We start from the raw sequence: 56,201 nt of genomic DNA on the forward strand, positions 1-56,201 counted from the left end.
TGCTGCCGCGGCCCGTCGCTGGTGCGCACCAGCGCGAACATGCGGTTGGCGTGATGGGCGTGCGTGGTCCAAATCTTGGTGCCGTTGATGATGTAGTCGTCGCCGTCGCGCACCGCGCGCGTCTTCAGTGACGACAGGTCGGAGCCGGACCCCGGCTCGGAATAACCCTGGCACCAATAATCCTCGCCGGAGAGAATCCGCGGCAGGTAGAAATTCTTCTGCTCGGGGCTGCCGAAGCCGATGATGACCGGCCCGACCATCTTCACGCCCATCACGTTGACGTTGGGCACGCCGGCGCGGGCGCACTCGGTCTCGAAGATCCAGCGCTGCGCCGGCGTCCAGTCGGGGCCGCCATATTCGACCGGCCAGCCCGGTGCACCCCAGCCGCGGCTGTGCAGCGCGCGCTGCCAGGCCATGCCGACATCAGGGTCGGAGAACACCGATGGCGTCAGCGCCGTCGCGCGCTTCATTTCCTCGGTGAGATTCTTGGCGATGAAGCCGCGCACCTCGCTCTGGAAGGCGCGCTCCTCGGCATTGAACGACAGGTCCATGATGCGCTCCTTGTCAGGCCGAGATGGCCCTGCGGCCCAGCTCGGCGTGCCGGGCATAGTGATGCGCGCTGCCGCCGAACAGCGTGTCGAAGGCGACGAGCCGCTTGAAATAGGCGCCGACCTCGAGCTCCTCGGTGACGCCCATGCCGCCATGGAGCTGGATCGACTGCTCGCCGACGAAGCGCGCGCATTTTCCGATCTTCGCCTTCGCGCCCGACGCCGCCCGGGCACGCTCGATCGGCGCGCTATCGGCCTTCAACGCAGCCCGCAGCGCCATTGAGCGCGCCTCGTCGACCTGCATCGCCATGTCGGCGAGGCGGTGACGGATCACCTGGTTGGCCGAGAGCGGCCGGCCGAATTGTTTCCGGATCTTGGTGTAGTCGAGCGTGGTGTCGAGCAGCGTCTGCATGATGCCGACAGCTTCGGCGCCCAGCGCCGCCATGGCGCGATCGACCGCCCATTCGATCGCGGGCAGGGCATCGCTGCCGTCGCCGAGCAAGGCGTCCTCCGGCAGATGCGCGTCGCACAGCTCGATGTTGCAGGCACGTCCGCCGCCGAGACGCGGATAATCGCTGATGACGAGGCCTGTCGTCGTCGCCTGCACGAGGAACAGGCCGATCCGCCCCTGGGGTCCCCGATGATCGTGGATATGGGCGGAGACGATGATCTCGTCGGCGGCATGCCCGTCGAGCACGGCAATCTTGCTGCCGGACAAACGCCAGCCTTGTCCCGTCTTGTTGGCGCTGGTCGTGACCTTGGCCAGATCGAACCGCGCCGCGCGCTCCGAATGCGCCAAGGCAAGCTTCAGCGATCCGTCCGCCACCTTGGGCAGGCTCGCCTGCTTCTGCTCGGTGGTGCCGCATCTCGCGATCAGCGCAGCCCCGAGCACGACGGTTGCGATATAAGGCTCCGACACGAGGCCCCGGCCGAAGGCCTCCATCAGGATGCCGATGTCGACCGCGCCGCCGCCGAGCCCGCCATACTCTTCGGGAAGCGGCAGCGCCAGCCAGCCGAGCTCGGCGAATTGCTTCCAGACGGCCGGGCTGAAGCCGAGCGGATCGTTCGCCATCTTGCGGCGGTGCTCGGCATCGTAGCTTTCGGCCACGAAGCGCTCCGCGCTCTCGCGCAGCAACTTTTGCTCGTCACTGAGATTGAGATCCATCGCGTCTACTCCGCCGCGGCCGGCGGCTTGCGCACGGACGGATGCAGGCCGGATGGATCGACGATCATGCCGAACTCCTGGAGATTGTGCGCGTGGCAGAGCTGATGCAGCGCGAAGGCCTGGTCGATCGCGGCCGGCTGACCCATGACGTCGACCGAGCGGTTGACCGCTTCCTTGGTCAGCTTCAGCGCGAAGGACGGTTTTGTCGCGATCCTTCGTGCCAGCTCCAGCACGCGCGACGACAATTCGGCACGCGGCACGACCTGGTTGACCATGCCGAGCTGGTGCGCCTCCTCGGCGCTCCAGCTGTCGGCGGTGAACAGGAATTCCTTGGCCTTGCGTGGCCCGAGCTCCCAGGGATGCACGAACCATTCGACGCCGCAGACGCCCATGGTGACGACGGGATCGCAGAACTGTGCATCATCGCTGGCGACGATGAGGTCGCAGGCCCAGGCCAGCATCAAGCCCCCGGCGATGCATTTGCCGTGGACCTCGGCAATGGTGGGTTTTGCCAGATTGCGCCAGCGCCGGGTGATCTGGAGATATATTTCCTGCTCGCGCGCGAAGCGTCCGTGCGCGTTCGGCTCGGCAAAGCCACCCCAATTTCCGATCGGCGGAAAGTCGACGCCGGCCGCGTTCTTGCCGCCGGGACGCAGGTCGTGACCGGAGGAGAAGTGCGGGCCGTTCCCGGCGAGAATGATCACCTTGACTGCATCGTCCTGCACCGCCGCGTCGAAGGCGGCGTTGAGGTCGTAGGTCATTTGCAGGTTCTGCGCGTTGCGCGCCTCGGGCCGGTTCATCACGACCCGGACGATCGCCGGCTCAGGCCGCTCCACGAGGATGGTCTCGAACGAGGACATCGCGTTCCCCCTGGTGTTTCCGCTTTTGTTTTGCCGGAGTTGACTATGTCGGCCTGCGATAGGCAAGAGGCTTGCGTCAGCCGGCTGGCGCGCCCCATTGGCCGCAGTCATTCCGGGATGGTCCGAAGGACCAGACCCGGAATCTCGAGATTCTCGGGTGCGCAATGCGCACCATAGTTCGCTTCGCGCCCCGGAATGACGCGGGAAGCTGGCATCGTGTGATCGCTATCTGATATTGAATCACAGGATTCCACCGGGAGAAATTTGATGCGCAAGATCCTGACCGTGCTGGCCGCCCTGGCCTCGCTGAGCCTGACCAATTGCGGCTACAACGCGATCCAGAGCGAGGACGAGCAGATCAAGGCCAATTGGTCCGAGGTCGTGAACCAATATCAGCGCCGCGCCGACCTCGTGCCTAATCTCGTCAACTCGGTGAGGGGCTTTGCCCAGCAGGAGAAGGACGTGCTGCTCGGCGTCACCAATGCGCGGGCCAAGGTCGGCAGCATCCAGGCAACGCCGGAGGTGCTGAACGATCCCGCCGCGTTCCAGAAATTCCAGGCCGCCCAGAGCGAGCTCTCCAGCGCGCTGTCGCGCCTCCTGGTCGTCACCGAGAACTATCCGCAGCTGAAGTCCGATGCCTTGTTCAAGGACCTGATGTCGCAGCTCGAGGGCACCGAGAACCGCATCACGGTGGCGCGCAACCGCTACATCAAGGCGGTGCAGGAGTATAACGTCACCATCCGCTCGTTCCCGACCAATCTCACCGCGATGGCGTTCGGTTACAAGGAGAAGCCGAACTTCTCGGTCGAGAACGAGAAGGCGATCTCGACTGCCCCGAAGGTGGATTTCAACCCGGCACCGGCGCCGTCCAAGTAGCTGCGTTCGGCTCCGATGCGCGTCCCACCCACCACTGTCATTCCCCGCGAAAGCGGGGAATCCAATACGCCGCGGCTTCTCCGTATCCCGCCGGCGTCTCTGGAATACTGGATCGCCCGGTCGAGCCGGGCGATGACAGCGAGTGTGTGGTGCGCGATCATCATTGCAGCACTCCTCCTCACCTTTGTCATTCCCACCCACGCCGACGTCGCCGTCCCCCAGCTCACCGGCCGCGTCGTCGATCAGACCGGCACGCTCTCAAGCAGCGACATCGCCACGCTCACGCAAAAGCTCCGCGATTTCGAGAACCGCAAGGGCAGCCAGATCGCCGTCCTGATCGTCCCGACCACACAGCCGGAGACCATCGAGCAGTTCTCGATCCGGGTCGCGGAGGCCTGGAAGGTCGGCCGCAAGAAGGTCGACGACGGCGCGATCCTGGTCGTCGCCAAGAGCGACCGGCATTTGCGCATCGAGGTCGGCTATGGTCTCGAAGGCGTGCTCACCGACGTCACCTCTCGGCGCATCATCGACGAGGATATCACGCCGAAGTTCAGGAGCGGCGATTTCGCCGCGGGCATCAGCGCAGGCATCGACCGCATGATGCGGGTGATCGACGGCGAGCCGCTGCCGTCGCCCTCGCGCAGCGTCAACTTCGCCCACAATCTGGACGATCTCGCGCCGGTGTTTGCGGTGGCGCTGTTCGCTTCGATCGGCGTCGGCGGGTTCTTCCGCGCGATCCTGGGGCGGCTGCTCGGATCATTGGTGACCGGGGGCATCATCGCGGCAATAACCTGGCTCATTCTCGGCTCCGCGGCGCTCGCGGCGGCTGTCGGCATCCTCGGCTTCATCGTCGGATTCATCGCCGATCTGTTTTCGGCGATCACGCCCGGCACCGGCCGCTCGCATGGCGGCTCGTGGTCGAGCGGCTCCTCGGGCGGCTGGAGCAGCGGATCGTCGAGCAGCAGTGATAGCGACAGCAGCTTCAGCGGCGGCGGGGGCAGTTTTGGTGGCGGCGGCGCCTCAGGGAGCTGGTAGCGGTCATGAGCATCAAGCGCATTGCCAGACATCTCGTGCAGCATCATTGGCGGGCCAAGCAGATTTTCCCGCCAGCGGTGCTCGACCGCATCGAGCAGGCGATCAAGCGCGGCGAAGCCACCCATTCCGGCCAGGTCCGTTTCGTCGTCGAAGGCGCGCTCGACGGCCGTCCGCTGTTCCGCAACCAGCCGGCCCGCGCGCGCGCGCTCGACGTGTTCTCGCATCTGCGCATCTGGGACACCGCCCATAACAATGGCGTTCTGATCTATCTCCTGCTCGCCGACCGCGACGTCGAGATCATCGCCGATCGCGGCATCGACGCGAAGGTCGGCGCGGAGGGTTGGGAGACGATCTGCCGCGCGATGGAGGCCGAGTTCAGATCGGGCCGGTTCGAACGCGGCGTGATCAATGGCATCGATGCCGTGTCGCGGGAGCTGGCAAAGCATTTTCCGAAGCAGGGGCCACATGCGAACGAGCTGCCGGATGCTCCGGTCGTGATGTGAATGTGTGGCCGATCATCCACACGCCGTCATTGCGAGCGTAGCGAAGCAATCCAGACTGCATCCGCGGAGGGATTCTGGATTGCTTCGCTACGCTCGCAATGACGACATTGATGCGGCACGCCCAACTCCCTGACCGTCACCTGAGGTGGCCGCTTTCTCAGCGGGCTTGAAGAGCGGCGGTCTTACCATTCCGCCACCGTTCATCTTCCCTCGATTACGAATTGTTTCACGCCCGCCACACCGGTTCCACTTTCCCGGCCCAATTCGGGCCCCGATGAATTCCTAAAATTTCGGTAAGCGGGTCCCGAGGTAAGGATTTCGCAAGCAATGAAAGTTACCAAAAGGTCAACTGAGACTGGAGTATTTGAGCCGTGAGCGAACCAATGTCCGAGCAGGCTGCCCAGGACCCCGCTGCTGTCGACGCCGCGGCGCTGCAGGCCATCGAGGCTGCCGCCGGTATCGAGGCCCCCTCGATCGCCCCCGACCACGAAGCGCCGCCCAAGCCCGATCCGGTCAAGCCGGATCCGGTCAAGGCGGACGCCCCGAAGGTGGAGCCGCCGCGGATCGAGGTGCCGAAGTTTGAGGCCAAGACTGAGGCCAAGTCTGAGACCAAGACTGAGGCCAAGACCGAGGCAAAGGCTGAGCCGAAGCACGGCAAGCTCCTCGTCATGCCGCCCGCCGACCGCGCCTGGGAGCGCGAGGAGTTCGCTCCGCATGGGAAGACGGACGAGTCGCGCGAGGCCGGCAGCAAGCGGCGGCTGTCGGCGATGGCCGCGGTGGTGGCGATTGCCGCCAGCGTCGGCGCGATCAGCGGCGCGCTCGCGACCGCGGGAATGATGCATTTCGCCGCACCCGCTCCGGCCCCGGTCCAGGTCGCCGATACCAGCGCGCTGGATGCCTCGGTCGCGCGGATCGATGCCGACCTCGTCGCACTGAAGGCCAATGTCGAGCAGAGCTCGAAGACCGGTCTCACCCAGTTCAACCGGGCCAACGACCGGCTGGACAAGCTCGAGAAGGCGCAGGCCGAGCCGCTGGCCAGGATCGCAAAGCTGTCCGAGACGGTCGACAAGCTCCGCACCACGCCGCCCGCCGCGCCCGCGCAGGCCGCAGCAGCGGTGCCCAAGGAGACCACCAGCTCGATCGCGCCGGCCCAGACCCAGACCCAAGTCGCGACCGCGGCGGCCGCACCGGCCCCGGCGCCCGCAGCTCCCAAGACCGAAGTCGGACGTCTGCCGACGATCGAAGGTTGGCGGCTGCGCAACGCCAGCAACGGCGGCGCGCTGATCGAGGGCCGCGACGGCCTCTACGAGGTCTATCCCGGCGACCCGATCCCCGGCGTCGGCCGTGTCGATGCGATCCGCCGTCAGGATGGCCGCTGGGTGGTCGTCACCTCAAGGGGGCTGATCGTCGGACGCTGAGCGTCCGATATCCGACTTTCGAAGAGGCGCTTCACCACGATGTGAGGCGCCTTTTCGCTTGAATAGGCACGCTTGCACGGTGTTACCTCAGGCATGGGCCGCGCCTTGCGAATTCTCGTTGCTGCCGCCGCATTGCTGGGCGGTGTCGTTTCGCTCTTCGCAGCGGAGAGCACTGCGCTGACGCGCGGCACCGCGATCACCGATCCCGCTCTCCTGCGCAAGCTCGACCAGAACGACACGCTGACGATATCGCGTCTTTTGGCGCCGGAGCGGAATTCGGGCGTCCTGCTCACGACCGAGCTGATGTTCGCCTCGCTGCCGCAGCTAAAAGACATTCTACCCGCGATCGATGCGGAATTCGACCGCTATATCGCGTGGTACAAGGCGACCTATCCGGGCGAGACCATCGGCGTCGGCGAGGGTTTCGACGCGCAATTGTTCGATCTGGCCAATCTGAAATCGCGCGAGGCGCGCTTCGTGCTGGCCGGCATCGTCAATCGCATGGACCGTGCCTATGTCGCGGAAGAGTCCTGCGGCGAGATCCGGCTGATCTTTCGTCTGGCGCGGTTCGATCGCGGGCGGGATGGTGGCAAGACCGCAACGCGCCTGCCGATGACATTCAACCTCGTGATGAAGGCGCGCGATGCGCGCCAGACGGATGCGAACGGCAAGCCAATCAGCTGCGCCGAGATCGCGCGGCGATGGCTCGACAATGGCGACTGGCAGGGCTTGATCGGCAGCCGCTTCCTGCCTGACGACGCCATGCTCGACCGCATCGAGACCAACATCCAGGTCTCGGTCGCGCCGAAATCGGCGCTGCACGATTTTCGCTCCGACTATCTTCTCAAGGTGTTCAAGTACGACGCCGCCACCAGGACGTTCGAGGAATCCACGCTGGAGAACCAGATCGACCGCGACCGCATTCTTGCCGACGGCGCGCTGCGGCGCGACTTCAAGGCATGGCTGCTCGCGCCGGAGAACTTGCGCGCGTTCGATCGCGGCACGGTGCTGATCCCGGAGAAATTCCTGGCCAAGGCCGCAATTGTGCCGACCCCCGCCGGCCTCGACGCCTCGACGTTGCAGCCGGAGTTCGGCTTGATGCAGGGGGAGGGCAAAGGCGATCCCGTCTTCACCGATAATGACGTGGTCGGCGCGCTGAAGCAGGCGGCGGCACGCGCCCTCGACATGCAGAACATCCGTTCGGTCGCGGGCTTCCAGCGCCGTCTCAACGACATCACCTGCGCCGGCTGTCACCAGACCCGCGGCATCGGCGGTTTCCATTTCCCGGGCGTCGATTGGCTCGCTGATAAGCCGTCCAATTCCACCATCGTGGCGGCCTCGCCGCACTTCTTCGGCGACCAGCTCCGCCGCCGCGACATCCTGACTGCGTTCGCGGCGGGAAAAAGCCCTGATTTCTCACGCGGATTTGCCGGCCGGCCGCAGACCCGCGGCAGAAGCGAGCTGGCCGGCAGCGAATATCAGGACGGCTGGGGAGCGCATTGTTCCCTGCAAGATCCGGGATCGGGAACGCCGGACAGGAGTTTTACGTCATGGAGCTGTGCCAACGGTTTGACCTGCCAGGCCGCCACGGCCTCGCGCCGCATCGGCATGTGCTTCATCAAGACGCGTTAGCGCGTGATCCGGACCCGGAGGGCCGCGCTAGCGCAAAGTGTGCAGCGGTTTTCCGAAAAGATCACGCGCAAAATAGAGCCAACAAGCGATTTGGATGACCCATGACGGATACCGGCAACGCCAACAAGGCGCGCAATCGCGAGATTGCGCGAAACGAGGAAGCCAAGCAGGTCATCGGCAGCGCGCGCGTGAGCATCTGGGCCGTCGCGGTGGCCGTCATCGTCGGCGGAATTCTGTTCACGCTGGGCTGGCTGTCGCTGAAGTGAGCTTACTTACCTCTCCCCGCTAGCGGGGAGAGGTCGAATTCGATCGCAGATCGAATTCGGGTGAGGGGGTACAGGTCCGTCGGCAGTCTCACCTGTGGAGAGAGGCCCCTCACCCCGACCCTCTCCCCGTAAGAACGGGGAGAGGGAGAAGAGAGGAAGCATCCTCACGTCGCGTAATTCGTCATCCGCTTGCCGGGCAGCAGCTCGTAGGCCGGCTTCCAGCCCGGCAGCGCGGCCATGCGGCCGAGCCAGGCATGGATGGCGGGATGGCTCGCCGCGAAATCAAAGCCGTGCTCGTCGCTGGGATAATGCAGATAAGCCATCATCGAGATGTCGGCGACCGTCGGCTTTGCGCCGATCGCGAATTCATTGTCCTGGAGATGGCCGTCGAGGATGCCGAGAAAGTCCTCGAGCCGCCGGCGAAAATGCTTCAGCACCTGCGGATCGTTTTTCTCCGTGAAGGCGCGCATGAAGCGGTAGGTGGCCATGTAGCTGGTGAGCTTGTGGTTGTCCCAGAACAGCCAGCGCAGCAGCTCGAACTTCTCGTCTTCCGTCTCGGCGCCGAAACGGCCGTATTGCTCGGCCAGTTTCAGCAGCAGCGGCGCAGTCTGCGTCATCTTCACGCCGTCGATCTCGAGCACGGGAATCTCGCCCATCTCGTTCACGGCCTTGCGCCACTCCGCCGTGCGCGTGACGCCGCCGGCAAAATCAGTCCAGACCGGCTCGAACGTCTCGCCGCAGAGCGTCAGCATCAGCGCCAGCTTGTAGCTGTTGCCGGATTCGGGGAAGTAGTGCAGGCGGTAGCTGGGCATGGGACCTCGCGGCATTTGTGACTTGCCGATTGTTATAGCGAGATCGCTCCACATCGTCATTGCGAGCGCAGCGAAGCAATCCAGCAATGCATCCGCGGAAAGACTCTGGATTGCTTCGCTGCGCTCGCAATGACGGAGTCTGTGGAGACGACGGGGCTACCCCACCGCCCCCGACGACCTCAGCGCCTTGATCGCCGCCTCGTCATATCCCGCCCCGCGCAAAATCTCGTCACTGTGCTCGCCGACGGCTGGCGGCTTGCGCGGCTGCACTTTCCTGGCGCCGTCAATCCAGATCGGGCTGTTGATCGTCAGCATGGTGTCGTTCTCGAACGGCACCAGCACCTCGTTGTCGAGCATCTGCTTGTCGTTGGGGATGTCGTCCAGGATGGCGACGACGCCGAACACGAGACCATTGCCGTCGAGGATTTTGCGCCATTCAGCGAGATCTTTCGTGGCGAAGGTCTCGTCCAAGATCCTGATCAACTCGACCGAGCGGGCGTGGCGGTCGGCCTTGGTGACGAAGCGGGGATCGTTGATCAGATCCTCACGGCCCAGGCACTTGGCCAGTGTCGGAAACTGCTTCTCTTCGTTGAGCAGCGACAGGATCAGCCAGCGGCCGTCCTTGCACTGATAATGGTTGGCGACCGCATTGAGGGCGCGCTCGCGCGGGCGCCGCTCGCCGAACTTGGCGCCGCAGAGTTTGGCCTGCGCCAGCACGCTCGCCGCCCATACCCCGTTCGCCATCAGGTTGGAGGCGACGTGCGAACCCTTGCCGGTCTTCTCGCGCTGATACAGCGCGGTGACGATCGCGCCGTAGAACGCCATGGCGCAGGGATGATCGCCCATGCCCGCGACCGAGCGCGCCGGCGTTGTGTCGGTGTCGGCGCGGACGAGGTCCATCAGGCCGGAGCGCGCCCAATAGGCATTGCTGTCGAAGCCGGGCTTGTTGGCTTCCTCGCCCTTCTCGCCATAGCCGGTGAAGGAGGCGTAGATCAGCCGACCGTTGAGATGGGCGAGATGGTCGTAGGTGATGCCGAGCTTGGCGCGCACCGGCGGCGGCATGTTGGTGATGAAGACGTCGGCCTCCGCCACCAGCTTGTAGAGCACCGCCTGCGCCTCTGGCTTCGACAGGTCGAGCGCGATGCTCTTCTTGTTGCGCGCCTCCAGCAGCCAGGCGAAATTGTGCTCGCCGGTGGGATAGCCCGGCAGGTTCGGCAGGTTGCGATAGGGGTCGCCGGTGCCGGGCGGCTCGATCTTGATGACGTCGGCACCGAAATCCGACAGCACGGTCGCGGCCGCGGGCGCTGCAATGAAGCTCGCGCAGTCCAGCACCTTCAGGCCCGCAAAAATGCCCTTCTCCATCGCGGCGTCGCTCCCTCGCTTCAGTCGTTTCCCGCGCCCTGGAATTGGCGCGGGCCAATGATGGGAGCATTAGACCGATGTTTTGCCGGGATGCAACGGCGCCTGGCGCAGGGCCTCACTCCTCTCCCGCAAGCAACGCCGCATTGCCGCCGGCAGCCGCGGTGTTGATTGTCACGGTCTGCTCGGTTGCAAAGCGCGCGAGGTAGTGCGGGCCGCCGGCTTTGGGGCCGGTTCCGGACAGGCCGCTGCCGCCGAACGGCTGCACGCCGACCACGGCGCCGATCATGTTGCGGTTGACGTAGATGTTCCCGACCTGGACGCGGTCGATGATCGCCTCGATGGTGTCGTCTATGCGCGAATGGATGCCGAGAGTGAGCCCGTAGCCGGTGCGCGCGATCGATTGCAACACACGTTCGAGGTTCTCCGCGCGATAGCGCACGACATGCAGGATCGGGCCGAACACCTCCTCGGTGAGCTGACCGGCCTCCTTGAGCTCGAAGATATGCGGCGCGACGAAGCAGCCATCCGGCGCGGCACCTGCAAAGTGCAGCCGCGCCTCGCGCTTCATCCGCGCGATATGCGCATCGAGGCGCTGCTTGGCCTCCATGTCGATCACAGGACCGACATGGGTCGCGACATCAGAGGGATCGCCGATCTTAAGCTCGCGCGCGGCACCCGCGATCATCTCGATCATGCGGTCGGCCACATCCTCCTGCACGAACAACAGCCGCAACGCCGAGCAGCGCTGGCCTGCGGAGCGGAACGCGGAGGTCACGACATCGTCGGCCACCTGCTCGGGCAGCGCGGTCGCATCCGCGATCATGGCGTTGATGCCGCCGGTCTCCGCGATCAGCGGCACGATCGGCCCGTCCTTGGCGGCCAGCGTCCGGTTGATCTGGCGCGCGACCTCAGTCGAGCCGGTGAAGACGATTCCGGCGACATCAGGATGCGCGGTGAGGACGGCGCCGATGCGGCCGTCGCCGGTGACGAGATGCAGCGCGCTTGTGGGGATGCCGGCCTCATGCAGCAGGGCAACGGCCTCGCGCGCGATGCGCGGCGTCTGCTCGGCGGGTTTTGCCACCACGCTGTTGCCGGCCATCAGCGCCGCGCTCACCTGGCCAAGGAAGATCGCCAGCGGAAAATTCCACGGCGAGATCGGGACGAACACGCCGCGGCCGCGAAGGCTAAGCGCGTTGCTCTCGCCGGTCGGGCCGGGCATGGCGGCATCGTTCCCGAACAGCTTGCGGCCCTGCGCGGCATAGTAGCGGCAGAAGTCGGCGGCTTCGCGCAGCTCGGACAGAGCGTCGTCAAGCGTCTTGCCGCCCTCGGCTTGCAACAGCGCGATGAAGCGGGCGCCGCGGCTTTCCAGGAGATGCGCGGCCTGCTCCAGCGCCGCTGCGCGCGTGCCTGCAGGCGTCCGGCTCCAGCTGGCAAAGCCGGCGCGCGCAGCCGTCATCGCCGCGTTGGCCTGATCCGGTGTTGTGTTAGCGACAGGCTTGAGATCGGCCGCCGCGGCCTTCACGTCCGTCAGGAGCTGGTCGAGTGCGGCACGCTCACCGAATTCGACGCCGCGCGAATTCCGCCGCTCCGGCGCGAACAGATCTGCCGGCAACGGAATCTTGGCATGAGGTGCCTGTTGCGGCTGGCCGATGGCATCCGCCGGGCGCTGCAGCAGCGCCGAAACCGGCACGCGATAATCGGCCGCCTGCGCCACGAACGAGGAATTGGCGCCGTTCTCCAACAGCCGCCGCACCAGATAAGCGAGCAGGTCGCGATGGCTGCCGACCGGCGCATAGGTGCGGTAGGCGATGTCAGGATGATCCTTGGCGAGTTGCTCGTAGAGCGCTTCGCCCATGCCGTGCAGGCGCTGGAATTCGAAGCCGCCGCCATCAGCTGCGAGCTCCAGCACGGTCGCGACCGTCAGCGCGTTGTGGGTGGCGAATTGCGGGAAAATGCGCGGCCGCAACGCCAGCAGCTTCGTCGCGCAGACGACAAAGTTCAGATCGGTCATCGCCTTGCGCGTGAACACGGGATAGCCGTCGAGCCCGCGCTCCTGGGCGCGCTTGATCTCGGTGTCCCAATAGGCGCCCTTGACCAGGCGCACCATCAGCTTGCGGTTATGCGCACGGGCCAGTTCATCGACATAGTCGATCACCGCGCTGGCGCGCTTCTGATAGGCCTGGACCGCAAGGCCAAATCCGTCCCAGCCGGAAAGCGAGGGATCGGCGAGCGTCGCCGCGATCACGTCGAGCGACAGCTCCAGCCGGTCGGCCTCCTCGGCATCGACGGTGAAGTTGAGGTCATGCGCCTTGGCGCGCTGCGCAAGGTCCAGCAATAGCGGCACCAGCTCGGCCATCACGCGGCCGCGGCTGATCGCCTCGAAGCGCGGATGCAGCGCCGAGAGCTTGACCGAGATGCCGGGGCGGTCGGGCAGGGGATGGTTTCCCGCCGCCTTGCCGATCGTGTCAATCGCACTGGCATAGGCGTCGAAATAGCGCTTGGCATCGGTTGCCGTGCGCGCGCCTTCGCCGAGCATGTCGAAGGAATAGCGCGGCTTCTGGCCCGAACGCGGTCGGCCCCGCTCCAGCGCCTGCTCGATGGTCTCCCCTAGCACGAAATGATTGCCCATCAGCCGCATCGCCTGGCGCGTCGCGGTGCGCACCGCCGGTGCACCGAGCCGCTTCACCAGCCGGCCGATGGTGCCGTCGGGCGTCTCGCCCGGCTGGATCACTCGCGCCGACAGGCCGAGCGCCCAGGCCGAGGCGTTGACCAGGAACGCGGTGGACTTGGTCTCATGATGGATGAAATCGCCCTCGCCGAGCTTGTCCTCGATGAACTGGTCGGCCGTGCGTGCATCGGGCACGCGCAGCAGCGCTTCCGCCAGGATCATCAGCGCCAGCCCTTCCTTGGTCGAGAGCGCGAACTCCCGCAGCATGTCCTCGACCCCGCCGAGCCGGTCGTCGCGCTTGCGGATCGCCTCGATCAGCCGCGTCGCGGTGCGGTCGATCCGGGCCTCCCGTGGCGGGGCGAGATGCGAGGCCGGCAAAAGCTTTGCGGCGATCTCAGCGTCATCGGGAGCGTAAGGCGCGGAGAAGGGCGGCGGGATGTTCGGCATGGCGTGTCCTGTGGCTGAAATCCAGGATAAGGCCCGCGTGACCGTAGTTCGATAGACAATCTAGCTTCTTTGCCTTAGAAAATGAAGAGCACTAGCCATTTAGCCACATAAGTTATGGAACTCGATCGAACAGACCGGAAAATCCTCTCGATCCTGCAGGAGGATGGGCGCATCGCCAATGTCGAACTCGCCGAGCGCATCGGGCTGTCGCCGACCTCGATCGGCGAACGGCTGAAGCGCCTGCAGCGCGAGGGCTTCGTCGAAGGCTATGGCGCGCGGCTCAACCCGCACCGGCTCGGCCTTGGGCTCCTGGTGTTCGTCGAGGTGCTGCTCGACAAGACCACGCCCGACAATTTCGAGCGGTTCGCGCGCGCCGTGAGGCTCGCTCCTGAAGTGCTGGAGTGTCACATGGTCGCCGGCGGCTTCGACTATCTCGTGAAGGCGCGGCTGGCAGACATGAGCGCCTATCGTCGCTTTCTCGGCGAAACCCTGCTGTCGATGCCGGGCGTGCGCGAGACGCGGACCTATGCGGTGATGGAGGAGATCAAGCGCGACGCACCGCTGCCGGTGGGTTAGCGAAGTGCAGTCGCGATTGTCATTGCTGTGATTTGAATGAGCGGTCTTCGCAAGGAAAAAATAGCTATCCTTGTGCAATCGCAACGCCTGTCGTCGAATGCACCGGCCGTCTTCTTAAATTTTTTTGGCCCGCTCCCGGACAAATCCGGGAGGCAGCAAAGGCTGGCGCGGGCTTATACTTTGAGGTTCTCTGCGGAGGTCTTGCCCCGGTTTGCGATCTCTTCGTATTCCACCGTCTGTCCCTCGTTGAGGGTTGACAGACCGGCCTTCTGCACTGCCGAGATATGCACGAACACATCCTTGCCACCCGACGCAGGCTGGATAAATCCATAACCCTTCGTCGGGTTGAACCACTTGACCGTACCTTTAGCCATCACGACTTCTCCGCGGGTCTTCCTCCGAAATCTCGAACCGCCAGTCCCCGCCAACCGGCCGGTTCGGTCTTAACAGGATACGCGGAATGTGGCAGGCTTGGTAGCTCAAACCACATCGCCATTTCGCCGAATTCCGCTCAACTTCGCGGCGTTTTTGCCGGTTTTGCCCGTTTCGCGGTCATCCGTCAGTAGGTCGCAGCTAGATAATCGACGATCTTGCCGACATCGGCATCGTCGATCGGTGCGCCATAGACCTTGATCATCTTGGTCACCTCGGCCTGCCAGAACGCCCTCTTGTCCTTCATCGGCGGCTGCGTGGCGACGTAGTCGGACGAATGACAGGCGCTGCAATTGCTCTGCACGACCTCGAGGTTGGGACCGGGTTTAAAGGCGGCGACCTCGTCGGGGCTCTTGTAATTGACCGGCGCTGCAAGTGACGAACCCATCAATGCGGCGATAGCGAGTGTGATGGCGACGAGAACAATGCGCTGCATGATCAGTCTCCTTCAGGCCACGCTGACGCGGACGGTTTCGACGACGTTGCGCAAATAGCCCGCCGGGTTCCAGCGCGGCGTGTCCGGCTGGGTCTCGCCGCCATTGCCGGTGGCGCGGACCTTGAGCTCGTGGTTGCCGGCAGCGAGCTTCACCGGCAGCTTCCATTCGCGGAAGGCGTACTTGCCGAGATCCTTGCCGAGCTTGGCGCCGACCCAGGTCTTGCCGCCGTCGGTGGAGACTTCGACCTCCTTGATGCCTTTGCCGCCATCGAACGCGATGCCGCGCAGGGTCACGGCTCCCGCCTTCAGCTTGGCGCCATCGGGGACGCTGGTGATGAAGGAGCGGATGGTGAAGCGGTTGATCGGGATCGTCGCCTTCGGCGCGGTGCCCGGCTCGACCGCGTTGTTCGGCGTGTCAGGGATGCGATAGGCCGACTTCATCCAGAAGCCGTCATAGACGTTGTCGATAACGGTGATCTCGTTGAGGTGCTTGACCCAGTAGGTGCCGTAATAGCCGGGCACGATCAGGCGCAGCGGGAAGCCATTAAGGAACGGCAGGTCCTCACCGTTCATGCCATAGGCCAGCATCACCTCGCCGTCGTTGGCGTGATCGATGTCGAGTGCCTTGATGAAGTCCGGCGTCTTGTCGTTGACGGGCCCATCCATGCCGTTGAAGGTGACCTGCCTGGCGCCGCTTTGCACGCCGGCCATTTCGAGCACGCTCTTCAGCGGCACGCCGCGCCAGCGCGCGCAACCCATCGCACCGTTGGCGAGCTGGCCGCCTGCAACGCGCGGCTCGAAAAAGCCGCGGCTGTTGCCGGAGCATTGCGCGACGGCGACGATCTCCGTCGCCTTCATCTTCCTGATGTCCTTCAGCGACAATTTCAGCGGCTTGTCGACCTTGCCCTTGACCTCCAGCGTGAACTTGTCGGGGTCGAGATTGTAGGGCAGGTCGGAGAGGTGGTAGCGCACGAAGAACACGTTGTTCGGCGTGATCGGGCCGTCGTTGAATACCGCAAACGGCGTCTCGAGCTGCGGCGGTCGGCTGGTCAGGCCGATCATCGGCCGCTTCTGCGGATACTTCACCAGCGGCCGTTCGCCATTGGCGAAGGGCAGGGTCACGGTGTCGAGGGCCAGCGCCTTGGTGGAATTCAGTGTGGCCGCCATGGCTGCAAGGCCTGCTCCCTTGAGCAGGTCGCGTCGATCGAACATTTTTTCTCCTCCCGGAGCTTCTCGTTGGATGCGCGGTCATCACCACGATCCTGCGCTCATCTGTCGCAACGATTTGAGCGAAGTCAATTCGCGCTTTCGCAGCAACCCCATGCCGCTGCGTTGCAGCAGGGCGGTGTTGCCTCTGCATTAGATGAGGCGAGCTGCGGCAGTGACGACGGTGCGCTCCCTCGCGCCGTTCTTACGGGGAGAGGGTTGGGGTGAGGGGCCTCTCTCCACACGTGCGACTGCCGCGAGACCTGTACCCCCTCACCCGGAATCCGCGCTACGCGCGCATTCCTACCTCTCCCCGCAAGCGGGGAGAGGTAGGGATCACGCAGCCACCCGCTCGCTGCGATCGACCAGCCCCGCCAGCTCCCTCGCATTCGCCACCACGCGCACCGCGAGCGGCTCGTCGCGGCCACGGATGGCGACCTCTTGCTGCGGCAGGGCGTCCTCGGCAATATCAGCGGTACGGCGGACTTCTTCCGAGACGATCGCCTCGCAGGCCAGTGTCTTGGTCATGTCCTGCAGGCGGGCGGCGACGTTGACGGCATCGCCGAGCGCGGTGAAGACGATGTGATCGCGATAGCCGATGTCGCCGATGATGACCTCGCCGCCGTGGATGCCGATGCCGAAGCGGATCGGCTGGCGCAGATCGTGGCTCAGGAGCTCGTTGAGCTCGTCGATATGCGTGGCAATTCCCGCGGCTGCCTTCATCGCCTGCCGGCAGGCGGTTTGCGGGTCGGCCGCAAGGCCGAACAGCGCCAGCATGCCATCGCCGACGAACTGGTTCGGCTGGCCGCCGTTCTCGATCACCGCCTGCGACACCGCGCCGAGGAAGCGGTTGACGATGAAGACCGTGTCGAACGGCAGGCGCTTCTCGGCCAGCTGCGTCGAGCCGCGCATGTCCACGAACAGGCTGACGAGATAGCGCTCCTGGCCGATGCTGGCCGATGTCGAGGCCCCGTCCGCTCCATGCGTGTGAGGTGTGAAGAGCTGGAAGAAGGAGAGGTCGGAGGTCGGGCGCAGCTGACAGGCCAGCCGGATCGAGGGATCGGCGGTGCCGACGCGGGTGAGCACGAACGCCTCGCGCTGGGACGGGGTAGGCAACGCGTCATGATCGCCGATGATGCGGATGCGGCAGGTCGAGCAGCGGGCGCGGCCGCCGCAGACGCTGGCATGCGGCACGTTATGGCGCAGGCTCGCTTCCAGCACGGACAGGCCCTTGGGGACCCGCACCGTCTTGCCGTTGCCGTAGGACAGCGCGATCATGCCGCCGCGCCGTTCGCGCAAGGCACGCGCGCCGCGCGCCGCCAGCACCAGTCCCAACAGACCGAAATAGCCGATGGTGAGACCGCCCGCGATGCGGTCGAGCGTGTCGCCTTCCGCAACCGTGCCGACCTGGCGGCGGGTGAGATGCTGTCTACGCCATTCGCCATCGTCACTGTCGACGGCGACGCTGCGGCCGCCCTGATAGATGCCGAGCAGCGAGAGCGTCGGGATCAGCACGGCGGCCGCGAGCAGATAGGGCGCCGCGCGCGTGAAGAACGGCTTCAGCCGAAGCCAGAAATAGACGCCGATGCAGCCGTGCACCCAGGCAATGAGCAGCAGGATCGTCATCTGCCAGAGCCGGCCCGGCGCCGCGACGAAGAACAGATAGAGCTCCTGCGGATAGAGCTTCTGGTGTCCGTACAGCGTCTGCCCGAGCCGCACGCCGATGACGTGGCCCATGACGAGGACGGGGATGCTCAAGCCGAGCACGAGCTGGAGCGGCTCGATCGTCCGCCAGCGGAACTGCCGGCGCTGATACAGCGCGTAGAGGCCGAGGCCCATATGGGTGAGTGCGGCCGTGTAGAACACGATCGCGACCGGGAGGAACTGCCAGAACAGGGTGTGATAGTAGACCCCCGTCTCCATGGCATCGACCGAAATGTTGCCGAGCGCGTGGTTGAGGAAGTGACTGACCACATAGGCGAACAGGATGAGGCCGCAAACGAGTCGCACCTGCCGCACGCCGGCGGCGCGGACGACTGACATCTGTCTGGGAGCGGTGGCCATGATTGGATTGTATCAGTTCATGAAAGAGAACAGCCAGCGTAACGTTTAATTCCTGATGTGGACAGGCTGTGAGGCCACATGCCTGGGAAGCCGCCTCACACTCCGCCGTCGTCCCGGATCGGCGCGCGCCTTCAGGGCGCGCTTGTCCGGGACGACGCGGGGAGAGAGCTTGGCCCACATTGACTCCCCCTTTCAAGTCGGGGAAAAGCGCCGCCGTGACGATCGCTCCCGACACCTCTGCGAAGCAAGCCGGCGCCGAACGCCGTCTCATCCTCATTGCCGCAGCGATCATCGCCGCGATGACGCTGCTCCGCATCGTCTATGCCTCGGCCATCGAGCTGCGCACCGACGAAGCCTATTACTGGACCTGGTCCAAGGAGGCCGCGCTCAGCTTCCTCGACCATCCGCCCGGCATCGCGTGGCTGATCCGCTTCGGAACCGCGATCTTCGGCGACACCAATCTCGGCGTCCGCTTCGGCGGCATCGTCGCGATGCTGGTGACGCAGCTATTGCTCGCCGACATCGTCCGCCGCCTCACCCATGATGCGCGCGCGATCGTGTTCGCGGTGCTGATGCCGGAGGCCGCGCTGTATTATGGCCTGTTGATGGCCAAGGTCGCGCCCGATGTCGCGATGATCCCGTTTGCGGTGGCGATGATGTGGTCCTTGGTGCGGCTGGCACAAAGCGGCGACGGACGCTGGTGGCTGGCGGCCGGCCTGTTCGCGGGCCTATCGATGCTGGCGAAATTCACCGCGATCATGTTCGCGCCGGCGGTCGCCGCCTTTCTGCTGGTGCCGGACTGGCGCTGGCGCTGGCTGCGCAGTCCTTACCCCTATCTCGCCGTCCTGGGCGCGATCGCGGTGTTCTCGCCGGTGCTGATCTGGAACGCGCAGCACGACTGGGCCTCGTTCCGATTCCAGGGCGTGCGCGCCACCGCCAATTACGGCATCTCGCTGCGTACGATCGGCGATTACATCGGCCTGCAATTCGGTCTGGTCGGCTTCGTCATGCTGCCGGTGGTGCTGACGGGCCTGGTTCTGACGGCGTGGCGCGGCTATCGCACGCGCGAACCGGTCGCGATCCTTTTGTCGACCGCGGTGCTGGTGCCGTTCGTCTACTTCTTCTTCAAGTCGCTGACGCTTCGCGTCGGCGACACCTGGCCGATGTTCATGTGGCCGGTGGGTTTTGCCGCCACCGCGGTCAACCTCGTCACGATGAGGAAAGAGGGATGGTCCGCCCGAATGCTGAGGTCCTCTCTGTTCTGGGCCAAGACAGCGATCGTCTCGGGCCTCGCCTTCGTCATCGTCGTGTTCCTCTACTACGTTGCCGCGCCCTGGAATCTGCTCGGCAAGATCGACCCGATCGGCGCCGAGGCCGGCTACGAGCAGGTCGCCGCGCGGGCGCAAGCGGCCCTCGACGCAACGGGCGCGACCTGGATCGCAACCACGGACTATCGCACCTACGCCATGATGCGCTGGCTGTTCCGGGGCCGCGTGCCGGTGATCGAGATCAACGAGCGTGGCCGTTTCCAGGATTTCCGCGATCCCGGCATGGACCGGATCAAGGGTCATGCCGGCATCTATGTCGGGCGCGAGCCGGACAACCGCGCATCGCTGTGGGAGCACATTCCGGCGCAGCGCGAGCAACTCGCCACGGTCGAACGCCGCTGGCGCGGCGTCGTGATGGACACTTATGCGATCGAAAAGCTCACCGGCTGGACCCCGCAGCTCTCGCCGCCAAAGGACTCGCCGCTGTTCCAGTGGAAGGTGCTGGCGGATGCCGGCGGGCGCTTGCGCTCTCCCGCCAGGCCCCTCCATGAGCCTGGAGCGGGAGAGTAAGCGCGGCCCTACTGCACGAGATCGGCGACGGTGATTGCGGCCTTGAGGCCGGTGCCGGTGAGAACCGCGACCGTGGTCTCGTTCGCCGTGATGGCGCCGGTTGCAGCGAGCTTGTCGAGCGCCGCAGCCGCGCTGGCGCTGGTCGGCTCGGCGAACAGGCCCTGGCGCGCAAGGCGGCGCAGGGCGGCGACGATCTCGTCCTCGGTGAGCGCGATGGTGCCGCCGCCGCTCTCGCGCAGGGCGGCGATGATCTCACGCAGGCGGAGGGGAGTCTTGATGGCGGTGCCTTCGGCGATGGTCTTGCTCACCTCGCGCGCGACTGGCGTATCGACACCGGCCTTGAAGCTCGCATCGATCGGCGAGCAATTGAGCGGCTGCGCCGCGAACAGGCGCGGCAGCTTTGCGATCTGCCCGGCCTTCAACAGCTCGCGGAAACCGAAGGCGCAACCCAGCAGACTGCTGCCGGCACCGACGGGAACGATGACGTTGTCGGGCGCGCGGAAGCCGAGATCTTCCCAGATCTCGTAGGCCAACGATTTGGTGCCTTCGAGGAAGAACGGCTGCCAATTGTGGCTGGCGTAGAAGGTCTGGCTCGACTGCCGGATGGCCTCGGCTTCGGATTCCTCGCGCGGGCCCTCCACGAGCTGCACGGTTGCGCCGTAGGCGCGCACCTGCGCGATCTTGGCCGGCGACGTCGAGGCCGGCGCCAGAATCTTGACGCGCATGCGGCCGGCCGCACCCAGCCCCGCCATCGACGAGCCGCCGTTGCCGGAGGAATCCTCCAGAATGGCAGAGATACCGATCTGTCGCAGGAACGACAGCATCACCGCCGAGCCACGGTCCTTGAAGCTGCCGGTCGGGTTGAACCATTCGAGCTTGAACAGCGGGCGCAGCGCGCCCCATTCCTGCTGGACCAGCGGCGTGCAGCCCTCGCCGAGCGTGATCGGCTTCGCGATCTCGACCGGCAGCGCCGCCCGGTAGCGCCAAAGCGACCGCGTCCGGCCATCGATGTCCTCGCGCGAGATGCCGGCTCCCGGCGTCACCAGCAGCGGCGTGCGCTCGTCCGAGCACCAGCGCGGCTGGTCCAGGGGATAGAGCTTTCCGTTACTGGGATCGATGTAGCTGGCGGCGGGCATGGCAGTCTCCAGGGGCAGGGGCAGCGCAGTGCGCCGAACTTGAAGCCCGCCGCACGCAGCAACAACTCCTTGAAAACACGAAAAATGAAACTATTTCAATTCCTTAAACTGGCCTCACGGGCAAGGCGGCAAGCGGGATGAGCGTGCCGGCAGGCCCGATGGCCGTCTCCATGACGGGAATTTGGCCGCGAACGGCCCCTGCGCCCTGCCACGATTAACTTGTCTGTCGTCGCCGGCCGCTACAATATGTTGGATTGAGCTTGCGCCGCCGGTTCGGCGCCGCAAGCGAGCCAGGCCCGTCCAAGCGGCGGGCCGTTGGCTTTTTGGGAGCCTGGACATGAGCCGTGCCAACCGTACCGACCACATCCGCCTGACCTCCCATCCGGAGCCGGGCCGGAAGGCCGCCTTTCCCATTCATTGGGGCGCCACTGATGCGCGCGCCCGCGGGCCGGTCATCGGCACGGTGTCGCGCGCCGGGGACCGCAACGTGATCGGCAGCCATGGCGGGTCCTACGCGATGTACCGCGCGCTCGCGGTCTCCGCCGGCGCGCTCGACCCGATCAGGCGCCCCGACCTCACCAACACATTTCCGGCCGCGACCATCGGTCCGTTCCCGCAATGGACCGATCCCACCAAGATCGTCGCGCTCGATCCCTGGGGGCATCTGGTCGCCGAGAATTTTCGCCAGGAGATCGCGGAAGGTGTCGACATCCGCCCGAGCATCGCGGTGACGCGGGCGCGGCTCGACCTGCCGGAGATCCGCGATGCGCTTGCCGCCAAGCGGCTGCGTGCCGACGGCGAGGTCGTGCACGCCAATGGCAGCGTCTCGGTGGTGAAGATCGCGATCGATCCGGTGTGGTATCTGCCGGGCCTTGCGGCGCGCTTCGGCACCGGCGAGACCGAGCTGCGGCGCACGCTGTTCGAGCAGACCGCCGGCATGTTCCCGGAGCTGGTGACGCGCCCGGACATGAAGGTGTTCCTGCCGCCGATCGGCGGCACCACGGTGTATCTGTTCGGCGACCTGACGAAATTGCCGGATCATCGCACCAGGATCACCTGCCGCGTGCATGACGAGTGCAACGGCTCCGACGTGTTCGGCTCCGACATCTGCACCTGCCGCCCCTATCTGATCCACGGCATCGAGGAATCCGCGCGCGGCGCACAGGAGGGCGGGCTCGGGCTCGTCGTCTACAACCGCAAAGAGGGCCGCGCGCTCGGCGAGGTCACCAAATTCCTGGTCTACAATGCGCGCAAGCGGCAGGAGGACGGCGATGCGGCCGCCGCCTATTTCGAGCGCACCGAGTGCGTGGCCGGCGTCCAGGATGCGCGCTTCCAGCAATTGATGCCGGATACGATCCACTGGCTCGGCCTCAAGCGCATCGATCGCTTCCTGTCGATGAGCGACATGAAATACGACGCGCTGACCTCGCAAGGCATCGACATCGTCGAGCGCGTGCCGATCCCGCTGGAGCTGATTCCGGCCGATGCCCATGTCGAGATCGCCGCGAAGAAGGCCGCCGGCTATTACTCCACCGACATCGCGCCGGAGCAGTCCGTGGACGGCGTCATCGGGCGTTCGCTGGAAAAATACTGATCGCGATGGCGGACGCTTTGGAATCGCAGGCGCGCGCGCTGCTCACCGCAAAGGCGGTTCGCGCGCGCGCCGGGCAGATGCTCGAGCTCGGCCTCGCCGGCGGGCTCACTCATTTCACTGTCGATCTCGACCGCATGGATGGCGTCGCGGAGGCCGTGCTCGCGGTCACGCGTAAAGCCTATCCGACGCTCGACATTCCCTTTCATGCGCGCTGGCGGCACTTCGTGCTCGGCGGCGTCGACCGCTGGGCCCGGCTTGCCGATGCTGGGTCCTGGCCGGATCGCGCGGCGCGGGCGCGCGCCGAGTTCGACCTCGCCATCGTCAGCGTGCTGCTCGATGCCGGTGCCGGCGCAGCCTGGCGCTATCGCGACGCCGTGACGGGAGCAGATGTCGGCCGATCGGAAGCGCTTGCGATCGCGAGCCTCGACATGTTCGCGAGCGGGCTGTTTTCGCGCGATGCGCGTGCGCCGCTCAGGGCCGATGCGGAGGTGCTTGAAAGACTGCCTCTTGCCTCACTTACTTCCGCCTTTCAGGTGACCGGCGCCAATCCGCTGCTCGGCCTGGAGGGACGCGCCGACCTGCTGCGGCGTCTGGGCAGGCAGGTCTCGGAGCGTGCGGACGTGTTCGGCCTCCACGATACGCCGCGGCCGGGCGGGCTGTTCGATCATATCGCGGCGCAGGCGATCGGCGGCACTGTTGCTGCGCCCGCAATCCTGTCCGCGGTGCTGAACCAGCTCGGGCCGATCTGGCCGTCGCGGCTCGCGCTCGCGGGCGTCCCGCTCGGCGATTGCTGGCGGCATCCTGCGATCAAGGCGGACGATGGCACGGCAGGCCTCGTGCCGCTGCACAAGCTGTCGCAATGGCTGAGCTACTCGCTGATCGAGCCGCTGCAGCGCGCCGGCCTCGAAGTGACCGACATCGACGGGCTGACCGGCCTTGCCGAATATCGCAATGGCGGCCTTTTCGTTGACCATGAGGTGCTGCGCCTGCGCGATGCCGCGGACGCCGCACGCGAGCATGAAGTGGATTCGCTGCTCGTCGTGGAGTGGCGCGCGCTCACCGTCGCATTGCTCGACAGATTGGCGGAGCACATTCGTAGTAAGCTCGGCCGCACGCCGGAGACACTGCCGCTCGCCAGCATTCTCGAAGGCGGCACCTGGGCGGCCGGCCGGGCCATCGCATTTACACGCCGTCCCGACGGCTCGCCGCCGCTCAAGGTCATCAGCGACGGCACGGTGTTCTAACCCTCTCCCCCTGTGGGAGAGGGTGGCTTCGCGAAAGCGAAGCCGGGTGAGGGGTTGTCTCCGCGGACACATCTCTCGCCTGAATTCGTGGAGACAACCCCTCATCCGGCGCTTCGCGCCACCTTCTCCCACAAGGGGAGAAGGAAGAAAGGCAGATCATGGAAGGCGTCACGATCGTCGATCATCCGCTGGTGCAGCACAAGCTGACGCTGGTGCGGGACAAGTCCATCTCGACCAAGTCGTTCCGCGAGCTGATCAAGGAGATCGGCATGCTTTTGTGCTACGAGGTGACGCGCGACCTGCCGCTCACCGACACCGTGATCGAGACGCCGCTGGCGACGATGCACTCGGCCAAGATCGCCGGCAAGAAGCTGGTGTTCGTGCCGATGCTGCGCGCCGGCACCACCTTCGTCGATGGCATGATGGACCTGGTGCCGACTGCGCGCGTCGCACATATCGGCCTCTACCGCCAGCCGCACAGCTTTGCCGCGGTGGAGTACTTCTTCAAATCGCCCTCCGATCTCAGCGAGCGCCTCGCCATCGTGGTGACGCCCGTGGTCGCCACCGCCAACACCGCTGTCGCTGCCGTCGACCGGCTGAAGGAGCGCGGTGCCAGGGACATCCGCCTTGCCTGCCTGATCGCAGCCCCGCAAGGGCTCGAGCGGCTGCGCGGGTTGCATCCGGACGTGCCGATCTGGACTGCGGCGGTCGATGAAGGGCTCGACGAGAACGGCTTCATCCTGCCGGGCCTCGGCGATGCCGGTGACCGCGCCTACGGAACGCGGTAAGTGCTGCGCGCGTTTTAGGAACAGCTTCGACCGCGCAAGGTTCTCCTGCTCTAACATGGAGAGCACGATGACCTATCAGGATGACGACCGCAGGGCCGACAGAGCGCGCCGCAACAGCCCGGTCGGCTGGGCAATCGGCGCGATCTTCGTGATCGCCGTGGTCGCGGCGGTCTTCTTCTACAATGGACGAGAGGTCGGTCCCCAAACCACGACCTCAAATCCGAACACGGCGCCGAACGTCACCACCGGATCAAATCCGCCCACTACGCCGGCAAAGTGACGGGCCAGAGCATGATCCGGAGAAAGTGCGTAGCGGTTTTCCGAAAAGATCACGCTCAAACAAAAACCTAAAGCGCGATGACGATTTTTCCTGTTCGCATCGCGCTTTAGGGTAGGCCGTCACACCTTCCCGCTGCCGCAAATGCCCTTCAGCGCCTGCCATTCCTTGTCGGTCAGCAGCGGCGGGCCGCTGGCGGGCCGGTCCTCCGTCGTCATGCGCGCGAGACGGTCCTCGGTCAGCGGATGGCTGGCGAGGATATTTGTCAGGCCAGAGCCGCCTTCCTTGCCGGTGATGCGGAACATCAGTTGGGCCGCGGGCTTCGGCGAACGGCCGAGCGCATGCATGATCTCGATCGCGAAAGTGTCGGCGCCGGTCTCCGCTTCGCGCGAATAGGACGCTTCGACCAGGCTGCGCGAGGCGAAGATCACGGCCGAAGAGCCGGTGACGTCGCCGAACAGCAGGCCGATCAGGAACGAGGTGCCGCCGTTGTAGATCAGGCCGCGCATGTTGTCGTGATGCTTGAGATGGCCGAGCTCGTGGGCGAGGATGCCGGCAAGCTCGTCGGGACTCTCGGCCTTGTCGAGCAGCCCCTTCAGCACGAACACCTTGCCGCCGGGCAGCGCGAAGGCATTTGGCACCGAGGTCGGCAGCACGCCGGCCGTCATGGTGTCGTCGAGGCCGGCCGCATCGCGCAGCCGGTTGACGAGCTTCGTGAACGCGGCCTTGCCCGCGGGGTCTTCGCACACGCTGCGGCCGAAGATGGTCTTCATCTGGACCTCGGCCGCGTCGCCGATGCGCCGTTCGACAGGCTTCGGCACCAGCGGCGCGAGCCGGTCGGCGGCGAGCGGCACGCCGAAGAGGACGACGCAGACGATGGAGACGGCGGCGGCAACCGACCAGCCCACGATCTTCGCGACACCGCTGCGCGTCGTCCGGTGCTCGTCGAGACGCGTGCAGCGGGCGGCCACCTCCGCGGCGAGCGCCGCATCGCGGATCTCGAGCCGAGCCAGAGGCGGTGCGGACGTCGCAGCCAGGCGCAGGATTCCGGGGGGACTGTCGGCGCGGCGAAGGTCGGCATAGGCCCAGCGAACGGGCGTTGCGCCGTCCTCGGCGATCTCGAGTACATCGCCGAGGGTCAGCGTCACTTGCCGTCTGCGGCTCGACACGCCGTCGAAGAAGATGGTCGGCTTGGCCGACTGCGCCAGGGTCTCGGCAAACACGTCACTCACAGCTCAGAATCCCGCGACATCGAGTCCGTCGGCAAAGCCTTCGCCGAGCGCGCCGGCAAGCTGACCGCTGCCGCGCACCTCCGCCGCGGCCCAGATGTTGTGCACCTCGACGGTCTCCAGCACCTTGGCCCAAAGATCGCGCTGAAGATAGACGCGCATGACGATGTTGATGGCAAGGGCGAGCGCGAAATAGCCGATCACCATCATCACCACCATCGGGATGCTCTTCGTCGCATTGTCGCCGGCGAAGATCTCCTCGGCGGAAACGCCGGTAAGCGAGACGACGAGCAAGGCGCTGCCGCCCATATAGGCCGAGAACGCGACCGTGAGCAGCATCCACCAGCCGATCACTTTCCAGTACAGGCCGTAGAAGGCGTCATGAGGCAGGTTCGAGGACAGGCTGACGCCACCGATGCGGATGCCGTCGAGCCACCAGCGCCATTCGCGCGCCTTGAACTCGGCATAGAAGAACGGTGCGAGCGGGAAGATGAAGAGCGCGATCGGGCTGAGCAGCCACAGCCACCAGCCGCGCTTGAAGAAGGTCCAGCCGTCGGCTTCGAAATCGCCGCGGAGATCGCCGTAATGGGTGTGCCGCATCTTGTAGCGTTCGAGCGCAGCTGTGCGCCAGGGCAGCGCGAGACCGAGCGTCAGGAACACCAGCAAGCCCCACAGCATGGCGCGAAACGCGTAAGCCCAGCCCGAGCCGTCCATCCAGAAGCGGACGCCGCGCCAGACCGTGCGCGTCAGGCGGTAGCGCCGCGCGCGAAAAATCGCGAACTGGCCGAAGGCGTAGAAGGCGATGAATAAGGGCGTCGAGGCAAAGCCCTGCCAGCGCTCGAACTCGATGCCGATAAGAAAATAGGCGAGATAGATCGGCACCAGGATCGCGAGCGCGAACAGGAAGCCGACCAGGAGCTCCTTGGCCCTCCCGGTGTATTCGGCTGTATCGCCGTCGATCGCGGTGTGCGTCCACAGGTGACGGCGGATGTCGGTGACGAGCCAGAACCGGTAGAAGCCGAAGGTGACGAGCTCGAGCATGGCACCCTTGGTGACCATCTTCCGGAACTCGGAGCGGTTGCCGGAGAAATCGACCCGCGTCGCCGGCAGAGGCGGGGGCAAGGGTTCGGACCCGATGGGGGTCCATTGCATGTCGTTCACGGGCGGCAACCTCGGGATGCGGATCTCTTCCGGCCAAACTATAGATCAAAGGTTAGTCGATCCCCAAGATGAGCGGGTTCGATTTGGCTCGATTCCAGCCGGTTTCTGCCATGCTTCCACGACGAAACGGTGTGCGGGGGATCACGCTCGTCGATGTCCCGTAGTCTCGATGGAGCGACGCGCAATCCAGGCCAGCGGCAGCAGCACCATGTCCCGGATTACGCTTGCGCTCCATCCAGGCTACGCACCTCCATCCCCGCTACGCTCAAGGGTTGGATGTGGCAAAACTCTCCCTTGCCCCGGCGCCGACAACCGGCTGTAATTGCAAATCAAATACCGTAGCGCAGAATTCAACGACGCGCGGTTCATATCCAGGGAGAACGGTCATGCATGGGACCATCGAAAGCGCGGCCAAGCTCGACGCCTTGCGCGAGCGCGCCATGTCGCTGCCGCTGGAGCAGTTCGATCCCGGCGACCCCGAATTGTTCAGGACCGATACGTTCTGGCCTTATTTCGATCGGCTGCGCCGCGAGGATCCCGTGCACTACTGCAAGGACTCGATGTTCGGGCCGTACTGGTCGGTGACGCGCTACAACGACATCATGGAGATCGAGACCAACCATGCGGTGTTCTCCTCGGCCTCCGCGCTCGGCGGCATCACCATCCGCGACATCGATCCGGATCTGCGCCGCGAAAGCTTCATCTCGATGGACCCGCCGCGCCATGCCGCCCAGCGCAAGACCGTGGCGCCGATGTTCACGCCGACACACCTGGACAATCTCGCCATCAACATCCGCAAGCGCTCGGCCGAGTGCCTGGACAACCTTCCCCGCGGCGAGGTGTTCGACTGGGTCGATCGCGTCTCGATCGAGCTCACGACGCAGATGCTGGCGGTGCTGTTCGACTTCCCCTGGGAGGATCGCCGCAAGCTGACGCGCTGGTCCGATATCGCCACCACTATTCCCGGCCCCGGAGGCCTGGTCGCCACCGAGGACGAGCGGCAGGCCGAGCTGACGGAATGCGCGGCCTATTTCTCGAGGCTCTGGAAGGAGCGCATCGAGCAGCCGCCGAAGAGCGATTTATTGTCGATGATGGCGCATGGCGCCGCGACGCGCGACATGGATGCGAAGAACTTCCTCGGCAATCTCATCCTCCTGATCGTCGGCGGCAACGACACCACGCGCAACACCATGTCGGGCTCGCTTCTCGCGCTGAGCCAGCATCCGGAGCAATATCGCAAGCTGCGCGAGAACCCTGATCTGCTCGACAGTTTCGTGCCGGAGGTGATCCGTTGGCAGACGCCGCTGGCGCATATGCGCCGCACGGCGCTCTCCGACTTCGAGTTCCGCGGCAAGCAAATCAAGAAGGGTGACAAGGTCGTGATGTGGTACGTCTCGGGCAACCGGGATGAGGAGGTGATCGACAGGCCCTACGAGTTCATCATCGATCGCGCCCGCCCGCGCACGCACCTGTCCTTCGGCTTCGGCATCCACCGTTGCGTCGGCCTGCGGCTTGCCGAGCTTCAGCTCAAGATTATTTGGGAAGAAATCCTCAGGCGATTCGACCATATTGACGTGGTCGGCGAACCCACCCGGGTCTATTCGAGTTTCGTAAAGGGTATCGAGACGCTGCCGGTGAAGATTGCTGCGTGAGTCGAACGCAACGGAGCCACGACGATGAACATCCAAGCGCCGGTTAAAGTGGACAAGGCCGAACGCATGCGCAGGGCCCGCGAGGAGGCCTATGCGACGCCGTTGTCGCAATTCCACCCCGGCGCGCCCCGGCTGTTCCAGGACGACACGCTGTGGCCCTGGTTCGAGCGGCTGCGCAAGGAAGAGCCGGTGCATTACTGCACCAACGCGCCGATCGAGCCGTACTGGTCGGTGGTGAAGTACAATGACATCATGCATGTCGATACCAATCACGGCATCTTCTCCTCGGACTCCAAGCTCGGCGGCATCTCGATCCGCGACGTGCCCGAAGGCTACGACTATCCGAGCTTCATCGCGATGGACCAGCCCCGGCATTCGGCGCAGCGCAAGACGGTGTCGCCGATGTTCACGCCGACACACCTGGACGAGCTGGCCAAGCTGATCCGCCAGCGCTCGCAGACCGTGCTCGACAATCTGCCGCGCAACGAGACCTTCAACTTTGTCGAGCGCGTCTCGATCGAGCTGACCACGCAGATGCTGGCGACCCTGTTCGACTTTCCCTGGGAGGAGCGGCGCAAGCTGACGCGCTGGTCCGACGTTTCCACCGCGCTGCCCAAGAGCGGCATCGTCGCCAGCGCCGAAGAACGCCGCCGCGAGATGGACGAGTGCTACGCCTACATGTCCAAACTCTGGAACGAGCGCGTCAACTCGGCGCCGCGCAACGACCTGTTGTCGCTGATGGCACACAACGAGGCCACGCGCCACATGGACCCCGACAATTTGATGGGCAACATCATCCTGCTCATCGTTGGCGGCAACGACACCACGCGCAACACCATGACCGGCTCGGTGCTGGCGCTGAACGAGAACCCGGAGCAGTACGACAAGCTGCGCGCCAATCCGGAGCTGATCGATTCCATGGTGCCGGAGGTGATCCGCTGGCAGACGCCGCTGGCGCATATGCGTCGCACCGCGCTTGCCGATACCGAGATCGGCGGCAAGCACATCAGGAAGGGCGACCGCGTCGTGATGTGGTACGTCTCCGGCAATCGCGACGAGGAGATGTTCGACAAGCCGAACGAGTTCATCATCGACCGCCCGCGCCCGCGCACGCATCTGTCCTTCGGCTTCGGCATTCACCGCTGCGTCGGCATGCGGCTCGCCGAGCTGCAGCTGCGGATCGTGTGGGAGGAGATGCTGAAGCGCTTCGACCGGATCGAGGTGGTCGGCGAGCCCAAGCGGATTTATTCGAGCTTCATCAAGGGATACGAGACGCTGCCGGTGCGGATACCAGGCTGAGCTCTCTCCTACCGTCATTGCGAGGAGCGAAGCGACGAAGCAATCCAGACTGCCACTGCGGAAAGATTCCTGGATTGCTTCGCTACGCTCGCAATGACGAGGCGATTTCCGCGTATAACACTGGTCGCAGAAAGCTCGGCGGCAGCCCAGCTATAAAATTCCGGCATGACAGCTCGCGCCAGATGCGAAGGCACGATGGCGTGCGGCTGTTCTACCACACGCCGTCTAACTCAACCTGATGTCCCACACGCCGTCCTTGCGGCAGGCGGCGACCTCCTCGCGCAACAGCGCGGTGATGGCGAGCGAGGCCGTCGAGGCCGGGCGGTCGATTGGAGAGGCAAAGATGAGCTCGCGCGTCATCGGCTTGGATACCGGTGCGGTTTCCAGCCGCCCGTCCGCGACCTCGCCGTGGACAGAGGACGGCGGCAGCAGCGCGAAGCCGAGGCCCTCCTCGACCAGGCTCGTCAGCACGCGGAAGGAATCCGCCTCCAGCTGGACGTCGAGCTTGATCTTGCGCTGGGCCGCGGCGTGCTCGATCAGCGCGCGGAGGCCGTGGGAATGAGAGGGCAGCACCAGCCGCTGCCGCAGCAGCCAGCCGATGTCGACGCTCTTCTTCCGCGCCAGCCCGCAGCCGCGCGGACCGACCGCGACGATGTTGTCGCGCCCCAGGCTCTGCACGTTGAGATGCAGGTCGGCCGAGCGGCCGTACAGGATGGCGAGATCCATCTCGCCGCGATGCAGCCATTCGACCAGATGGCCACTGTAGCTTTCGACGATGCGCAGCGAGATGCCGGGAAATTTTTCGACGCAGCGCCGTGCAAAGCGCGCCGACAGCACGCAGCTCACGGTCGGAACCAGGCCGAGCACGACCTGGCCGGAGGGCGGCCCCTTGGCCGACTGGATGTCGTCGCGGATCTGGTCGATCTGCCGCACGATGCCGGAGGTGCGCGCGAGCAGCAGGCGGCCGGCCTCGGTCAGCACCATGCCGCGGCCATTGCGGGTGAAGAGTTCGGTGCGCAGCTCGTGTTCCAGCAGCTTGATCTGCCGGGAGAGCGCCGGCTGCGCCACGCGCAAGGTGTCGGAGGCCTTGGACAGGCTGCCGAGCTCCGCCACGCAACTGAAGGTCCTGAGCTGCCGGAAATCCATGCTTGCCAATCCTGGAAGGCTACTCCATACGCTATAACAAATGAGCATAGGGGGCGGGCATTGTTTTCACAACGCCCGTGGGTTGGCCGGCGTTATCTTAACTGCCGCTGAGATTGGAAACGCCATGAGTCAAGAACACCACACCGAAGATTACGCCGACATCCGCGAGGCCGTTGCCAAGCTCTGCGCGCAGTTCCCCGGCGAATATTGGCGCAAGCTCGATCGCGAGATGGCCTACCCCAAGGCGTTCGTCGACGCGCTGACCGAGGCCGGCTATCTCTCGGTGCTGATCCCGGAGGAATATGGCGGCGCGGGCCTGAAGCTTTCGGCGGCCGCGGCGATCCTGGAAGAGATCCAGCGCGCGGGCTGCAACGGCGGCGGCTGCCACGCCCAGATGTACACGATGGGCACGGTGCTGCGGCACGGCAATGCCGAGCAGAAGGCAAAGTACCTGCCGAAGATCGCGAGCGGCGAGTTGCGCCTGCAGGCGTTCGGGGTCACCGAGCCGACCAGCGGTACCGACACCTCCTCGCTGAAGACGTTCGCACGCAAGGACGGCAACGACAGCTACATCGTCAACGGCCAGAAGATCTGGACCAGCCGCGCCGAGCATTCCGATTTGATGGTGCTGCTGGCGCGCACCACGCCGAAGGACCAGGTCAAGAAGCGCACCGACGGTCTTTCCGTGTTCATCGTCGACATGCGCGAGGCCAAGAACAACGGCCTCGAGATCCGCCCGATCCGCACCATGATGAACCACGCCACCACCGAGGTGTTCTTCACCGACATGAGGGTGTCGGCGGAGAACCTGATCGGCGAGGAAGGCAAGGGTTTTCGCTACATCCTCTCCGGCATGAATGCCGAGCGCATCCTGATCGCGGCCGAATGCGTCGGCGACGCCAAGTGGTTCATCGCGAAGGCGACGAACTACGCCAAGGAGCGCGCCGTGTTCGGCCGGCCGATCGGCCAGAATCAAGGCATCCAGTTTCCGATCGCCAAGGCCTACGCCTCGATGCGCGCGGCCGAGCTGATGGTGAAGGAAGCGACGCGCAAATATGAGGCCGGGCTCGATTGCGGCGCGGAGGCCAACATGGCCAAGATGCTGGCGGCGGATGCGTCGTGGGAAGCGGCGAATGCCTGCATCCAGACCCATGGCGGCTTCGGTTTCGCCGAGGAATACGACGTCGAGCGCAAATTCCGCGAGACGCGGCTCTACCAGGTTGCGCCGATCTCGACCAACCTCGTGCTGTCCTACGTCGCCGAGCATGTGCTCGGCATGCCGCGCTCCTACTGAGGTCGGGCCATGGGAGCACTTGACGGGATCAGGGTGATTGCGGTCGAGCAGGCGGTGGCGGCGCCGTTCTGCTCCTCGCGCCTGGCGGATGCCGGCGCGGAGGTGATCAAGATCGAGCGGCCCGAGGGCGATTTCGCCCGCGGCTATGACGCGGCGGCCAAGGGCCAGAGCAGCTATTTCGTTTGGCTCAACCGCGGCAAGCAATCGGTCGTGGTCGATCTCACGACGAACGAAGGCCGCGCCGAGCTGGAGAAGCTGATCGCGAGCGCCGACGTGCTGATCCAGAACCTCAAGCCGGGCTCGATGGACAAGCTCGGCTTCTCGCGCGAGCGGCTCTTGAAGGACTATCCCAAGCTGATTTCCTGCACGATTACCGGCTATGGCGACGAGGGTCCCTACGCGCACCGCAAGGCCTATGATCTCCTGATCCAGGCCGAGAGCGGGCTCGCCTCGATCACCGGCAATCCCGATGGCGCCTCGCGCGTCGGCATGTCGATCGTCGACGTCGCGACCGGCGCCACCGCGCATGCGGCGATCCTGGAGGCGCTGATCGCGCGCGGGCGCACCGGCAAGGGCGCCGACATCCGCATCTCCATGTTCGACGTGATGGCGGATTGGTGCACCGTGCCGCTGCTCAATGCCGAAGCCGGCAATCCGCCCAAGCGCATGGGCCTGCGGCATCCGTCGATCGCGCCCTATGGCGTGTTCACCTCCAGGGACGGCAAGGACATCTTGATCTCGATCCAGAGCGAGCGCGAGTGGAAGACGCTGTGCGCGAAGGTGCTGGATCAGCCGGACCTGCCGGCCGATCCCCGCGTCGCCAACATGGTCGAGCGCGTGCGCAACCGCGACTTCACCGACACGACGGTGGCCGACATCTTCGGCAAGATGACGCGCGACGAGCTCTTGAAGCGTCTGTCGGACGCCGACATCGCCTTCGCCGAGGTCAACACCATGGCGGACCTCGCCAGCCATCCGCATCTGCGGCGCATCGAGGTCGACACGCCGAATGGTCGCGTCAGCTATCCCGCGCCGGCGCCGATCATCGTCGGCGAGACGCGCTCTTACGGCGCCGTGCCCGCCATCGGCGAGCGTCCCCAGTCCAAATAGAGAGAGCGAGGTGTCATGACCGAAAAGCTCGACATTGATCATTTGCGGCAATGGATCGGCCGCACCCAAGAGGCCACCGACGTCGTCACCGCGCAGCTCGTCAAGGGCCTGCGCGCGACGCTGTTCCAGGAGGTCGGCGAGCCCAAGGCGGGCGACGCTGCGCCGTTCACGGTGCATTGGTGCCTGGCGCAGCCGGTGTTCCCGATGTCGATGCTGGGGCCCGACGGCCATCCGACCCGCGGCGGCTTCCTGCCACCGGTGCCGCTGCCGCGTCGGATGTGGGCCGGCGGCGAGATCGAGTTCTTGCAGCCCCTGCGCGTCGGCGATGAATCGACGCGGACCTCGCGTATCGGCGATGTGCAAGTGAAGACGGGCTCGACCGGCACGCTGTGCTTCGTCTCGGTCGAGCACAGCATCTCTTCGCCCCGCGGCACGGCGATCCGCGAGCGGCAGGACATCGTCTATCGCGAAATGACCGGCAGCGCGCCGGCTGGCGGCAAGGCGCCGCCTCCGCCGCCGAAGGCGCAGCATCGCGAAACGCATGTGTCCGACCCCGTGCTGCTGTTCCGCTATTCCGCACTGACCTTCAACGGCCACCGCATCCACTACGACCGCGACTATGTCACCAAGGTCGAGGGCTATCCGGGCCTGATCTTCCACGGCCCGCTGCAGGCGGCGCTGATCGTCGAGATGGCGGCCAAGCTTCGTGGCGGCAAGGCGCCGAAGAAGTTTTCCTATCGCGGCGTGCAGCCGCTGTTCGAGGGGACGGAGTTCTCCGTCAACGCCAACGACAGCGGCGAGAGCATGGAGCTTTGGACCGCGAACGCAGAGGGGCAGCCGACGATGAAGGGCACGGCGGTGTGGTGAGCCACTGCTGTTTCCTCCCGTCATTGCGAGCGTAGCGAAGCAATCCAGCATCTTTCCGCGGCGGCAGTCTGGATTGCTTCGTCGCAAGGGCTCCTCGCAATGACGTGGCGGGGCTGCTACGTTCAATCAACAACGCAGGGACGGAAACCATGGCCAAGAACGGCAAGACCGGCGGCAAGACCGGCAGCAAGTCCGTCACCGTCAAACAGGCGACGCTCGACCTGTTGCGCGCCTTCGGCATCGACAGGGTGTTCGGCAACCCCGGTTCGACCGAGCTGCCGTTCCTGTCCGACTGGCCCGACGATATCGACTACGTGCTGGCGTTGCAGGAGGCCAGCGCGGTCGGCATGGCCGATGGTTATGCGCAGGCAACGCGCAATGCCGGCTTCGTCAATTTGCATTCGGCCGCCGGGGTCGGCAATGCGCTCGGCAACATCTACACCGCGCATCGCAACCAGACCCCGCTCGTGATCACCGCAGGCCAGCAGGCGCGCTCGATCCTTCCCTTGCAGGCATTCCTTTATGCCGAGCGCGCCTCGGAATTCCCGCGGCCTTATGTGAAGTACAGCGTCGAGCCGGCAAGGCCTGAGGACGTCCCGGCCGCGATCGCGCGGGCCTATTACACCGCGATGCAGCCGCCGTGCGGGCCGACCTTCGTGTCGATCCCGATCGACGACTGGGCCCATGCCTGCGCACCGGTCGAGGCACGGAAAGTGAGCCGCGAGATCGGGCCAGAGCTGGAGCCGATGAAGGCGCTGGTGGCCGCGCTCGCCTCAAGCAAACACCCAGCGCTCGTCGTCGGCCCCGGAATCGATCGCGCCGGCGCGGTCGATCTGATGGTGCGCGTCGCCGAGAAGGCCAAGGCGAGCGTCTGGGTCAGCCCGTTCTCGGCACGTTGCTCGTTCCCCGAGCGGCATCCGCAATTCTCAGGCTTCCTGCATGCCTCGCCGGCGCAGCTGTCCGATGCGCTGCGTGAGCACGATGTCGTCGTCGTCATCGGCGCGCCGGTGTTCACCTTCCATGTCGAAGGCCACGCCGCGATCTTCGACGGCGGCGCGACCATCTTCCAGATCACGGATGATGCGGATGCCGCCGCGGTGACGCCATCCGGCACCAGCATCATCGCCACGATGAAGCCGGCGCTCAGCCTGCTGCTCGACCTGCTGCCGGAGAGCAAGCGCGCGGAGCCAAAAGGCCGCACGCTGCCGCCGGCGCCGCAGCCCGCCGACCCGCTGCCGGTCGAATTTCTGCTGCATTCGCTGTCGCAGGCGATGCCCGACGGCGCCTCAATGGTCGAGGAAGTGCCTTCGCACCGGCCGGCGATGCAGAAATTCCTGCCGATGCGCGGCCAGGACAGTTTCTACACCATGGCGAGCGGCGGCCTCGGCTATTCGCTGCCCGCCGCGGTCGGCATGGCGCTGGGCAAGCCGGAGAGCCGCACGGTGTGCCTGATCGGCGATGGCTCGGCGATGTATTCGATCCAGGCGCTCTGGACCGCCGCGCAGCGCAAGCTGCCGCTCACAATCGTCGTCGTCAACAATTCCGGTTACGGCGCGATGCGCTCGTTCAGCCAGGTGATGCAGGTGCGCAACGTGCCGGGGCTCGAGCTGCCGGGGATCGATTTCGTCCGGCTTGCCGAGGGCATGGGCTGCCATGCGGTGCGGGTGACGAAAGCTGCGGAGCTGGGCGAAGCGCTGCAGCGCGGCATGACGTATGCGGGCACGAGCCTCGTCGAGGTCGTCGTGGATTCGGCGGTGCCGGTGCTGTACGGGCAGAAGCACTGACGCGCGCTCGTCCGGCTACGGCATCACGACGCCAGAAATCCTCCGTCCGCCGCGAGCACGTGGCCGACGACATACGACGAGGCATCCGACGACAGCCACACCACGGCCTCGGCAACCTCCTCGGGGCTGCCCATCCGCCGCAACGGCAGGCCTGCGCTGACCGTCGCCACATCGCCGACGCCGGCGCGCAGCATCATGTCGGTGACGACGCGGCCGGGGGCAATGGCATTGATGCGAATGCCGCGCGGCGCGTTCTCCATCGCCGCCGAGCGTGTCAGCGAGATCGCTGCAGCCTTGGAGGCCGAGTAGAGCGAAAAGCCGGGATTGGGATTGCGCACGCCGCTGACGGAGGTGTTGACGACGATGCTGCCGCGCCCCTGCGCCAGCATGGCCGGCAATTGATGGCGCAGGCAGAGGAACAGGGCGCGGACATTGGTGTCGAACACGCTGTCGTAGATCTCCATGCCCTGTTCCTCCAGCGGCGCGCGGCGCTCCTGGAAACCGGCATTGTTGAAGGCGACGTCGAGCCGGCCGCAGCGCCCGACCGCTGTGGCGACGAGGCGCGCGACCTCGTCTTCCTCAGTGATGTCGGTCTTGAGCGCGATCGCCTCCGCGCCGAGCTCGCGGCACGCGGCGGCGGTGGCCTCGATCTCGCCCTCGCGCCGGCCGGCGATGACGACCGCTTCCGCCCCTTCGGCAGCCATCCGTATCGCGGTGGCGCGCCCGATGCCGCTGCCGCCGCCGGTAACCAGGCAGACCTTGCCGCTCATCCGCCGACCTGCCGGCAAAGCTCCGCTCATGGTCCACTCCAAAACGCTTGCACGCGCCGCTGCGCCCATATAGTTGTATGATACAACTATATGGGCTGAGTCAAGCCATGGCCGAGCTTTCACTGATCGACGACATCCGCGCCGCCTCGCGCCTGATGGTGCGCGAGCTCGGCTTCATGGACGCCACGGTGGCAGCCTCGGGCTATCCGCCCTCGGCGGTCCACACCATCCTGGAGATTGGCATCCGCGGGCCGATGACATCGGGCGAGCTCGGCGATTTCCTGCGGCTGGAAAAATCCAGCGTCAGCCGCCTGGTGCGCAAGCTGATCGATTGCGGCGAGCTCAGGGAGACGCCGGACGATGCGGATGCGCGCAGCAAGCTGCTGTCGCTGACGGCAAAGGGCCGGCGCACGCTGGAAGCGCTGCACGCGTTCGGCCGCCAGCAGGTGCGCGGCGCGCTGGCGGCGCTGACGCCGGCCGAGCAGCGCACGGTGCGCGAGGGCATGATGCTCTATGCGCAGGCGTTGCGAGCGAGCCGGGTGGGGGAGGAGGCGGAGCCCGGCTAGTACTCGTCATTCCGGGGCGGTCCGCAGGACCGAAGTACGGTGCGCAATTGCGCACCTGAGAACCTCGAGATCCCGGGTTCGATGCGTTGCATCGCCCCGGGATGACCTTACGCTCACTTCCCGAACTCTTCCCGCATCTTCGCCTGGATCTTGGCCATGCCGCCGATCCAGCGGTCGTAATTCTCGGTCTTCTTGCGCATGTAGCCGAGCACTTGCGGGTGCGGCAGGATCAGGAACGTCTCCTGCTCGAGACCGGCGAGCACGTCTTTCGCCACCTGCTCGGGCGTCAGGTCGCCGTCGCCGGATTGCGGGCCCTTGGGAATCGAGCGCAGCATGTTGGTGTCGACACCCTGCGGACAGAGGATCGAAACCTTGATGTTGTGGGCCTTGTGCGAGATCGCGAGGTTCTCGGCAAAACCGACCGCGGCGTGCTTTGTCGTCGAATAGGCCGGGCTGCCGACCTGCGACAACAGGCCTGCGGCCGAGATGGTGTTGAGGAAATAGCCGCCGCCGCGCGCCCTCATGCGGGGGACGAGATGCCGCGCCGCATAGACATGCGCCATGACGTGGATTGCCCAGCTGCGCTGCCACGGCTCGTCGGAAGCGCCACCGGCATTCTCCGACATCGGATCGAATCCGCCGCCGATGCCGGCATTGGAGCAGAACAGCGCGATCGGCCCGAATTGCCGCTCGGTCTCCTCGATGACGTGGACGACGTCTTTTTCCTGCGCGACGTCGCATTTGAAGGCGGCGCCATCGACCATGGCCGCGACCGCTCTCGCATTGGCGACGTCCATGTCCGCGACCACGACCTTGGCCGCGCCGGCATTGTGGAAGGCCTCGCACAGCGCCCTGCCGATGCCGTTTGCGCCGCCCGTGACGACCACGACCTTGCCGGTCACCTGCATGCGACGTCTCCTCTGCCTTACACCGTTTTATACCGCGCCGCTTATTCCGCGTCGGCGGTCCTGCTCAGCTCAACACGAGGTCGAGCACCGCGGTATAATGGCATGCTGCGCCGGCCAAGACAAAGCCATGCCAGATCGCATTCTGAAAGCGCAGCCGCCGCCAAGCGTGGAAGATCACGCCAAGGCTGTAGAGCAGGCCGCCGGCCAGGATGAAGCCCAGCACCAGCGTGGGCAACGCCCTGACCACGGAATCGTAGAGCATCATGCCGCTCCAGCCCATCGCGAGATAGATGCCGACCGAGACGCGGTCGAACCGGCCGGGATAGAGCAGCTTCAGCACGATGCCGAGGATGGCCACCCACCAGACGCCGGCCAGCAGCACCAGCGCGAACACGCTGTCCTTCAGCTTCAGGATGAACGGCGTGTAGGTCGCCGCGATCAAGAGATAGATCGCGGAATGGTCGAAGCGGCGTAGCAGCCATTTGGCCGGCGAGACCGGCCAGAGATTATAGGTCGCCGACAGCACCAGCATCGAGAGCAGGCCGGCGACATAGACGGAGACGCCGACGACGTCGGTGGCGTCGGCATACACCGCCGTCAGCACCACCAGCACCGTCGCCGCAATGAGGCCCGCGAGCACGCCGATCCCGTGGACGATGCCGTCGGCGATCAGCTCGGCGCGATCGTAGTGCCAGCCGATCGCGTCGGCTGCGGCGTGGACGGAAGAGGATGCAAGCTGCTTCAACTGGAAGACGGTCATGGCAATCCGCAAAGGCTCGAGGCAAGGCCCTCTAGATAGGTGTTTCGGGACCGGCGCGTCGTTCAACGGCTGATTTGCCGAGAAAGGCGGTGGAAGTATGAAAGCTTGAATTTCCTCAGGCAATTGCCACTTTTGTGACTAATCCGTTTTGCGTATCCCTCGCCCGAGATCCCCTCGCGTTCATATGGCATTCAGTTTCCAGGATATGGTCGAGGAGGCGCGGCTGTCGGCGCGCGCGCTGCTCGACTATGGCGAGCACTTCTTCAATCCGACGGTGCGGCTTGGTGTCACCGGCCTGTCGCGCGCCGGTAAGACCGTATTCATCACCGCGCTGATCCATGGACTGACGCGCGGCGGCCGGTTTCCGGTGTTCGAGGCCTATGCCTCGGGCCGGATCGCGCGGGCGCACCTGGCGCCGCAGCCTGATGATGCCGTGCCGCGCTTTGCCTATGAGAACCATCTGCGCGCGCTGATCGAGGAACGGCGCTGGCCGAACTCGACCGTGGATATCAGCGAGCTCAGGCTCGTGATCGACTATCAGCGCCCGAACGGCGCCGACCGCACGCTGACGCTCGACATCGTCGACTATCCCGGCGAATGGCTGCTGGACCTGCCGCTGCTCCACAAGAGCTACGAGCAATGGTCCACGGAGAGCCTGGCGCTGTCGCGCGAGGCGCCGCGCGCGCATCTCGCGGCCGAGTGGCACGCCCATCTTGCAACGCTCAAGCCCGAGGCGCGCGAGGACGAGCAGGCGACGCTGACAGCCGCAAAGCTCTTCACCGATTATTTGCGTAACTGCCGCGACGAGCGCTTTGCGATGAGCCTGTTGCCGCCCGGCCGCTTCCTGATGCCCGGCAATCTCGCCGATACGCCGGCGCTGACCTTTGCGCCGCTGGACGTGCCTGCTGCCGGCCAGGCGCCCGAGGGATCGCTGTGGGCGATGATGGTGCGGCGCTTCGAGGCCTACAAGGACGTCGTGGTGCGGCCGTTCTTCCGCGATCATTTTGCGCGGCTCGATCGCCAGATCGTGCTGGCCGATGCGCTCTCCGCGTTCAACTCCGGCCCCGAAGCGCTGCACGATCTCGAAGCCGCGCTCTCTGGCATTCTCGACTGCTTCAACATCGGCCGCAGCACGATCCTCTCGAGCCTGTTCCGGCCGCGCATCGACCGCATCCTGTTCGCCGCGACCAAGGCGGATCATCTGCATCACTCCAGCCACGACCGGCTCGAGGCCGTGCTGCGCCGCGCCGTCTCGCGCGCCGTTGCGCGCGCGGAAAACACCGGCGCGGCGATCGACGTCGTGGCGCTGGCGGCCGTGCGCGCCACGCGCGAAGCGCAGGTGGCGCGGGGCCGCGACAAGTTGCCGTCGATCCTGGGAACACCCGCCGCGGGCGAAAGCGCCGGGGGCGAGTTCTTCGACGGCAACATCGAGGTTGCGACCTTTCCGGGCGATCTTCCGCTCGATCCCGAACCGCTGTTCAACGGGACGGATGCGTTCCGCGGGCTCGCGACCGAGGCGGCCGGGAACAGCGATTTCCGCTTCCTGCGTTTCCGCCCACCGAAGCTCGACCGCGAGGGCTCCGACGAGCCGACGCTGCCACACATCCGCCTCGACCGTGCCTTGCAGTTCCTGATCGGAGACAAGCTCGCATGAACGACCGATCGAAGCCCCGGCGGCCGGCGACGTTCCGGCTCGACGATCCCGGCGTCGTCGTCGCCGAGGCCGACGAGACCGGCCGTCTCGGTCGCGCCACCATCCACATCACGCCGGAGCCCGATCCGGCGATGCTGCCGGTGCCGGTGCAAGCCGCAGTCCCGGCGCGGCGCGGCTTTCCCTGGGGCACGCTGTTCTGGTCGGGGCTCGCGGGCTTGACGCTGCTCGGCACCGGGCTCGGCGTGGTGCATCTGATCGAGGATCTGTTCGCGCGCAGCCAGACGCTCGGCTTCGTCGGTCTTGCCTTCGCCGCCGTCACCGCGCTGGCGCTTGCGGTGGTGATCGGGCGCGAGGCGTTCGGTCTCGCGCGTCTTGCGACCATCGAGAAGCTGCACCAGCGGGCAGCGGCCGTGCTGGCCAGCGACGATCGCAAGGAGAGCCGCGTCATCGTCCAGGACCTGCTCAAGATCGCGCACCAGAATCCGCAGCTGGCGCGCGCCCGCGCGACGCTGGAGAGCCATGCCGGCGAGATCATCGACGGCGCCGACATGATCCGCCTCGCCGAGCGCGAGTTGATGTCGCCGCTGGATGCCGAGGCGCGGCGGCTGGTGTCGTCGGCGGCGCAAAAGGTCTCGATCGTGACTGCGGTGAGCCCGCGCGCCGCCATCGACGTGCTGTTCGTGTTCGTCGCCGCGCTGCGCCTGATCCGCCAGCTCGCTTATCTCTATGGCGGCCGTCCCGGCGCGCTCGGCATGATCCGCCTGCTCCGCCACGTCATCGCCCATCTCGCCATCACCGGCGGCATGGCCGCGAGCGACAGCTTGGTGCAGCAGATGCTCGGGCACGGCATCGCGGCGAAGCTGTCGCAGCGGCTCGGTGAAGGAGTGCTGAACGGGCTGCTGACGGCGCGGCTGGGATTGGCCGCCATCGATGTGACGCGACCGCTGCCGTTCGCGGCCTTGCCGCCGCCGAAGCTGTCGGATCTTGCGACGGACCTGCTGCGGAAGAAGGACGGCGACGAGTAGCTCGCTCCCTTGGACCGCCTCACTCCTTCAGATCATTCGCCCGCTTCACCCAGGCGCGCACGTCCTTGAGGACGGCGGGGAGAACGGCCTTGACCTCCGCCACGGTCATGCCGGCCTTGATGCGGGGATCGTACAGCAGGTTGAGGATGTACTGGTCGTAGACATCGAAATAGCCCATCGAGACGTTGTCGTTGAACATGGTCCAGGGCACGCTCGTGGTGTCGTTGATCGGCCCGAGCGATTGCAGCAGCTCCTCATAGGCGCAGTCGAGGAAGGTGAAATCGCCGTTGTCGACGGTGAGGATGACGTCGGAATGCTCGATCTCGAAATTGTCGTTCTTGCGGAAGCCGGACAGGCATTGCGGGTCGAGCGAGGAGCGGATCTCGCGCGCCTTCTCGGCGCCGTAGAAGCTCGAGAGGGTGCGGAAGAGATCGCGGTCGCGCACCAGCTTCACGCGTACGTTCGCCGCTTCGTTGGTGTCGATCATGGCGATGTCGAGATGCTGCACGCGCCTGCCGATGTCGGCCACGACCTTGGCGAGCTGTTTCTTGCGATCCTCGCGGTCGCTCTCGGCGTAGACGCGCACCGGTCCGTCGAACTTGCGGATGCGGTCGACGCGGCCGGCAAGATGGTATTCGGCGCCGAATGCCGTCTTGAGGAAGCCTTCGATGATCTCGCCGTCGGTGAAGCTCTTCTTCTCGGCGCGCTGGCGCGAGGAGATCGCGGGCAGCTCGCCGGCCGCCGCCATGGTAGCGGTGTCAGGCGCGCAGGCGAGCGCCGCGAGCGCCAGCAGGGCGATGCGAAGGCCGGGCGAGGGCGGGACGAATGCGCTCATCGTGCTGTGACGCTGCCGCATTCGCGCCGCGCGCACAAGGCCGCAAATTCACGCGCCCTGCGGGTTCCGGCTGCATGTCGGGCTCTCCCCAACCCCTCTCCCGCAAGCGCGAGAGGGAGCGCACCTCGTGCGTGGGGACGCTTCAGTTGTTCAGCACCACCACCGTGGTGCCGATCGAGACGCGGCTATAGAGGTCGGTGACGTCGTCGTTGGTCATGCGGAAGCAGCCCGAGGAGACGGCCTGACCGATCGTCTCCGGCTCGTTGGAGCCGTGGATGCGATACAGCGTCGAGCCCAGATACATGGCGCGGGCGCCGAGCGGGTTCTCGATGCCGCCCTTCATGTGGCGCGGCAGGTCCGGCCGGCGCGCCAGCATCTGCGAGGGCGGCGTCCAGTCCGGCCATTCCTTCTTGGCGGTGATCTTGTGCACCCCGCCCCAGCGGAAGCCGTCGCGGCCGACGCCGATGCCGTAGCGCAGCGCCTGCCCGTTCCCGAGCACCAGGTACAGCCGCCGCTCGGAGGTGTTCACCACGATCGTGCCGGGGGCGTAATTGCCGCTGTACATGACGGTGGTGCGGGGGATCGGGCTCGCGCCGCCGCGGCCGATATAGCCGGTGGAACTGGTGCCCGTGAAGTCTATCATCCCCGTCGCGGATGCATCGGCCGCGCCAGCCAGCAGCAGCGCCATTGCGGCCATCGGTGCGGCAAAAAACCGGATCATTGTCTCCCCCAGAAAAAAATCGATTCAACCGGAGCCAGAGGCCATATTTGCGCGCTTTCCGCAAGCCACGGGCCCGTGAGGGTCGCATCGTTAACGACTGACGTTACCAAATCGCAACTGCGCCAATTTGCTGGAAAGCGTTAGCCAAATCCGTGTGTCATCACGCGGGGCAGGGCCGCAATGGCCGCTATTGCTTTGACGGGCCGCGCGAACAATGATTGATCGAACGGATCACTTAAAAACGCCGGTTGCGGGAGCAGACAGAATGAACGGTGCGGAAAGCCTGGTGCGGACGATGGTCAAGGGCGGGGTGGACGTCTGCTTCACCAACCCCGGCACCTCCGAGATGCATTTCGTCGCGGCGCTCGACCGTGTCCCCGGCATGCGCTGCGTGCTCGGCCTGTTCGAAGGCGTGGTGACGGGCGCGGCCGACGGCTATTTCCGCATGAAGGGCACGCCGGCCTCGACCCTGCTGCATCTCGGCCCCGGCCTCGCCAACGGCCTTGCCAACCTGCACAATGCCAAGAAGGCCAATTCCGGCATCGTCAACATCGTCGGCCAGCACGCCGTCTACCACATCGGCTACAACGCCCCGCTGACCTCCGACATCGAGGGCTTGGCCCGTCCGATGTCGTCCTGGGTCCGCACCTCCCCGGATTCCAAATCGGTCGCCGCCGACGGCGCCGCGGCGATTGCCGCCGCCAAAAGCGCGCCGCCGCAGATCGCAACCTTGATCCTGCCCGCCGACACCGCCTGGAACGAGGCCGACGGTATCGCCGAGGTCCCAGTCGAGCAGCAGCGCGCCAGCTATTCGCCGCAGGCGGTCGAGCAGGCCGCAAGAATCCTGCATGGCGACGGCGAAGGCACGCTGCTCCTGATGACCGGCAGCGCGCTGAGCGAGCAGGGTCTGGCGCTGGCCGAGCGCATCGCCGGCAAGACCGGCTGCACGGTGATGGGCCCGACCTTCCGTCCGAAGATGGCGCGCGGCCGCGGCCGTTTCTCGATCGACCGCATCCACTACGTGATCGAGAACGCGCTGCCGATGCTGGCGAAATTCCGTCATATCGTGCTGGTCGAGGCCGACGATCCCGTGGCGTTCTTCGCCTATCCGAACAAGCCGAGCATGCTCAAGCCGCAAGGCTGCGAGGTGCATCGCATGACCTCGTGGGGCGAGAATTCGGTCGCCGCGCTCGAGGCGCTTGCTGGTGCCGTGAAGGCCAGCGCCAGGGACGTCAAGCCGCAGGCTCTGCAGGAGCTGGTCACGCCGACCGGCGCGCTCACCTTCGCCTCGATCGCGCAGGCCATTGCCTGTGCGATCCCCGAGAACGCGATCATGGTCGACGAATCCCTCACCACCGGCCGCGGCTTCTTCCCGCCGACGGCGGCCGCCGCCCCGCACGACTGGCTGCAGAACATGGGCGGCTCGATCGGCTTCTCGACGCCGTTGTCGATCGGTGCCGCGATCGCCTGCCCGGACCGCAAGGTGATCACCATGGTCGGCGACGGCAGCGCGATGTACACGATCCAGTCGCTGTGGACCCAGGCGCGCGAGAACCTCGACATCGTCACCATCGTGTTCGCCAACCGCATCTACCAGATCCTGCGTGGCGAGTTCGACAATGTCGGCGCCGGCGAGCCCGGCCAGCGCGCCAACGACATGCTCCGCCTCGACCGCCCGACCTTGGACTTCGTGGCGCTGGCCAAGGGCATGGGCGTTCCCGGCCGGGCCGTCACCAACGCCGACGAGTTCAACAAGGCGCTGGCAGAGGCCGTTGCCGAGCCCGGCCCGCGGCTGATCGAAGTCCAGATGTAGGGCGCCAACAGACAGAGCGCCGTGAGCCCGGAGGCACGATGCAGACCGAGCTGAACAAGGTGATCGCGGCGCTCCGGGACTTCTATGCCCACGAGAGTTTCCTGTTCGAGAAGGACGTCGGCGAGCGGGCGGTCACGCACCGATTCGCCGTGCATCTGGAAAAGCAGTTTTCGGGCTGGTCGGTCGACTGCAATTACGACCGGCTCGGCGAGCGCACGCTGCATCTGCCGCACGGCACCATCATCTCGACCGACGACCATCTCGGCAAGTCGATCTACCCCGATGTCGTCGTGCATCAGCGCGAGATCCCGAACAATCTGCTCGCCGTGGAAATCCGCAAGGCGAGCAACCACACGCCGCTCGAGCACGATCAGCACAAGCTGCGGGCGCTGACCGACGTCCATGTCTGGTTTCCCTATTGGATCGGCCTGCTGCTGGTGCTGGACAGGCATCATGTGACGATGTCGGAGGTCTATGTCTCTGGCCTCCTCGACGAGGGGCTGTCGCGCTGGTTCGCGACGCGGCTGGAGGAGACCGGCCTTGGAGCTCGCGCAGTGTGATCCCCACCACAGTTCCGGCGTGGGATCGGACCTAGTGTCGACAGACTTGCACGCATCGATGCCGGAGGCCTACGCTGGCCCATTCGGATCAGGCATTTTGGAGGTTCTGATGCAGACATCATATTTCCTGGCTGCGACGGCAGCGCTGGTGCTCATGACGCAATCGCCGCTCGCGCTGGCGCAGAGCGCTCCAGCCGCTGGCGGAACCGCTGCGCCTGCCGCGACAAGCACTGCGCCGGCTGCGACGACGGCAGCGCCGAGCGCGACCACCGACACGTCCAGCCAGCCCACTGACGGCAAGAAGAGCGCGTCAAAGAAGCCGGCGAAGAAGAAGATGACCCGGCAGCAGGAGATCGATCATTCGATCGACACCGGTACCGTACCGTCGCGCTACCGCAGCTCGGTGCCCAAGCAGTACCAGCATTACATACCATTCGATAAACAATGATCGCACGGCGGCGCGACGTGATCATACGTGGTGCCGCCGATCGTTCGGGCCGGGGGGAATGATGAGTGACGAGGTGAAGGATGCCGGCCTTGTGGCCATGATCAGCAGCATCCTGGGAGGCAACAAGCGCGCAGACCATGTTGCACCGCCGCCGCTCGCAGAGGTTCCGCCGATCGTGCCGGCGGATCCCTCCGAGCCGGTCGCGACGTCCAGGTCCGATGCGGCCAAAGCCGAGAGCGCGCCCGACGCCGCACCGGCGGCCGCCGAGCCGGCCAAGCCGCCCGCGCAAATCGCAACCACGCGGGACGGCAAGCGGCTGCTGCCGGCGGAGGCGATCGCCGATCTCGTGCTCGGCGAGCTGCGCAAGCTGGACAACTTCCCGAGCTCCGGCGTCTCGGTTACGGTCTATGGTTACCGGCACTGGAACGCGATGCTCACCTTCGCGCCGTTCTCGACGAGCTTCCAGAACGCAACCCGGTTCCGCCAGGCCGTGCCGGATCTCGTCTTCAAGCTCCGCCGTTTCGTCGAACTTGAGATATAATCTCGGTCGGCGCCGCCACGTGGCGTCGCAAGCGAAACAGTTCGACAGGATCTTCAATTGAGCGTCGCCTTCACCAAGGAAGAGAGCGCCGAAACCGCGTCCGAGACGCTGTTGCCGGACCGCCCGATCTCGCCGCATCCGAACCTCGTGACGGAAGCAGGCTTCAAGGCGTTGCAGACGCAGCTCGCCGAAGCGCGCGCGGCCTATGATGCCGCGCAAGCCATCGAGGACGTCAACGAGAGGCGCCGACAGTCGGCCGTGCCCCTGCGCGATCTCCGCTATCTCACCGAACGCCTGCGCACGGCCCAGGTGATGCCTGATCCTGTCGCGACCGACGTCGTCGCCTTCGGCAGCACCGTGAGCTTCAGCCGCGCTGACGGCCGCGTCGAGACCTACCGCATCGTCGGCGAGGACGAAGCCGATCCCAAGGCCGGCTCGATCTCGTTCGTCGCGCCGGTTGCGCGGTCGCTGATGGGAAAAGCGGTCGGCGACGTCGTCGGCTCTGGCGCGCAGGAGATCGAGATTTTGTCGATTGCGTAGGGCACGCAAGCTGAGGCTTGCGTGGCAAAGAGCGCTATCGACAGCAGCAATCCCCTTGGCCTAAAGCAGATCCGGAACAGCGCGAGGCCGTCGTCTCCGCCAAACGAAGTTGATGATTGGATGAGACAGTTTTTGTCGGGAGCCTTGCCATTCTACGCGCTGGCGGGCCTCGCCATGTGCATGTACCTCGTTCTGTACAGGACGAGCCTGTTCGACCTGAATGCCATTGTCCATGGCGCGACCGGGTCGGCATGGTTTCCGGCCTTCATGTTCGTCTGCGTGCTGGTGGAAGCGGTCTTCCCGTATGTTGGCTATTTTCCCGGAACCGCCCTCATCCTGATGTCCATAGCGCTGAACCCGAAGGCCGCGGACGGCTCGGTCTTCGTCGTCGCGTGGCTCGCCATCGTCCTGGGCGCCATTCTCAGCTATGGACAGGCGCGTTTCTTCAGGCCGTTTCTGCAGCGGGTGGCCTCGAAGGCGGCGCTGCGCCGATGCGAGTCCCTGTTCGATGCCTATGGCCGCTATGCGCGCATTGCCTTGTTCGTTCATCCCAACGCCTGCGCGATGTATTTCACGGCGCTCGGACTGCTCGGCCGCAGCCTGACGCGCGAGCTCGCCTATCTCTGCGTGGGTGCCGCGGCCGCGGTGGGCATTCTGTTCGTCATCGTGACCAGGCTGGTGGCGTCCATCGGGCCCACCGACGATGGCGAATTGCAGGTGCTGCTGGCAGCCGCGCTGGTCGCAATGGGGACACTGATCGGTATCCACACGGCCTGGCGGCCACAGCGCGCGACGTGAAACGCCGCTCTCGGCTGTCATTGCGAGGAGCTCTTGCGACGAAGCAATCCAGAGTCTTTCCGCGGAGGGATTCTGGATTGCTTCGCTGCGCTCGCAATGACGAGGATACATCGAACGTTACACCTCCGGCAGCTCGACACCCGTCAGCTCACTCAGTTGGCCGATGAGCTGGTCCTGAAATCTCGGATCCGTCGCCTCACGGGCCGGCGCTTGCTGCTCGAGATGATGCCAGTAGCGGCCGCTCACGAGGGCCGCGGGATCCTCGCTGACTGCCAGCCAGGTTTGGGTCCTTTGCCCGGTGTCGATATCGACCGGGGCGCCTGCGCCGCCCATCTTCGTGCGCACCCAACCGGGATCGACGGCGTTGCAGAGGACGTTGGGCCAGCGTCGTGCCAGCGCGAAGGCGAGCGCGACGACGTGCAGCTTGCTCTCGGCATAGGCATTGGCCGCGTTCCACGCCCGCTTGGTCCAATCGAGGTCGTCGAGCGAGCCCTCTCCGCCGCGGTGCAATCCGCTGCTGAGATAGATCAATCGGGCGGGCCGCGCGATCAGAGCCGTCAGCATGAACGGCGCAAGCGTGTTGATGGCCAGCGTCTCGGCATGGCCTTCCGGCGTCGAGCCGCGGCTCGGCCGCGTGTAGACGCCGGCATTGTGGATGACCGCATCCATGCGCCCGATCGCGTTGACCTGGTCGGCGATGCTCCGCGTCTCCCCGGCGCTTCTGAGATCGCCGATCACCAATCCCTTCGCACGCGCAGGGAGCCCGCCGAGGGCCGCGGCACGATCGGCCGAACGCGCGTGCAGCACCGCGCGGTGCCCCTGATCGAGGAGCGATTGCGCCGCCGCTCGGCCGAGGCCATCGGTGCTGCCGGTGATGAATATGGTCGCCATGGGGTTCTCCTAGGTGTTTCGGGACGCAATCTACGGTGCTCGCGACACTTGGGTCTCGCGATCCCCCTGGGCCTGCACCGTGCTGACCCGAGGCAAATCGGCCTCCAGCGGCATTGCGTGAAACTTGCCGCTTGGTCGATCGCGGGGTGCGAATTGGCGCGTAGTTGACTGAAAATCAACTCACGGTAGGTCTGGTCGGAAGCACCTGATGGTGGAATAATTCCCGACGCTTTCTTGATTAGATTTTGACGTCGGCCGCGAACCGGCCGGCGACGTGGATTTTCATCATGCCCGCGCTTCCTCAAGACGTTGTGGCGGATTTGCAGCAGGAGAACGCGCGGCTCCTGGCCGAATTGCGCGCCGCACAAGATCGCGAGATCGCCACCGCGGACATTCTCAAGATCATCGCCAGTTCGCCGTCGGAGGTGAAACCGGTATTCGATGCTATCGCGAGGCGCGCAAATGCCCTGCTCGGCGGCTTTTCGACGACCGTATTCCGCTTCATCGACGGCAATGCCCACTTGGCGGCGTTCACGCCGACGAATTCTGCCGCCGATGAAGCATTGAAGAAGATGTTCCCGCGTCCGATTGCCGATTTCGAGAGCTTTGCGAGGGCAGAGGCCGGCAAGGTGGTGCCGACCCCCGATACTGAAGCGCTGACGAACGAAATCAAGTTCATCGCGCGCGCCCGCGGTTTTCGCAGCATGTTGTTCGTTCCGCTCGCGACCGGCGGCGTGGTGATCGGCATGATCAGCGTAACGCGAGCCGAGCCGGGGGCCTTCGCTCCGCATCATGTGCAACTTCTGCAGACCTTCGCCGACCAGGCTGTCATCGCCATAGAGAACGCGCGGCTATTCGACGAGGTGCAGGCGCGTACCGACGACTTGCGGGAATCGCTGCAGCAGCAGACCGCGACCGCCGATGTGTTGAAGGTCATCAGTCGTTCCGCGTTCGATCTGCAAACGGTTCTCGACACGTTGACGGAATCGGCGGCGTCGCTGTGTGGGGCCGACATGGCGGCAATGCTCCGGCAGGACGCCGATGGTTCCTACTATCACGCAACTCGGTACAATTTCTCGCCCGAATGGGCCAAGGTCTCCGTGGGCGTCCGGCTCAATGCTGGACGCGGTAGCCTGGTCGGGCGCGTCCTGCTGTGCGGCAAGGCGGTTCAGATCCCGGATGTCCTCGTCGATTCCGACTATGCCTATCCCGAGCAACAGAGGGCCGGCGGTTACCGCACCCTTCTGGGCGTACCCCTGCTTCGGTCCGGAGAAGTGATCGGCGTGCTGTTCCTGGGCCGCAAGACCGCGAACTCGTTCACCGACAAGCAGATCGACCTAGTCTCCACTTTCGCCGATCAGGCCGTTATCGCGATTGAAAATGTGCGGCTGTTCGATGAGGTCCAGGCGAAAACGCGCGATCTCGCCGAATCGCTGCAGCAGCAAACCGCCACTGCCGATGTGCTGAAGGTGATCAGCCGCTCGACCTTCGATCTGCAAACCGTGCTCGACACGCTGGTCGATTCGGCGGCACGGCTGTGCGAGGCGGAGATGGCATTCATCATGCGCCGCGAGGGCGATGAATATCACGCCGGAGCAGCGGTCGGGTTTTCCGAGGACTACATCTCCTTTCTGCAGGCTCATCCGATCGGTCCCGGCCGGGGCACGGTCACGGGTCGAGCCGTCCTCGAACGCCGTCCGGTGCAAATCCTCGACGTCGCTGCCGATCCCGAATACGGTCTGCAGGCGTCGACCGCGATGGCTGGTCAACGCACGGCGCTCGGTGTCCCACTCCTGCGCGAGAACGAGCCGATCGGCGCGATCGTGATCGCCCGCAAGCGCGTGCAACCCTTCACCGAAAAGCAGATCGAGCTCGCAGCCACATTTGCCGATCAAGCCGTGATCGCCATCGAGAATGCGCGGTTGCTCAAGGAGTTGCACGAACGTACTGAGGATCTCAGCGAGTCATTGCGCCAGCAGACCGCAACGGCCGACGTGCTCAAGGTGATCAGCCGTTCGGCGTTCGACTTGCCCAATGTTCTCGAGACGCTTGTCAGCTCGGCCGCACGGCTCTGCGGCGATCCCAGAGCAGCGATCTATCTCATTCGCGATGGGCTGCTGCACCTCGAGGCCGCCCATAACAACCCGCCGGAATGGGTCGCGCTGCGCAAAAGCCAGCCGCTTGCGCCGAGCCGCGACACGCCCAGCGGCCGGGCAGCGCTCACTGGCCGGGTCGATCATGTCGCCGATCTCATGAAAGACCCCGACTTCTCGCGGCATGACCTCGCGAGGATCGGCGGCTATCGCGCGACCCTCAACGTACCTCTCGTCCGGGAGGGCGTTGTGATCGGGGTGCTCAGTTTGGCACGGCCGGCGCCGGGCCCGTTCAGCCAGCGACAGATTGAGATCGTGCAGACCTTTGCCGACCAGGCGGTGATCGCCATCGAGAATGTCCGGCTGTTCGAACAATTGCAAACCAGGACGCGAGATCTATCCGAGGCGCTGACGTACCAGACCGGCAGCGCCAATATCTTGAGGGTCATCGCCTCCTCTCCGACTGAAGTCGGACCGGTGCTCAAGGCGATCGTGGAAAGCGCATGCGGGCTTTGCGAGGCATATGATGCTTTGGTCGTTCTGAGGGATGGCGACGATCTCGTCATCCAGGCACACCATGGCCAGGTTCCCGTGGTGTGGAGCCGCCGATCGATCAGTGTCGAATCGCCGACCGGCCGGGCGATTATCGATCGTCGCACCGTTCATGTGCACGACTTGCTCGGGCCTGAGGGGGAACAATACCCGACAGGACGCGAATATGCGCTTCGCTCCAACGTTCGGACCATTTTGAGTGTGCCGCTCTTGCGCGAAGGCGAGAGCATGGGGGCGATCGTGCTGCGTCGTATGGAGGTACGCCCATTCGACGACAAGCAGATCACCTTGCTGCAGACCTTTGCCGATCAGGCTGTTATCGCCATCGGCAATGTGCGTCTGTTCGAGCAATTGAATGAATCGCTGGAGCGGCAGACGGCAACGTCGGAGGTGCTGGAAATCATAAGCGCTTCCTCGGGCGAACTCACCCCGGTCTTCCATAAGATGCTGGAGAATGCGACGCGAATTTGCGGCGCCGGCTTTGGCACCATGAATCTCTACGAGGAGGGCGGCTTTCGCACGGTCGCGTTGCACAACGCGCCGCAAGCTTATGTCGATACCCGGCTCTACCAGAACATTCGCCCACACCCCGCGAGTGGGCTCGGCACCGTCGAGAAGACTCATCAGACGGTTCATATCGACGACATCAGGACGCAGTCCCCCTATATCGAAGGCAACCCCAATGTTCGCGCGCTCGCCGACCTTGCTGGCGCAAGGACCCTCGTCATCGTGCCCATGCTGAAGGAAGATGAGCTGATTGGCACCATCACGATCTTCCGCCAGGAAGTCAAACCTTTCACGGACAAGCAGATCGAGCTCGTGTCCAACTTCGCACACCAGGGCGTGATCGCGATCGAGAATGCACGCCTGCTGAATGAACTGCGCGAGCGCACTATGGAATTGTCGCAATCGCTCGAAGAATTGCGAAATGCGCAGGATCGGCTGATCCAGACCGAGAAGCTGGCCTCGCTCGGGCAACTCACCGCCGGCATTGCGCATGAGATCAAGAACCCGCTCAATTTCGTCAACAATTTTGCTGCGCTGTCCTCCGAACTCACCGACGAGCTCGGCGAAGCGCTGCGCTCAGCTAGCCTGGGCGAGGCGGAAAGGCAGGACATCGACGCGCTGATTCACATGCTGCAAGGTAACCTGGAAAAGATCGTGCAGCACGGAACGCGCGCCGATTCCATTGTCAAGAATATGCTTCTGCACTCCCGCGAAGGATCTGGCGAACGCCGCGCGGCGGACATCAACGCCATCCTCGAGGAAAGTCTCAACCTGGCCTACCACGGAGCCCGCGCTGAAAGAGCCGGCTTCAATATCACGCTTGAACGAAAACTCGACCCGTCTGCGGGGGCGCTGGAGCTGTATCCGCAGGAAATCACGCGGGTGTTCCTCAATCTGGTTTCAAACGGTTTCTACGCGGCCAACAAGCAAAAGGACGCCGTCGGTGACGGCTTCGAGCCAAGGCTGCGTGCGACGACCACGGACCTCGGTGGCGCCGTCGAAATCCGCATTCGCGACAATGGCACCGGCATTCCGGCCGATGTCAGAGAGAAGATATTCAATCCATTCTTCACGACCAAGCCGGCCGGCGAAGGTACCGGCCTTGGTCTTTCAATCTGCCACGACATCATTGTGAAGCAGCACGGCGGCAGCATCGAGGTCGATACCGAGCCGGGCAAATATACCGAGTTCATCATTACGCTGCCGCGTACGCGGGCGGCACCATTGCAGAGCGGAGGCAGAAATTGAGTGTCTATATCATGGTGGTCGACGACGAGCCCGATGTCGAGGCGCTGTTCCGCCAGCAGTTTCGGCGTGATCTGCGCGCCGGTCGTTTTCTGATGGAGTTTGTATCCTCGGCACCAATGGCATTGCAGCGCGCGGCCGAGATTGCGGATGCCACCCTGATTCTGATCCTGTCCGACATCAACATGCCCGGAATGAGCGGACTGGAGATGCTGCCTATCGTGCGCTCCGCCCGCCCCGATGTACCGGTCATCATGATCACGGCCTACGGTGATGCCGAGACCAAGCGCAAGGCGCTGGAGAAGGGCGCCGCCGACCTATTGACCAAACCAATCGACTTCGCGGCGCTGCGCCAGGAGATCGATACGAGGCTTGAGCAGGCCGCGTGATGGTAACCGTTGCCGGTGGCAAGCCGGAACGGCCCGCGAAGCGAAGCTGTTGCAGACACGACGCCAATTGAAAGCAGGTTCTTCGTCAGCAAAAATCGGGGATTCAAAAATGAAGACGATCTTGGTCCCGCTTCAGAATATTCCGATGATGGCATCCACGCTTCCTATGGCCTTGGACCTCGCGCGACGTTCCGGCGCCTATATCGAAGGTTTTCCACTCCGGTTCGGCATCCCTCAATATGCGGCCGCCGAATTGGCCACCGGCATTCTCCTGGATTCGTATCAAGTGAAGAGCGAAGCCGAACTGAACGACATGCGCAACTTTTACGAAGCATTCATGCAAAAGCATGACGTTCCTCGAGCCACCGCAGGGTCGAACCCGCCATGCTTCGGCTGGCTGGAGAACGCGCCTGAGGGCGAAGACTTTGTCGGAAGTTATGGGCGCGCTTTCGATCTGGTCGTGATGGCGCTGTCTGACATTGATGCTCCCGGCCCTCACCGCCGCGCGATTGAGTCTGCGCTGTTTGAGAGCGGCAGGCCCGTTCTGCTGGCGCCGTCGAATGCACGAAGAAGCGTCGCAACAAACATCATGATCCACTGGAACGGGAGTACAGAGCAAGCTCGGGCAAACGCATTTGCCATGCCGTTGCTTCGTCTGGCCGAAAGGGTATCGGTCCTAACCGTGATCGGCGGCCAAGCGGTGCCAGGACCCTCTGCCGGTCAGATCGCTCGGCAACTCCAATACAATGGCATTGCGGCCAGCTTGATCAGCGTTGAGCTGGACGGGCGCGAAACTGGCGAGGCGGTCGTCGATGCCGCCAGAGCACACGGTTGCGATCTATTGATCAAGGGAGCCTTTACCCGCACGCGGCTACGGCAGATGATATTCGGCGGGGCGACCAGCTATATCATGGAGCACGCGGATTTGCCCGTTCTTATGGCTCACTAGCGCACAAAAGGCATGGTTTTGTCGTCACTGGCGACACAGAAATCTATTGATTCACGGAGCGACCAGCGCGTGGCTTTGGCTATCAACATTCGGTCCGACGATTCCTCGGCAAGGCGGATCGAAGCCTTGTGGGATGAAGTTGCCGCGTTTGAGAACCAGCCTTCGATGAGAGGTCTCGGCTATCGGCCGCATTTTACATTCGCGATCTATGATGCGGCCGAGATTACCGCGAAGAGCGCGTGGTAGGCCATGCTCCGCGCCGTCGGACGCGAAGGGCAATTGCTCGTCGCGTTCAAGCGAATTTGTTGGTTTGCAGGTCCGCCGCTCGTGCTCTGGGCGGAGCCGGAATTCGATGAAACGCTGGTTCGATGGCACGCTTCGATCAGCGCTGCAATCGATCCAGCCTTTTGTCGGCTGCACTATCGGCCCGGAAACTGGCGACCTCATTGCACGCTCGGCACACAAATCGCCGACGCAAAGTGTGATGACGCGATCGCCTTCGCGCAGTCATTCAACGGCAGCATCAGCGTGCTGTTCGACGTGGTGGATTGCGTTGCTTTTCCGCCTGTGCGTGTGGTTGCGGAACAGGTATTGCCGGTTCGGGCTCCGTGAGCCGACGGCTCGCTCATCGATGCCTGGCCGCTCCAGCTGCGACGGTTATCCGTGCGCCTCTCCCGACCATGCCATCCTGCCCCTGTTTTGCCCGACAAGTCAAACGCGGCTTCGGAAAAGGCGCAACCCCTTGATCCCGCTGGTGCCGTCTACTGTGCATGGGGTTGTTTTGCGATTTTTTTTGACAGAGGGGAAGCAAGACCCGCAGTCCGTCTACGCTCTTCGAGCTACGCCGGACACGCTTCGCTACTATTGGGTGTGGCTGCGCCACGCGAAGCCTTTTGGCGAAGCGTGGTGGG

General features: G+C 65.0%; 51 protein-coding genes and 1 tRNA gene (1 of these 52 running past the window's edge). 31 read left to right on the plus strand and 21 right to left on the minus strand.

Translation table 11 applies throughout. The features are described 5' to 3' along the window. The 3 genes from HZZ16_RS33135 to HZZ16_RS33145 form a co-directional block, all read right to left on the minus strand. Nucleotides 1–551, minus strand: a 551-nt coding sequence (locus tag HZZ16_RS33135; RefSeq protein WP_197954540.1) for an acyl-CoA dehydrogenase family protein, incomplete at its 3' end; no start/stop codon positions are given. Between the two features lie 13 nt (nucleotides 552–564). Then, the gene (locus tag HZZ16_RS33140; protein WP_197954541.1) at nucleotides 565–1,713 is read right to left on the minus strand and encodes an acyl-CoA dehydrogenase family protein; all 1,149 of its coding nucleotides are present in this window, start codon (nucleotides 1,711–1,713) and stop codon (nucleotides 565–567) included. A 5-nt stretch (nucleotides 1,714–1,718) separates the two neighbouring features. Beyond that, nucleotides 1,719–2,573 carry an enoyl-CoA hydratase gene (locus tag HZZ16_RS33145; RefSeq protein ID WP_197954542.1) on the minus strand — a complete coding sequence of 285 codons (855 nt, stop codon included), beginning with the start codon at nucleotides 2,571–2,573 and terminating at the stop codon, nucleotides 1,719–1,721. A gap of 267 nt (nucleotides 2,574–2,840) precedes the next feature. Between HZZ16_RS33145 and HZZ16_RS33150 the strand changes: the two genes are divergently transcribed. From HZZ16_RS33150 to HZZ16_RS33175, 6 genes are all read left to right on the plus strand, one after another. Beyond that, nucleotides 2,841–3,449 carry a LemA family protein gene (locus HZZ16_RS33150; protein ID WP_197954543.1) on the plus strand — a complete coding sequence of 203 codons (609 nt, stop codon included), beginning with the start codon at nucleotides 2,841–2,843 and terminating at the stop codon, nucleotides 3,447–3,449. A gap of 132 nt (nucleotides 3,450–3,581) precedes the next feature. Then, complete coding sequence (locus HZZ16_RS33155) at nucleotides 3,582–4,484, plus strand: TPM domain-containing protein (protein ID WP_197954544.1); 903 nt, start codon at nucleotides 3,582–3,584, stop codon at nucleotides 4,482–4,484. A gap of 5 nt (nucleotides 4,485–4,489) precedes the next feature. Further along, nucleotides 4,490–4,987 carry a TPM domain-containing protein gene (locus HZZ16_RS33160; RefSeq protein ID WP_197954549.1) on the plus strand — a complete coding sequence of 166 codons (498 nt, stop codon included), beginning with the start codon at nucleotides 4,490–4,492 and terminating at the stop codon, nucleotides 4,985–4,987. Nucleotides 4,988–5,370: 383 nt separating this feature from the next. Beyond that, complete coding sequence (locus HZZ16_RS33165; RefSeq protein ID WP_197954618.1) at nucleotides 5,371–6,405, plus strand: hypothetical protein; 1,035 nt, start codon at nucleotides 5,371–5,373, stop codon at nucleotides 6,403–6,405. 93 nt (nucleotides 6,406–6,498) lie between these two features. Next, nucleotides 6,499–8,037 (plus strand): hypothetical protein, encoded by a 1,539-nt coding sequence (locus tag HZZ16_RS33170; RefSeq protein WP_197954627.1) that lies wholly within the window; start codon nucleotides 6,499–6,501, stop codon nucleotides 8,035–8,037. A 101-nt stretch (nucleotides 8,038–8,138) separates the two neighbouring features. Further along, the gene (locus HZZ16_RS33175) at nucleotides 8,139–8,303 is read left to right on the plus strand and encodes a hypothetical protein (protein WP_197954551.1); all 165 of its coding nucleotides are present in this window, start codon (nucleotides 8,139–8,141) and stop codon (nucleotides 8,301–8,303) included. Nucleotides 8,304–8,467: 164 nt separating this feature from the next. On the opposite strand, the gene HZZ16_RS33180 is transcribed toward HZZ16_RS33175, so the two are convergent. The 3 genes from HZZ16_RS33180 to putA all read right to left on the minus strand — a co-directional run bounded on the left by HZZ16_RS33180 (nucleotide 8,468) and on the right by putA (nucleotide 13,592). Beyond that, nucleotides 8,468–9,115 carry a glutathione S-transferase family protein gene (locus tag HZZ16_RS33180; protein ID WP_197954553.1) on the minus strand — a complete coding sequence of 216 codons (648 nt, stop codon included), beginning with the start codon at nucleotides 9,113–9,115 and terminating at the stop codon, nucleotides 8,468–8,470. Between the two features lie 156 nt (nucleotides 9,116–9,271). Beyond that, complete coding sequence (locus HZZ16_RS33185) at nucleotides 9,272–10,477, minus strand: CaiB/BaiF CoA transferase family protein (protein WP_197954555.1); 1,206 nt, start codon at nucleotides 10,475–10,477, stop codon at nucleotides 9,272–9,274. 115 nt (nucleotides 10,478–10,592) lie between these two features. Beyond that, the gene (gene putA, locus HZZ16_RS33190) at nucleotides 10,593–13,592 is read right to left on the minus strand and encodes a bifunctional proline dehydrogenase/L-glutamate gamma-semialdehyde dehydrogenase PutA (RefSeq protein WP_197954556.1); all 3,000 of its coding nucleotides are present in this window, start codon (nucleotides 13,590–13,592) and stop codon (nucleotides 10,593–10,595) included. Nucleotides 13,593–13,706: 114 nt separating this feature from the next. On the opposite strand from putA, the gene HZZ16_RS33195 reads away from it, so the two are divergent. After that, nucleotides 13,707–14,168 (plus strand): Lrp/AsnC ligand binding domain-containing protein, encoded by a 462-nt coding sequence (locus HZZ16_RS33195; RefSeq protein ID WP_197954557.1) that lies wholly within the window; start codon nucleotides 13,707–13,709, stop codon nucleotides 14,166–14,168. 173 nt (nucleotides 14,169–14,341) lie between these two features. Here HZZ16_RS33195 and HZZ16_RS33200 read toward each other — a convergent pair whose 3' ends face one another. The 4 genes from HZZ16_RS33200 to HZZ16_RS33215 form a co-directional block, all read right to left on the minus strand. Next, on the minus strand, nucleotides 14,342–14,542 hold the full coding sequence (locus tag HZZ16_RS33200; protein WP_008563500.1) for a cold-shock protein: 201 nt from the start codon (nucleotides 14,540–14,542) through the stop codon (nucleotides 14,342–14,344). A gap of 185 nt (nucleotides 14,543–14,727) precedes the next feature. Next, a complete protein-coding gene (gene sorB, locus HZZ16_RS33205; protein WP_197954558.1) occupies nucleotides 14,728–15,036 on the minus strand; it encodes a SorB family sulfite dehydrogenase c-type cytochrome subunit in 309 nt (102 codons plus the stop codon). Nucleotides 15,037–15,048: 12 nt separating this feature from the next. Next, nucleotides 15,049–16,248 (minus strand): SorA family sulfite dehydrogenase catalytic subunit, encoded by a 1,200-nt coding sequence (sorA, locus tag HZZ16_RS33210; RefSeq protein WP_197954559.1) that lies wholly within the window; start codon nucleotides 16,246–16,248, stop codon nucleotides 15,049–15,051. A gap of 330 nt (nucleotides 16,249–16,578) precedes the next feature. Further along, complete coding sequence (locus HZZ16_RS33215; protein ID WP_197954560.1) at nucleotides 16,579–18,306, minus strand: adenylate/guanylate cyclase domain-containing protein; 1,728 nt, start codon at nucleotides 18,304–18,306, stop codon at nucleotides 16,579–16,581. A 299-nt stretch (nucleotides 18,307–18,605) separates the two neighbouring features. On the opposite strand from HZZ16_RS33215, the gene HZZ16_RS33220 reads away from it, so the two are divergent. Next, nucleotides 18,606–20,144 (plus strand): glycosyltransferase family 39 protein, encoded by a 1,539-nt coding sequence (locus HZZ16_RS33220; protein WP_246510612.1) that lies wholly within the window; start codon nucleotides 18,606–18,608, stop codon nucleotides 20,142–20,144. 8 nt (nucleotides 20,145–20,152) lie between these two features. Here HZZ16_RS33220 and HZZ16_RS33225 read toward each other — a convergent pair whose 3' ends face one another. Then, nucleotides 20,153–21,280 carry a threonine synthase gene (locus HZZ16_RS33225; RefSeq protein ID WP_197954561.1) on the minus strand — a complete coding sequence of 376 codons (1,128 nt, stop codon included), beginning with the start codon at nucleotides 21,278–21,280 and terminating at the stop codon, nucleotides 20,153–20,155. 337 nt (nucleotides 21,281–21,617) lie between these two features. Here HZZ16_RS33225 and HZZ16_RS33230 point away from each other — a divergent pair, with 337 nt between their 5' ends. From HZZ16_RS33230 to HZZ16_RS33245, 4 genes are all read left to right on the plus strand, one after another. Continuing rightward, the gene (locus HZZ16_RS33230; RefSeq protein ID WP_197954562.1) at nucleotides 21,618–22,874 is read left to right on the plus strand and encodes a GTP cyclohydrolase II; all 1,257 of its coding nucleotides are present in this window, start codon (nucleotides 21,618–21,620) and stop codon (nucleotides 22,872–22,874) included. 5 nt (nucleotides 22,875–22,879) lie between these two features. Continuing rightward, nucleotides 22,880–24,118, plus strand: coding sequence for a URC4/urg3 family protein (locus HZZ16_RS33235; RefSeq protein WP_197954564.1), 1,239 nt, complete (start codon nucleotides 22,880–22,882; stop codon nucleotides 24,116–24,118). A gap of 158 nt (nucleotides 24,119–24,276) precedes the next feature. Beyond that, nucleotides 24,277–24,906 (plus strand): uracil phosphoribosyltransferase, encoded by a 630-nt coding sequence (upp, locus tag HZZ16_RS33240; protein WP_197954566.1) that lies wholly within the window; start codon nucleotides 24,277–24,279, stop codon nucleotides 24,904–24,906. 67 nt (nucleotides 24,907–24,973) lie between these two features. Beyond that, a complete protein-coding gene (locus HZZ16_RS33245) occupies nucleotides 24,974–25,186 on the plus strand; it encodes a hypothetical protein (RefSeq protein WP_197954568.1) in 213 nt (70 codons plus the stop codon). 119 nt (nucleotides 25,187–25,305) lie between these two features. Here HZZ16_RS33245 and HZZ16_RS33250 read toward each other — a convergent pair whose 3' ends face one another. Both HZZ16_RS33250 and HZZ16_RS33255 read right to left on the minus strand, forming a co-directional pair. Beyond that, the gene (locus HZZ16_RS33250; protein ID WP_197954570.1) at nucleotides 25,306–26,415 is read right to left on the minus strand and encodes a M48 family metallopeptidase; all 1,110 of its coding nucleotides are present in this window, start codon (nucleotides 26,413–26,415) and stop codon (nucleotides 25,306–25,308) included. 3 nt (nucleotides 26,416–26,418) lie between these two features. Further along, the gene (locus HZZ16_RS33255) at nucleotides 26,419–27,534 is read right to left on the minus strand and encodes a YjgN family protein (RefSeq protein WP_246510609.1); all 1,116 of its coding nucleotides are present in this window, start codon (nucleotides 27,532–27,534) and stop codon (nucleotides 26,419–26,421) included. Nucleotides 27,535–27,959: 425 nt separating this feature from the next. On the opposite strand from HZZ16_RS33255, the gene HZZ16_RS33260 reads away from it, so the two are divergent. Then, the gene (locus HZZ16_RS33260; RefSeq protein WP_197954575.1) at nucleotides 27,960–29,225 is read left to right on the plus strand and encodes a cytochrome P450; all 1,266 of its coding nucleotides are present in this window, start codon (nucleotides 27,960–27,962) and stop codon (nucleotides 29,223–29,225) included. A 24-nt stretch (nucleotides 29,226–29,249) separates the two neighbouring features. Continuing rightward, nucleotides 29,250–30,524 (plus strand): cytochrome P450, encoded by a 1,275-nt coding sequence (locus HZZ16_RS33265; RefSeq protein WP_197954577.1) that lies wholly within the window; start codon nucleotides 29,250–29,252, stop codon nucleotides 30,522–30,524. 225 nt (nucleotides 30,525–30,749) lie between these two features. Here the strand turns inward: HZZ16_RS33265 and HZZ16_RS33270 are convergent, their stop codons facing one another. After that, complete coding sequence (locus HZZ16_RS33270; protein WP_036009724.1) at nucleotides 30,750–31,670, minus strand: LysR substrate-binding domain-containing protein; 921 nt, start codon at nucleotides 31,668–31,670, stop codon at nucleotides 30,750–30,752. Between the two features lie 124 nt (nucleotides 31,671–31,794). Between HZZ16_RS33270 and HZZ16_RS33275 the strand changes: the two genes are divergently transcribed. The 4 genes from HZZ16_RS33275 to mdlC all read left to right on the plus strand — a co-directional run bounded on the left by HZZ16_RS33275 (nucleotide 31,795) and on the right by mdlC (nucleotide 36,725). Further along, nucleotides 31,795–32,964: an acyl-CoA dehydrogenase family protein gene (locus tag HZZ16_RS33275; RefSeq protein WP_197954578.1), complete on the plus strand. Its 1,170-nt coding sequence runs from the start codon at nucleotides 31,795–31,797 to the stop codon at nucleotides 32,962–32,964. A gap of 9 nt (nucleotides 32,965–32,973) precedes the next feature. Further along, complete coding sequence (locus HZZ16_RS33280) at nucleotides 32,974–34,074, plus strand: CaiB/BaiF CoA transferase family protein (RefSeq protein ID WP_197954579.1); 1,101 nt, start codon at nucleotides 32,974–32,976, stop codon at nucleotides 34,072–34,074. A 15-nt stretch (nucleotides 34,075–34,089) separates the two neighbouring features. Then, nucleotides 34,090–34,941 carry an HTD2 family dehydratase gene (locus HZZ16_RS33285; protein ID WP_197954580.1) on the plus strand — a complete coding sequence of 284 codons (852 nt, stop codon included), beginning with the start codon at nucleotides 34,090–34,092 and terminating at the stop codon, nucleotides 34,939–34,941. Nucleotides 34,942–35,090: 149 nt separating this feature from the next. Next, complete coding sequence (mdlC, locus tag HZZ16_RS33290; protein ID WP_197954581.1) at nucleotides 35,091–36,725, plus strand: benzoylformate decarboxylase; 1,635 nt, start codon at nucleotides 35,091–35,093, stop codon at nucleotides 36,723–36,725. 23 nt (nucleotides 36,726–36,748) lie between these two features. Here mdlC and HZZ16_RS33295 read toward each other — a convergent pair whose 3' ends face one another. Continuing rightward, nucleotides 36,749–37,525 carry an SDR family NAD(P)-dependent oxidoreductase gene (locus tag HZZ16_RS33295; protein ID WP_197954582.1) on the minus strand — a complete coding sequence of 259 codons (777 nt, stop codon included), beginning with the start codon at nucleotides 37,523–37,525 and terminating at the stop codon, nucleotides 36,749–36,751. 77 nt (nucleotides 37,526–37,602) lie between these two features. Here HZZ16_RS33295 and HZZ16_RS33300 point away from each other — a divergent pair, with 77 nt between their 5' ends. Beyond that, nucleotides 37,603–38,061 (plus strand): MarR family winged helix-turn-helix transcriptional regulator, encoded by a 459-nt coding sequence (locus HZZ16_RS33300; RefSeq protein WP_197954583.1) that lies wholly within the window; start codon nucleotides 37,603–37,605, stop codon nucleotides 38,059–38,061. 113 nt (nucleotides 38,062–38,174) lie between these two features. On the opposite strand, the gene HZZ16_RS33305 is transcribed toward HZZ16_RS33300, so the two are convergent. Both HZZ16_RS33305 and trhA read right to left on the minus strand, forming a co-directional pair. Beyond that, nucleotides 38,175–38,969, minus strand: a complete 795-nt coding sequence (locus tag HZZ16_RS33305; protein ID WP_197954584.1) for an SDR family oxidoreductase — start codon at nucleotides 38,967–38,969, stop codon at nucleotides 38,175–38,177. Nucleotides 38,970–39,033: 64 nt separating this feature from the next. Continuing rightward, nucleotides 39,034–39,729: a PAQR family membrane homeostasis protein TrhA gene (trhA, locus tag HZZ16_RS33310; RefSeq protein WP_197954586.1), complete on the minus strand. Its 696-nt coding sequence runs from the start codon at nucleotides 39,727–39,729 to the stop codon at nucleotides 39,034–39,036. Between the two features lie 184 nt (nucleotides 39,730–39,913). Here trhA and HZZ16_RS33315 point away from each other — a divergent pair, with 184 nt between their 5' ends. Next, a complete protein-coding gene (locus tag HZZ16_RS33315) occupies nucleotides 39,914–41,383 on the plus strand; it encodes a YcjX family GTP-binding protein (protein ID WP_197954587.1) in 1,470 nt (489 codons plus the stop codon). Beyond that, nucleotides 41,380–42,408 (plus strand): YcjF family protein, encoded by a 1,029-nt coding sequence (locus HZZ16_RS33320; protein ID WP_197954588.1) that lies wholly within the window; start codon nucleotides 41,380–41,382, stop codon nucleotides 42,406–42,408. Before HZZ16_RS33315 ends, HZZ16_RS33320 begins: the two co-directional genes overlap by 4 nt. A 19-nt stretch (nucleotides 42,409–42,427) precedes the next feature. Here HZZ16_RS33320 and HZZ16_RS33325 read toward each other — a convergent pair whose 3' ends face one another. Both HZZ16_RS33325 and HZZ16_RS33330 read right to left on the minus strand, forming a co-directional pair. Then, a complete protein-coding gene (locus tag HZZ16_RS33325) occupies nucleotides 42,428–43,243 on the minus strand; it encodes a DUF2927 domain-containing protein (RefSeq protein ID WP_197954589.1) in 816 nt (271 codons plus the stop codon). Nucleotides 43,244–43,385: 142 nt separating this feature from the next. Continuing rightward, nucleotides 43,386–43,964: a L,D-transpeptidase gene (locus tag HZZ16_RS33330; RefSeq protein ID WP_197954591.1), complete on the minus strand. Its 579-nt coding sequence runs from the start codon at nucleotides 43,962–43,964 to the stop codon at nucleotides 43,386–43,388. Between the two features lie 265 nt (nucleotides 43,965–44,229). On the opposite strand from HZZ16_RS33330, the gene HZZ16_RS33335 reads away from it, so the two are divergent. The 6 genes from HZZ16_RS33335 (at nucleotide 44,230) to HZZ16_RS33360 (ending at nucleotide 48,664) form a co-directional block, all read left to right on the plus strand. Then, entirely contained in the window at nucleotides 44,230–45,777 is a 1,548-nt protein-coding gene (locus HZZ16_RS33335; protein WP_197954592.1) for an acetolactate synthase large subunit, read from the plus strand. Between the two features lie 38 nt (nucleotides 45,778–45,815). Continuing rightward, a complete protein-coding gene (locus tag HZZ16_RS33340) occupies nucleotides 45,816–46,337 on the plus strand; it encodes a hypothetical protein (protein ID WP_197954593.1) in 522 nt (173 codons plus the stop codon). 109 nt (nucleotides 46,338–46,446) lie between these two features. Continuing rightward, entirely contained in the window at nucleotides 46,447–46,785 is a 339-nt protein-coding gene (locus tag HZZ16_RS33345) for a hypothetical protein (protein WP_197954594.1), read from the plus strand. A 61-nt stretch (nucleotides 46,786–46,846) separates the two neighbouring features. After that, complete coding sequence (locus HZZ16_RS33350; RefSeq protein ID WP_197954595.1) at nucleotides 46,847–47,326, plus strand: hypothetical protein; 480 nt, start codon at nucleotides 46,847–46,849, stop codon at nucleotides 47,324–47,326. A 57-nt stretch (nucleotides 47,327–47,383) separates the two neighbouring features. Next, nucleotides 47,384–47,866, plus strand: coding sequence for a transcription elongation factor GreA (greA, locus tag HZZ16_RS33355; protein WP_197954596.1), 483 nt, complete (start codon nucleotides 47,384–47,386; stop codon nucleotides 47,864–47,866). A 120-nt stretch (nucleotides 47,867–47,986) separates the two neighbouring features. Then, entirely contained in the window at nucleotides 47,987–48,664 is a 678-nt protein-coding gene (locus HZZ16_RS33360) for a hypothetical protein (RefSeq protein WP_197954629.1), read from the plus strand. A gap of 117 nt (nucleotides 48,665–48,781) precedes the next feature. Here HZZ16_RS33360 and HZZ16_RS33365 read toward each other — a convergent pair whose 3' ends face one another. Further along, entirely contained in the window at nucleotides 48,782–49,555 is a 774-nt protein-coding gene (locus HZZ16_RS33365) for an SDR family NAD(P)-dependent oxidoreductase (protein WP_197954597.1), read from the minus strand. Nucleotides 49,556–49,842: 287 nt separating this feature from the next. Here HZZ16_RS33365 and HZZ16_RS33370 point away from each other — a divergent pair, with 287 nt between their 5' ends. The 4 genes from HZZ16_RS33370 to HZZ16_RS37705 all read left to right on the plus strand — a co-directional run bounded on the left by HZZ16_RS33370 (nucleotide 49,843) and on the right by HZZ16_RS37705 (nucleotide 55,902). Then, nucleotides 49,843–53,955, plus strand: coding sequence for a GAF domain-containing protein (locus HZZ16_RS33370; RefSeq protein ID WP_246510610.1), 4,113 nt, complete (start codon nucleotides 49,843–49,845; stop codon nucleotides 53,953–53,955). Further along, nucleotides 53,952–54,341, plus strand: a complete 390-nt coding sequence (locus tag HZZ16_RS33375) for a response regulator (protein WP_197954600.1) — start codon at nucleotides 53,952–53,954, stop codon at nucleotides 54,339–54,341. The genes HZZ16_RS33370 and HZZ16_RS33375 overlap by 4 nt, the downstream gene beginning before the upstream one ends. Before the next feature lie 109 nt (nucleotides 54,342–54,450). Next, nucleotides 54,451–55,290, plus strand: a complete 840-nt coding sequence (locus tag HZZ16_RS33380) for a universal stress protein (protein WP_197954602.1) — start codon at nucleotides 54,451–54,453, stop codon at nucleotides 55,288–55,290. Between the two features lie 249 nt (nucleotides 55,291–55,539). After that, entirely contained in the window at nucleotides 55,540–55,902 is a 363-nt protein-coding gene (locus HZZ16_RS37705) for a 2'-5' RNA ligase family protein (RefSeq protein WP_246510611.1), read from the plus strand. A 292-nt stretch (nucleotides 55,903–56,194) separates the two neighbouring features. Here HZZ16_RS37705 and HZZ16_RS33390 read toward each other — a convergent pair. Further along, nucleotides 56,195–56,201 (minus strand) — tRNA-Val (locus HZZ16_RS33390); it runs 68 nt beyond the window's last position.

It is taken from the genome of Bradyrhizobium glycinis (genome assembly GCF_016031655.1).
Taxonomy (GTDB): Bacteria; Pseudomonadota; Alphaproteobacteria; order Rhizobiales; family Xanthobacteraceae; genus Bradyrhizobium; species Bradyrhizobium glycinis.

Coding starts and splice junctions, on each gene's coding strand:
- HZZ16_RS33270 (WP_036009724.1), bottom strand. CDS start 31,670: ATGGATTTCCGGCAGCTCAGGACCTTCAGTTGCGTGGCGGAGCTCGGC.
- HZZ16_RS33380 (WP_197954602.1), top strand. CDS start 54,451: ATGAAGACGATCTTGGTCCCGCTTCAGAATATTCCGATGATGGCATCC.
- HZZ16_RS33175 (WP_197954551.1), top strand. CDS start 8,139: ATGACGGATACCGGCAACGCCAACAAGGCGCGCAATCGCGAGATTGCG.
- HZZ16_RS33285 (WP_197954580.1), top strand. CDS start 34,090: ATGACCGAAAAGCTCGACATTGATCATTTGCGGCAATGGATCGGCCGC.
- HZZ16_RS33160 (WP_197954549.1), top strand. CDS start 4,490: ATGAGCATCAAGCGCATTGCCAGACATCTCGTGCAGCATCATTGGCGG.
- HZZ16_RS33315 (WP_197954587.1), top strand. CDS start 39,914: ATGGCATTCAGTTTCCAGGATATGGTCGAGGAGGCGCGGCTGTCGGCG.
- HZZ16_RS33225 (WP_197954561.1), bottom strand. CDS start 21,280: ATGCCCGCCGCCAGCTACATCGATCCCAGTAACGGAAAGCTCTATCCC.
- HZZ16_RS33165 (WP_197954618.1), top strand. CDS start 5,371: ATGTCCGAGCAGGCTGCCCAGGACCCCGCTGCTGTCGACGCCGCGGCG.
- HZZ16_RS33325 (WP_197954589.1), bottom strand. CDS start 43,243: ATGAGCGCATTCGTCCCGCCCTCGCCCGGCCTTCGCATCGCCCTGCTG.
- HZZ16_RS33145 (WP_197954542.1), bottom strand. CDS start 2,573: ATGTCCTCGTTCGAGACCATCCTCGTGGAGCGGCCTGAGCCGGCGATC.
- HZZ16_RS33300 (WP_197954583.1), top strand. CDS start 37,603: ATGGCCGAGCTTTCACTGATCGACGACATCCGCGCCGCCTCGCGCCTG.
- HZZ16_RS33215 (WP_197954560.1), bottom strand. CDS start 18,306: ATGGCCACCGCTCCCAGACAGATGTCAGTCGTCCGCGCCGCCGGCGTG.
- HZZ16_RS33170 (WP_197954627.1), top strand. CDS start 6,499: ATGGGCCGCGCCTTGCGAATTCTCGTTGCTGCCGCCGCATTGCTGGGC.
- HZZ16_RS33195 (WP_197954557.1), top strand. CDS start 13,707: ATGGAACTCGATCGAACAGACCGGAAAATCCTCTCGATCCTGCAGGAG.
- HZZ16_RS37705 (WP_246510611.1), top strand. CDS start 55,540: ATGCTCCGCGCCGTCGGACGCGAAGGGCAATTGCTCGTCGCGTTCAAG.
- mdlC (WP_197954581.1), top strand. CDS start 35,091: ATGGCCAAGAACGGCAAGACCGGCGGCAAGACCGGCAGCAAGTCCGTC.
- HZZ16_RS33320 (WP_197954588.1), top strand. CDS start 41,380: ATGAACGACCGATCGAAGCCCCGGCGGCCGGCGACGTTCCGGCTCGAC.
- HZZ16_RS33150 (WP_197954543.1), top strand. CDS start 2,841: ATGCGCAAGATCCTGACCGTGCTGGCCGCCCTGGCCTCGCTGAGCCTG.
- HZZ16_RS33345 (WP_197954594.1), top strand. CDS start 46,447: ATGCAGACATCATATTTCCTGGCTGCGACGGCAGCGCTGGTGCTCATG.
- putA (WP_197954556.1), bottom strand. CDS start 13,592: ATGCCGAACATCCCGCCGCCCTTCTCCGCGCCTTACGCTCCCGATGAC.
- HZZ16_RS33330 (WP_197954591.1), bottom strand. CDS start 43,964: ATGATCCGGTTTTTTGCCGCACCGATGGCCGCAATGGCGCTGCTGCTG.
- HZZ16_RS33335 (WP_197954592.1), top strand. CDS start 44,230: ATGAACGGTGCGGAAAGCCTGGTGCGGACGATGGTCAAGGGCGGGGTG.
- HZZ16_RS33185 (WP_197954555.1), bottom strand. CDS start 10,477: ATGGAGAAGGGCATTTTTGCGGGCCTGAAGGTGCTGGACTGCGCGAGC.
- HZZ16_RS33295 (WP_197954582.1), bottom strand. CDS start 37,525: ATGAGCGGAGCTTTGCCGGCAGGTCGGCGGATGAGCGGCAAGGTCTGC.
- HZZ16_RS33340 (WP_197954593.1), top strand. CDS start 45,816: ATGCAGACCGAGCTGAACAAGGTGATCGCGGCGCTCCGGGACTTCTAT.
- HZZ16_RS33220 (WP_246510612.1), top strand. CDS start 18,606: ATGACGCTGCTCCGCATCGTCTATGCCTCGGCCATCGAGCTGCGCACC.
- upp (WP_197954566.1), top strand. CDS start 24,277: ATGGAAGGCGTCACGATCGTCGATCATCCGCTGGTGCAGCACAAGCTG.
- sorA (WP_197954559.1), bottom strand. CDS start 16,248: ATGTTCGATCGACGCGACCTGCTCAAGGGAGCAGGCCTTGCAGCCATG.
- HZZ16_RS33360 (WP_197954629.1), top strand. CDS start 47,987: ATGAGACAGTTTTTGTCGGGAGCCTTGCCATTCTACGCGCTGGCGGGC.
- HZZ16_RS33275 (WP_197954578.1), top strand. CDS start 31,795: ATGAGTCAAGAACACCACACCGAAGATTACGCCGACATCCGCGAGGCC.
- trhA (WP_197954586.1), bottom strand. CDS start 39,729: ATGACCGTCTTCCAGTTGAAGCAGCTTGCATCCTCTTCCGTCCACGCC.
- HZZ16_RS33200 (WP_008563500.1), bottom strand. CDS start 14,542: ATGGCTAAAGGTACGGTCAAGTGGTTCAACCCGACGAAGGGTTATGGA.
- HZZ16_RS33350 (WP_197954595.1), top strand. CDS start 46,847: ATGAGTGACGAGGTGAAGGATGCCGGCCTTGTGGCCATGATCAGCAGC.
- HZZ16_RS33155 (WP_197954544.1), top strand. CDS start 3,582: ATGACAGCGAGTGTGTGGTGCGCGATCATCATTGCAGCACTCCTCCTC.
- HZZ16_RS33235 (WP_197954564.1), top strand. CDS start 22,880: ATGGCGGACGCTTTGGAATCGCAGGCGCGCGCGCTGCTCACCGCAAAG.
- HZZ16_RS33260 (WP_197954575.1), top strand. CDS start 27,960: ATGCATGGGACCATCGAAAGCGCGGCCAAGCTCGACGCCTTGCGCGAG.
- HZZ16_RS33280 (WP_197954579.1), top strand. CDS start 32,974: ATGGGAGCACTTGACGGGATCAGGGTGATTGCGGTCGAGCAGGCGGTG.
- sorB (WP_197954558.1), bottom strand. CDS start 15,036: ATGCAGCGCATTGTTCTCGTCGCCATCACACTCGCTATCGCCGCATTG.
- HZZ16_RS33180 (WP_197954553.1), bottom strand. CDS start 9,115: ATGCCCAGCTACCGCCTGCACTACTTCCCCGAATCCGGCAACAGCTAC.
- HZZ16_RS33265 (WP_197954577.1), top strand. CDS start 29,250: ATGAACATCCAAGCGCCGGTTAAAGTGGACAAGGCCGAACGCATGCGC.
- HZZ16_RS33230 (WP_197954562.1), top strand. CDS start 21,618: ATGAGCCGTGCCAACCGTACCGACCACATCCGCCTGACCTCCCATCCG.
- HZZ16_RS33370 (WP_246510610.1), top strand. CDS start 49,843: ATGCCCGCGCTTCCTCAAGACGTTGTGGCGGATTTGCAGCAGGAGAAC.
- HZZ16_RS33365 (WP_197954597.1), bottom strand. CDS start 49,555: ATGGCGACCATATTCATCACCGGCAGCACCGATGGCCTCGGCCGAGCG.
- HZZ16_RS33140 (WP_197954541.1), bottom strand. CDS start 1,713: ATGGATCTCAATCTCAGTGACGAGCAAAAGTTGCTGCGCGAGAGCGCG.
- HZZ16_RS33305 (WP_197954584.1), bottom strand. CDS start 38,969: ATGCAGGTGACCGGCAAGGTCGTGGTCGTCACGGGCGGCGCAAACGGC.
- HZZ16_RS33245 (WP_197954568.1), top strand. CDS start 24,974: ATGACCTATCAGGATGACGACCGCAGGGCCGACAGAGCGCGCCGCAAC.